Source organism: Aquabacter sp. (genome assembly GCF_965279295.1).
In the GTDB taxonomy this organism is placed as follows: Bacteria; Pseudomonadota; Alphaproteobacteria; order Rhizobiales; family Xanthobacteraceae; genus Aquabacter.
The window spans coordinates 170,962-226,362 of the sequence record NZ_CBDIHQ010000011.1 but is presented as its reverse complement, the minus strand read 5'-3'; the positions used below and the strand labels follow the sequence as shown (position 1 = coordinate 226,362).

Below are 55,401 nucleotides of genomic sequence, written 5' to 3'. Positions count from 1 at the left end.
ACTTCGATGACGTAGCCCGCGGCCACGAGCGCGGCCTGTGGTTCGATGAGGATGCGGCGCTACACGTGCTTCGCTACTTCGAGGAGAAGCTCAAACTAAGCGAAGGCCAGTTTGATGGCCGACCCTTCAAACTCCACCCCTCGCAGGCGTTCAAGCTTGGATCCATCTTCGGATGGAAGCGTCAGGACGGATCGCGCCGCTTCAGGACGGCTTATATTGAGGAAGGGAAGGGGAATGGCAAAAGCCCCTGGGCTGGCGGGGTAGGGCTTTACGGCCTGATGGCCGACAAAGAGGCCGGCGCTCAGATCTATGCCGCTGCTGCCAAGAAGGAGCAAGCGCAGATCCTGTTTCAGGACGCCTGCAAGATGGCGCGACAGGCGCCCGGATTTGTCCCAAAGCGGTTGAAATTTAGTGGTGGCCTTGGGCGCGAGTTCAACATCGCACATCACAGGTCGCAGTCGTTCTTCCGCCCCATCTCGAAAGAGGCCGGCAAGTCCGGCTCTGGCCCGCGCCCACATTTTGCGCTCTGCGACGAGGTCCACGAACATCCCGATCGCGGCATCATGGAGATGTTGCAGCGCGGCTTTAAATTCCGCCGGCAGCCCTTGCTGCTGATGATCACGAACAGCGGCAGCGACCGAAACTCGGTGTGCTGGGAAGAGCGCACGCGCGCTGTGAAGGTGGTGCTTGGCACACAGGCGCCGGACGACGACCTAACCTATGTCGGCGACACATGGGACGGCAGCGACGCCGTGTTTGCGTTCATCTGCTGCCTGGATAAGGACGACGATCCTCTCAAGGATTCATCGTGCTGGGCGAAGGCGAACCCGCTCCTCGGAACCATCCTGACACACGACTATCTGGCAGGAGTGGTGGCGGAAGCCAACCAGGTTCCCGGCAAGATGAACAACATTTTGCGCCTGCATTTCTGCGTCTGGACGGACGCGGACAAGGCGTGGATGTCGCGCGCCAAGGTCGAGGCGGTCATGGCCGACTTCGACCCGGAGAAAGTGCATCGCACCCACAAGGTGTTCTGCGGCGTGGACTTGTCGTCCAGCAAGGACATCACGGCGCTGGCGTGCGCGGTCCCGACCGGCTTCATAGACGTGAAGCGGCCCGACGAGAGCATTGTTCGACTGCCTACGTTCGACGCGTGGGTGGAGGGTTGGACACCGAAAGACACGTTGGAAGCACGATCCAAGGCAGACAAGGCGCCATACGACGTATGGGTGCGTGACGGCTGGCTCAATGCGCCGCCCGGTGAACGCATCCGCTACGACTTCGTCGCGGCGCGACTGCAAGAAATCGACCAGACGTACGACATCCAGTGCGTGGCTTACGACAGGTACGCCTATGACAAGTTCAGGGCGGAAGTCGAGGCCATTGGCGTCAATGTTGAGCACGTAGCCCACCCGCAGGGTGGCAAAAACCGCGCGAAGCCAGAGCCCGCGAAAGTCGAGGCGGCGAAGCGCGCTCGTGTAGAGCCGCCGCAGGGTCTTTGGATGCCTGGTTCGGTCGCCGAACTGGAAAACATGATCATCGACGGACGTATCCGGCTTCGGAGCAGCCCTGTTCTGATGACGGCCATGATGGGCTCGACATTCGACTCGGATCCGCAGGGGAACCGTTGGTTCGTCAAAGCCAAGGCGTCGGTTCGCATCGACGTCGCCGTTGCGCTCGCAATGGCAATCGGAGCCGCCACTGATGGCGCTCCCGTCAAACGTGAAAGCGTCTATAAGACGAGAGGGTTCATCGAAATATGAGGGCTCTTGTCTTCGCGCGCGACGCAGCCGGACTCCTGGCCGTCGCGTCTATTTCCTATGGCGCTTGGCGCATCTATGAGCCCGCCGGCTTCATCGTTGGCGGGTTGCTTGTCCTTGCCGGCGTACTCGCACTCTCGAGAGGTCAGACCTGATGGCCGGCCTGTTCGGAGCCATCCTTGGCTCGTCAGACGTCGAACGCGGGATCGAGAACAGCAAGGATCTGCTAAAAGCCCTTGAGGGCAGTGTAGAGACCGGCACTGGGATGTATATCTCCCCTGAAGCGTCCTTGCGCTACACCACTGTGCTGGCCTGCGTCAGGGTGCTGTCGGAGAGCTTGGCTAGCTTGCCTTGCATCCTGTACCGACGCCGCAAGGATGGCGGCAAGGACAGGGCGACGGACCATCCATTGTATCGGGTGCTGCACGATCAAGCGAGCGCCTGGAACACATCGTACGAGTATTTCGAAGGCCAGATGATCAATCTGGCGACGCGCGGCAATGGCTACGCGTATGTGCAGCGGGATAACCTGGGCCGATGTGAGGGGCTGGTCCCGCTCAATCCGGATCCGGTGACGATCGAGCAGGCGCGAGATTACTCGCCCATTTACACCGTCACGCTACCGAACAACATGCGAAAGCGGCTTAAGCCGTCTGAAATTCACCATCTGCGCGGCCCCATGCCGAAGGGCTATGTCGGCCAGTCGTTGATTTCCCTGGCGCGCGAGGCCATCGGCCTCGGAATGGCGGCCGAGAAGTTCGGGGCGCACCTCTATCGCAACGGCGTGAAGCCGAGCGGCGTGCTCAAGACAACACAGACAGTTGGCGGCGAGGCTATCGAGTCGCTGCGCACTCAGTTCGAGACGAAGTACGGCGGCCTCTCCAACTCAAGCCGGCCTCTCATCCTCGAAGAGGGAATGGAGTGGGTTGCGCTGTCCATCAACCCGGATGACGCTCAGTTCCTTGAGACCCGCGCGTTCCAGCGTACCGAGATCACCGGAATTTTCCGCGTTCCGGCGCATATGATCGGCGACCTTTCGCGCAGTACGAACAACAACATTGAACACCAGTCGCTAGAGTTCGTGAACCAGGTGCTGCGGCCCTGGGCAAAACGCATCGAGGCGCGCATCAACCAAGACCTTTTGGCGCCCGATGAGCGCGACGAATACTTCGCCGAGTTCCTGTTCGAAGACATCCTCCGCGGCGACTTCAAGACCCGCATGGAGGGGTATTCCATACTGGTTCAGAACAAAATCATGAGCGCCAACGAGGTCCGTGGCCGCGAGAACATGAACCCTTACGAGGGTGGCGACGTCTACGAGAACCCGGCGATTCAGGTCAACGATAACGCGCCAGAGCCCGCCAAGCCGGCTCCTGCTGCGGCCGCCTAGGAACATCCATGGATAAAATTGACATCGGCTCGCCCCTCTCGGGAGATCGCCGAGAGCGTTTCTTTGCGCGCGCCCTAAACACGCAGTTCGTGGCGGCCGCCAGCGATGCCGCTACCACGATCGATCTCTACGACGAGATTGGATATTGGGGCGTGAACGCCAAGCGCTTCCGCTCTCAGCTCCGCGACACATCTGGCGACATCGTCCTGCGCATCAACAGTCCGGGCGGCGACGTCTTCGATGGCATCGCCATCTATAACGACCTCCTCGCTCACGACGGCAAGGTCCGCGTAGAGGTGGTCGGCATGGCTGCCTCCATCGCCTCCATCATCGCGATGGCCGGCGACGAAGTCGTGATGGCTGAAAACAGCTTCATGATGATCCACAACGCGTGGACCGTGGCTGTCGGCAACCGGCACGACTTCGGCGAAGTATCGGCCGTTCTCGCCAAGATCGACGACGCGCTGGCACGCACATACGCGGCGCAAACCAAGGCTGGCATTCGCGACATCAAGCGGATGATGGATGACGAAACTTGGATGACCGCCAAAGAGGCGGTTGAGAAGGGCTTCGCAACCTCAGTCGCGCCCCACAACGAGGCCGGCGCGAAGGCGAAATTCGATCTGTCGGTCTACGCGAGGGCGCCAACGGCGCTGGCGTGGAACGCTGAAGAAGACCTCGATTACTCCACCGAGGAAGACATCGAGAAGGTGCTCATGCGTGACGCTGGGCGCACTCGGACGCAGGCGCGATCCCTGATCAGGGACATCCGCGCCGGCAACACCACCACCATGAACAAGTCCGAAGTCATGCCTGGCGCTGACGTGGACCTGACCGCACTCGCCGCCGCGCTTCAGAGCGCCCGTGCGGCTTTCCCACATCAGAACTAGGAGGGGCTAATGCCCACCACTGAAGACATCGTCAAGGACATCAGCCAGATCGGCGGCGACGTGAAGACTCTCACTGAGAGCACCCAGCGCGATCTGAAGGCGCTCCGTGACGAAATCGACTCGAGCGGCAAGAAGGTCGATCCGCTTGTCACCGAGAAGATCAAGGTGCTCGCCGAGTCCGTCGAGACGAAGCACGCCGTACTTGAGAAGGGCCTCAAGACCATCACCGCCGAGGTTGAGCGTCTCGACACCGCCCTGAAGCTTCCCGGCGTTGCCGCCGGATGGGGTGGCGATGATGTCGCCGCCGAGGCCAAGGCTGCATTCGACTTTGCGAAGGCGAAGCTCGTGACCGAAGGCAAGCTCGGTGTGAACACCGAAGTTCAGGCCGACGCCGAGGCATACGCTGCTTATGCGAAGGCGTTTAAGTCCTTCATGCGTGCTCGCGCCGAGGCGGCGATGCGCCCCGAGTATCAGGCGGCGATGCAGACCGGCTCCGATCCGGACGGCGGCTATCTGGTGCCGGTGACGGTTTCCAGCCGCATCATCAAGAAGGTCTATGAGACCTCCAACCTTCGCGCCCTCGCTACGGTCGAGAGCATCGGCGGCAAGGAACTCGAGATCCCGCGCGATGAGGGCGAATTCGGGAACGGAGGCTGGGTCGGTGAGACCACGGCGCCCAGCGAAACCAGCACTTCGCAGCTTGGCTCTACCAAGATCTTCGCCCACGAGATGTTCGCGGAGCCTCGCGTTACCCAGAACATGATCGAAGACGCCGGTCTCGATATCGAAGCCTGGGTGGCCAATAAGGTCGGCGAGAAGATGGGGCGCATCGAAGCGACCGCGTTCTTCACCGGCTCCGGTACCAACCAGCCCCGCGGTCTTCTGACCTATGGCAGCGGTACCACGAATGGCACCATCGAGCAGATTGTCTCCGGTGGCGCCAACGCGCTGACTGCAGATGCGTTCTACAACCTCGTGTTCGCGCTGAAGGACTTCTACACCACGAACGCCAACTTCCTGATGAAGCGCACCACCGTGCGCGACGTCATGAAGCTGAAGGACGGCCAGGGCAACTACCTCTGGCAGATGGGTGACATTCGTGGCGGCCAGCCGGCGACGGTGCTCAGCTTCCCGGTGGTCCGCTGCGAGGACATGCCCACGGTCGCGGCCTCTAGCCTCTCGGTGGCGTTCGGCGACTTCCGCGCCGCGTACACCATCGTGGATCGCCTCGGCATCACGCTGCTGCGCGACAACCTGACGGCCAAGCCGTTCGTCAAGTTTTACAACCGTCGGCGCGTTGGCGGCGATGTCGTGAACTTCGAAGCGGTCAAGCTCATGGTCACTTCGGCGTAAGCCAATCAGCAGGGCGCCTTCGGGCGCCCTTTCTCTTTCTACAATTCAAGGAGTTAGGCTGATATGGCCAAGCGAGACCTTTATTCCAACATTGCGCTGGTGACGTCTGTTGTCCCGGCGGCTCAGACTGCCCTCGTCAATGGTACCGGTATCGACCTTCGCGGGTTCAATTCCGCTGCAATCGGCGTAACCACGGGCGCCATCGTGTCGGCCGGCCTGTTCGGCGTGAAGCTGCAGGAGTCGGACGACAACTCGACGTATACCGACGTTGCTGCGGGTGATTATCTCGGCACCGCGCCGACTGCGCTTGCCGCAAGCTCCACCTACTGGTTCGGCTACAAGGGCACCAAGCGTTACGTCCGCGCCGTCGTGACCTACACCTCCGGCACGTCCATCGTGGTCGGCGTCGTGGTCATCAAGGGCCATCCCGACTACCGCCCGACGGCTTGAGCATGGGCGTCGTAATCGCGCCGTTCCGCTACGCAGCGGACGGCTTCACCGTGGAGCAACTTGTTCCCGGTGATGAGCGTGACTTCGGCAGCGTCGAGGCCGGTCTTGTTGAGGCCGGCTTCGTGGCCGGCCCTGACGGCGAGGCTGCCCCTGCCGACCCAGCGGCCGACGCACCAGTGAGGACTCGCGCCAAGCGAGCGTAACCCCATGATCCGCATCATTGAGCCCCCGCTGCCGATTGTTTCGCTGGCGGAAGCCAAGCGATTCATGCGGATCATCGACGGTGGCGACGACATGCTGGTGAGCATGCTTGTCGCTGCCGCCCAGGCCGAAATCGAGCCACCCACCAGTTGGGTTGGACGCGCTTTCGGCGAGCAAACCATCGAACTGGTCGTGCACGGGTGCGTACTGAAGTCCGGCATTGCCCTTCCGTTCCCGCCGCTGCGTTCCATCGTCTCCGTGACCTATCTGGACACGGCCGGCGTACTGCAAACCCTCCCTGAGGACGCGTACACCACATGCGGCGCTCCCATCGCGACGCTCGTGCCGGCACATGGCCAGACATGGCCCGAGGTGCTCCCTGCGCCTAACGCCGTGACCGTCCGCTTCGTGGCCGGCTATGAGGACAACGACCCGCAGCTTATGCCGGCGCGCATGGCCGTCATCCTGATCGCGCAGCGTCTCCGGGCCATGGCTCGCGAGGACGTCTTTGTGAAACGCGAGACAGTCGACGGCGTTGGCTCCACCGAGTGGGCACTCACCACGCAGGCAGCCGACATGGCCAAGCAGGCGTCGGACAGCATGCTCGCCCGCTTCCGTATCTGGGGGCCCTGATGACGCCAGAAACAGCCGTTGCCGCCCTTGACCGCCATCTAGCCCGCAATGGTGCCCCGGCCACGCTTCGGCGCTACACGGGCCTCGGAGCCGCTCGGGTGGCGTCGGACGTCACCGTCCAGGCGCACGTACGCGGATACGCTCCAGAGGAACTCGTCGGCGGCATTGTCCAGGGCGGCAGCAAGGCCATCCTCTCCCCCACACAGATCGCCGCCGCAGCATGGCCTGGGCCGCAAGGCTGGCCGGAGGTTGGCGACAAGCTGGTGGTCGATGGCCGCGAGCGCAACGTCACAGGCGCTGTGCCGATGCGCATGGCCGGCCGCGTGGTGCGGATCGAGTTGCAGGTCGATGGCTAATCGCTAATGGCGATCTCCACCCGGATCAGCATCATCAACCGCAATGCCGAGGTTTGGTTTGCCGAGGAAATGTCGCCACAAGCCCGCAGCGCAGCCCTGGCGGCGTTTGCGAGGTCCAACCTTGCCGAGGCACAGGAAACCAACCGCAAGGCCCTAGGGGCCATCCCACCGCATCTAACCATCGTCGATGGCTCGCCGGGGAAGTCCGAGGATGCCGTCAACCCAGACGGCGTAATCGTTCACGACTTCGAGGTCATGGACGATATGTTCGGCTTCATCGACCTGCTGCTCATCAAGCACTCGCCGGTTCGCTCTGGCAAGTATCGCAAGTCGCATGTGTTGTTCGCGGACGGCGTCGAAATAGACCCGCAATCGCCGACCATTCCACTGGCGAAAGAGTACGTCTATCTGTCGACGGTACCTTACGCCCGCAAGATCGAGCGCGGCCTGTCCAAGCAAGCGCCTGATGGCGTATACGAAGTGACTGCGGCGCTTGCCGCCAAACGCTTCGGCAACGTGGCGCGCATCAGGTTTGGCTATCAATCGCCCATCCGCGCCTACGTCGCCCTGGGCGGCAAGCGAGGCGGCAAGAAGGCATCGGCCGCCAAGCGGTTTGCTCATAACCGCGAGACCGAAACACGCGTCCCCGCAATAATCATCACAAGGTAGCCCATGGCGAGCGCAGCAGTAATGGCCGCCGTCCGGGCCCGGCTTGATGCCAATTGGACGCGTTGCCCAGTCGCATATCCCAACGAAAAGCAGACCACGCCGGCTGAAGGCTCGCCCTTCCTGGCGGTGCAGTATCCCGTCGCCACCGAGGAGCGCATGAGCATCGGCGCGCCGGGCTCCAACCTCTACCGGGAGGAGGGCGCCATCCGCTTCGTCCTCGAAATCCCCCGCGGCGCCGGCATCGACGAATGGACAGTGTGGCTCGATGAGGTCCGCGCCCTGTTCCGCGGGAAACGCTTCGACAACGTCGTGACGTTCGCCGCATCGCCGGCCGTCCTCGATGACCGCGCCGACGCAGGCAACTACTGGGCGCTGAGCAGCGCCATTCCGTACCAATTCGACATTCTCGGCTGACCTAGAGCCCTCGCGCTCGGCTGACGCCGCCCTCCCACATTTTCGGAGTCCTGTATGGCTTTCGCATCTTCCAGCGAGGCGCGCATCGCCTATGTCGCTGAGTCCTCGTTCAGTGTCACGCCGGCCACGCCCACCTTCAAAATTCTTCGTACCACTGGCGGCGGCCTGAAGTCCGCGAAGTCCACCAAGACCAGCGCAGAGCTTCGCGCCGATGGCAACGTGTCGGACGAGATGCTGGTGGGTATCGATGTCACCGGGGAATACCCCGGCGAGATGTCTTACGGCACCTTCGACGACCTACTCGAAGCCGCGCTTATGGGCGCGTGGACCACGAACGTGCTCAAGAACGCCATGACGGCGAAGTCTTTCACGTTCGAGGAGACGCTGGAACTCGGCGCCACGGACAGCTTTTCCCGTTTCGGTGGCTGTTGCATCAACACCTGGCAGATGAGCATCAACAGCCGGGCTGAAGTGACCACCAGCTTTGCCATCATGGGCAAGCAGGAGACCCTGGCGAACGCCATCGTTTCCGGCGCGACCTACACGGCTGCGAATACCGAGCCTGTCATGACGGCCGGCGTGAGTGTCGCCAGCCTCGCTGTTGCGAGCATCAGCCCCACGCCCACTGTTCGCTCTCTGACACTTTCTGTGGGGCGCAATCTGCGTACCCGGCCGGCCGTCGATACGATCTACACGGCGGAGTTCGGCAAGGGCCGCTGCGACGTCACCGGCACCCTTGAAGCGTACTTCGAGAGCAACGCACTCTATCAGGCAGTGCTTGACCACGGCGGTGGTGCACTGAGCTTCACCATCGGCAACGCGACCACCAAGAAATACACGGTTCTGATCCCCAAGGCACGCTTCCTTGATGGCGCGCGCAAACTCGCGGGCAATGATGACGACGTCATCGTGTCGATCCCGTTCCGCGGGCTCTATGACGCGACCGAGGCCGCATCGATCAAGATCACGCGGGCCGTCGCCTGATGAAAACCGTTGAAATCATAGAGTCCTTCGAGGGGTACCCCGAGGGACGCAAAGTCGTGTTCGCGATCGGTGAAACGCCGTCACTGCCGGACGAATTTGCCGACCTGATCATCGAAAAGAGACACGCCCGCGCGCCAGCCGCTGAGCCGGCGGCCAAGCCTCGGAAGGGAACCGACAAGTGAAGCTAGCATCCGTCAAGAAGTCGGTTCGCAACGTCGTCGAAGGCGCCTGGGTTGGGGATCTCCCCATCCAGGGGCTTGAAGGCGTGAACCTCAAGGTGCGGGGCACCCACAATCCATCCGCAAACATTGTTCGCGACGAGGAAATCGCCAAGCTCTCTGAGGAGAGGCGGGCCGCATTTTCGGATGAAGATCGCGACGCTGTGGCACTCGAGGTGATGGCGCGGGCAATCCTCATCGACTGGGATCTGGTGGATGACGACGATGCGTCTATTCCGTGCACCGAGGATGCGCGCCGGGAACTGATGACCGATCCTGACATCGGCGAGACCATCCGCCGTGCCGTCGCCTATGCCTCTGCGGTTGTGTCTCAGAGAGGCCGCGCCGCCCTTGAGGCCGACGTAAAAAACTGACCGAGGCCCTGCTCTGGCAATTGGAGTGGGGCGACAAACTCGAATTTCTTGAGGGCATCGAGGCCGAGACAGGTGTGGCGCCCAAGGCGCTCAAAGCGCGGCCGCAACTCGCCTCGCATCTCGGCTTCATCTGGGAAGCCTTCTGGTCGTTGTCGACCGACCGCCCCACCGGCTTTTCAGTTGGGCGCATCCCCTTCCGCTCCATCGACGCTTATGCCGCCCGTTACCGGGTGGATGACCTCGATAGCTTCGATCGCTTGCGTCACCTCGTGATGGCGATGGATCGCGCTTTCGTGGGCCACGTCAACAAACCCCGGAAATAATCTATGGCGCAGAAGATGCAGGTCGTGAAGGAGCTTGTCTCCCGCGGCCGCTCCGAGGGTATGGACAAGGTTGCCGCGGACCTCAACAAGGTCGCCGACGCGCAGGATAACGTCGCCAAGAGTGGCGAGACTGCCTCCAAAAGCACAGATACGACGGCCAAGCGCCAGATTTCTGCGGCAGCGGCGTATGACCGACTGTTGAAATCGATTGATGAGACCTACCGCGGCCAACAGCAGTTCGCACGCGGGCAAGGTGTTCTGGATCGCGCCCTTGAACAGGGAAAGATTGACGCCACCGAGTATGCCCGCGCTCTGGATTTGCTCAAGAGCAAATACCTCGACACGCCGTCGACTGTTCCGTCGATTATGCCAAGGGGCTCGAACGACAACATCAAGATGGCGTCGCACGAGGTATCCAACCTAAACGCCCAGATTCAAGACATCGGCGTTTCGCTTGCCGGCGGCCAGAACCCGTTCACGGTCATGATCCAGCAGGGCAGCCAGATCAGCAACCTGATGGGGAATCGGGGGCTAACCTCGATCTTCACCGGCCTTGGCACCGCCCTTGCGTCGATGGTCAACCCCACGATGCTCGTGCTGGCGGGTTTCACTGCTCTCTATATCGGCGCCACCTACGCCTATTCGGCGATCCAGGGCGACAGCAAGTCGGTAGAGGACGGCCTAAAAGAGCAGGAGCGTCTGCTCAAGATTGTCGAGGGCTCTTACGACAACGTGGCCGGCGCGGCCAATCGTTGGCAGAACGCATCACGCGCCGCGACGGTGGTGGAAACCACCAAAGCACTCGCGGACATGAAGAAGCAGATGGACGATCTGTCCAAACGCTTCCTTGAGGGCGGTGCGTTCAGCGGCGGCGCGGGCCAGTATTTTCTGCAGTCCGACCCAAACCTCGGGGACAAATACAACTTCAAGGCCCGTAAGGAATACGCAGCCTTCGCATCGCCGCTCGAGGCGTTCGAGTCCAGCGGCAAGACCACCGACGACATCAACAAGTTGGTCGACGCAATCGGCCGCATTGGGCAGGCAAACCCGGCTCTACAGGACGCTGCGGCCAAGCTGCTGGATATGGCGCGCGGCTCCGGCGATGCCAACAAGTCTATGACCGAAGCCGCCGATGGCGTGCGGAAGTTGGAGGCGCAGCTACGCGTTCTGGCGGGAACGGCAACCGATGCCGACCTCACCATTCTCAAGCTGGCCGATAGCGCCAAAGACATCGCCTCTGCAGCGAAGCTTATCGAGGATCTGAAACGCGACGGTGCGCGGATTGGAGACGACCAGGCACAGGCCATCGGGCGCACTCTGGACCGTCTTGGCTCCGGCGCCACGATGGACCAGCGGCGCGAAGCCTACAGGCTGGCCCAGGAGAACTTCGAGAAGGAAAAAGCCGCCAGGGACGCTGAGAAGCGGTCTCAGGAAGGCGAGCGCGATGCCAAGAAGGCCGAGCGAGATCTGAAACGCGAGGCGCAGCGGGTGTGGGATGACACCCGCAACTCTGCTGAAGCTTACGCCGACCAGATCAAGAAGCTGAACGACCTCCTCGAACAGGGAGCCATCTCTCAGGACACCTACGCTCGTGCGGCCGCAAAGGCCAAGGAGGAGATGTCCGAGAAGCAGGTCTCCGACCGTCTCAAGACGCTCAGCAAATCAAGCAATCCCTACGACGGTATTGAGCTTGGCATTGCCGAATACACCAAGAGCGTCGGCACCCTGGCAGAGCAGACGGCTCAGATAACCCAGGGCCTGTTTAAGGGCATGGAAGACGCCTTCGTGGAATTCGTCACCACGGGCAAACTCAACTTCCAAGACCTTGCCAACTCGATGATCGCCGACATGGCGAGGGTCGCAGCGAAGCAGGCCATTGCAGGCATCTTCGGCCTAGGCGGGCAGGGAGGTGCGGGCGGCGTTGGCGGCCTGCTGAGTGGGCTTATGGGCTCGTTCGGCGGTGGCGCAGGTGGCGGCCTATCAAGCTTCGGCGGGGTTAGCGCCGCGCTTGGCGGCATCTATCACAGCGGCGGTGTCGGCACCGAGCCGAATTACAACCGCCTTGTGCCTAGTTCCGTGTTCGTCGGAGCGCCAAAGCTTCACTCCGGACATGACCCGCTCGACCTGCTCTCGGCAGGCGAGAAGCCCGCCATCATCAAAGAAGACGAAGGCGTCTTCACCGCCGGCCAGATGAAAGCCATGGGCGCGCGAATGAACGCGCCCGCCAACATCAACGTCAACGTCCACGCACTGCCGGGCAGCACCGCCGAGGTGCAGCAGAAGCAGAATCCGGACGGCAGCATCAGCTTGGATATCATCATGAAGCAAGTTGTCAGCGCGCTGAAGAGGGATGTCGAGAGCAACGGCTCCCTCGCCAAGACGCTTCAGGGCGGCTACGGGCTCAAGAGGGCCATGCGGTAGTGGCGATTGCCTCGTGGCCGCTAGCTGTCAGCTACCGGCCTGCGACGGATCCTTGGTCTGGCTCCCCGTTTCGCGCGCCGCTGTCCACCGACATGGACGGCGGCTCTCCTCGCAATCGCACCCGCCCGGGTGACGCAGTTGCCACCTTCGCTTGGGCTCAGGATCTGAGCCCGACCGAGATGGCCGTCCTTGATCCGTTCTTCCGCATCACGCTCAACCGCGGTGCTGCGCGGTTCTACATGCCGGTCTGCCTTTACGGATCCGTCTACGAGGTCCGCCTCGTACAGATCGCAGGCGGCGCACCGAAGTATGCCGGCGCTGGTGGTGGCTACGTCACCGTCAGCATGACGCTGGACGTGTTCCCCGCGTCGCTGGTGCCGGCCATGCCGGTTATCACGGCCGTGGAGCCTTATATCATTGGTACGTCGACGGCCTCGGCGCTTGTCGAGGTGGACTTCGGCTTAATCATCCGCAGCACCACGGCCACCGGCAGCGGTACCTGGGCAGTTCCCGCGCCCTATCTGGAGGACGGCACTTACCCGGTGCGCGCTCGCCAAACAGTGAGCGGCATCGCGGGCCCTTGGTGCACACCCGTCGATCTGGTGATGCCCAACAACATGATGCGCTCGTTGCGTGCCAAGATGGGCGTGACCGAGCCGGCCGGCGGCGTGTTCGATCTCATCAACGATGCGATGATGGTCAAGGCGCCAGCGGCGCCGTCCGCCCAGTATCTCGGGCCTGTGTCCACCGGCTCGACGTTCACTCGAGGTTCGTCTGCGACGCGCATCAATGCGTCGGGGGTGATGGAGACCGTCGGCGCCAACGTCCTGCGGTATGACTACGACCCGATTACATTGGCGCCGCTTGGATACCTCAGCGAGAGCGCAAGCACCAATTTAACTCGTAATAGTGTCGGCGTTGGCGGAACCGGAGGGACGCCTGGTGTTTTGCCAACAAATTGGCAGGCTTCGACGTCTGGCTCAGGGCTCAACAGGCAAGTAAGTTACGGTACCTATCGCGGAATGGAGGGAACCTATATCCGCGTTTATGGTACATTGGCCGCTGCCGATTTTTATTATGTTTCATTTGATACGACGGTAGCGGCTACTATTGGGCAGACATTCACTGCATCGAGCTATCTGGCACATGTAGCCGGAACGAAGACCAACGTTACAGCCATCCTTCAAGTTATCTCTGAGGTAAACAGCGGAGGGACGTGGCTTGTCCAGAGCAGTCCGGACAGGCTCTCGGCTGTAAGCAGTACGGTGCAAAGATTTGATGTAACGAGAACGGTCAATCAACCCACTGCCGCCGGAATCACGATGGGATACTATCTCATCTACATGAATGCCGGTCCAATCGACTGGACGTTCTTCTTCGCTATGCCGCAAGTCGAGCAGAAGGGACGCCCCACCTCAGTTATCCGCACAACAGGGACTATTGCTAGCCGCTCGCTTGACCAGCTTCTCTACTACCTGCCTGCTTCGTTCATTACCGGCAAAGGCACTGTAATGGTGAAGGCTGCGCAGAGGTACGCTCCTATTCCGTCGTTTGAAGAGTACCCAGGCGCTGTCTCGATGCTTGGAACAGGAGACAACATTATCGGAATTTACCGATATCACCTGACAGGTTGCGTGTATTCCGGCGGCCGCGTCGATTCGACTGGCGTGACGTTTGGTTTCACATCAACCAGCCCGGCAGCCAGCGAGATCTGGCGAGCCGCCCTTAGGTGGACGGCAGCAACGCAGACGATGGCTTACAATGGCAGCTTAATGGCTTCCACATCTAATGCGCTGCGCGACTACGTCAGATTAACGATAGGGCAGATGGACAGCTATTTCGACGGACATATCCGCGAAGTTGTTTTCCTCCCTCGTGATGTTTCGGACGCGCAACTGCAGGGGCTCGGCGCATGATCGACATCCGACTGCGCTTTGCCGATGAGGCCGCCTACGAGGCGGCCTTTTTGATTCTGGGCTGGCCTACACGCGGCAGGGAGGGCGATCTTCTCGCCTTCCCAAGGGGCGACGGCTGGGATGGCGCCGCTGGCATCCCTGTCGTCGCCACGCCCGGAACCTTCGACCCTATAGCCGGCATAAGCACCCCGCCCGTGCTCGCCCCCGGCTACCACGTTGACGTTCGCCTGCTCTCAGGCGGCGCTCCCGAGCCCCTGTGGCCATTCATGGTCGCACCCAGCACCCCGGCTCACACCTTCTTCTGAGGCACCCCTTATATGGCAGATCCTTGGACCTCCGCTTGGGCGGAGGCTGAGGCCGCTTGCCCGATCGACGTCATGACGTTCTTGACGGTCGAACTGCAGCATCCGGCCTTTCTAGAGGCAGGCTCGCCTATCGCCCTCCGGTTTGTGCTCGACGCTGTCGACCGCTCCCTCGGTATTGAGGCCGGCGCCACCTTCAATCCCAGCACCATGCAGACCTTCTCTGCAATGACCTTCGAGAGCACCCGACCCGACTTCGAACAGGGGAAAGTGCCCGAGTGCAAGGTCACGTTCGACGGCGTTGGCCGGCAGTTGATGCCGTATCTAAACGACGCGATTACGGTGCGCGCCGACCTCACGCTGCTCTACCGTGAGTATCGCAGCGACGATGTCTCGGCGCCTTGTTATGGTCCGGTCGAGTTCATCGTGCGCAACACGCGCATTACAGGCTCGCGGGTCGAAGGAACTGCGAAACTCGCAGACTTGGCGAACACCAAGTTTCCGCGCAGGGTCTACACCCGCGCAGAGTTCCCGGCGCTCGTCGCGTGACCGAACGCGAAGCCTACCTGTATTCGCGCCTCGGCAAGCCCTGGTACGCGCAGGGCGAAGGCCCCGACGCGTATTCGTGCTGGGGCTTGTTCGTCGAGGCGCAAGCCCGACTCTGGGGTCGGCATCTGTCTCATGTCGACGTGCCTCCCGAGCCGTCTTGGCGCTGGATGCTAGACGCATTCCGCGCCCACCCCGACCGCGATCATTGGGCGGAAGTCCAGTGTCCGCACGGCATCGTCACCGCTCAAGACGGCGCTGGCGTCCTCATGGCTCGCTCCTCAAGTCCTGCGCACATCGGCATCTGGCTCGCCCCTGAGGGGCTGGTCATGCACGTCGATCAGGTGTCCGGCGTCGTCTTCGACACGACCTCATTCCTGCGCGTCCGAGGCTGGCGAGCCCTCCACTTTTACGAGCACGTTCAGGGGGGCTGATGCCTCACGTCGTTCATGTCGCGCTCCCCGGCCACCAGGTCGCGGAGGCGAACAGCTATGCCCGCGAAACCGTCGCGAGCTTCATCCGCCGAAACGGCTGGAACACCACCAATCTCCCGACGATCTGCGAGTTCAACGGCCGTCCCCTCATGCGCGCCGACTGGCGCAAGACCCGGATCAAGAAGGGCGATGAGGTCCGCTTCATCAGCAAGCCGCGAGGCGGCGGTGGAGGTGGGCAGGGCGGCGGAAGCAGCACCAAAAGCATCATCGGCCTCGTGGGTATCATCGCCCTTTCGCTGCTCGCTCCCGGCATCGGCACTGCCATCGGCGGCTTCCTTGGCACCGTGGTCAGCACGGCTGTTCTTGCCGGCGGCGCCTTCCTTCTCAATACCGTTCTGGGCGCTGGTGCGGCCTCCTCGGCTGTCGATACGAAGCAGCCGACGCTTTACCAGTTCGGCGCGCAGAGCAACTCTGCCCGGCCGCTGGACGTCATCCCGGTTCGCTACGGGCGCACAAAGTCCTACTTGGACTATGCGGCAGTGCCGTGGTCCGAGTTTATCGGCGACGACCAGTATCTCAACCTGCTTCTCGTCCACGGCCTCGGCAAGTACCAGCGCGAGCAGATCCTCATCGAGGACACTGTTCTCTGGGACAGCACCACCGGCCTTTCCAGCAGCTTCTCGGACGTCGAGTTCCAGTTCGCGCAGCCGGGCGACAACATCACGTTGTTCCCGCTCAACGTCGCCACGTCCGTCGAGGTGTCCGGTCAGGAACTGCCCGACACCACGGCCTATGTCGGCGGCTACATCGCCAACGCCAGTGGCACGACGGCCAACGCGATCGCCATCGACGTGGTGCTCGGCCAGGGCCTCGGCCTGCGGGGATCCTCGGGTATCACCGTCTGGCTTTGCGCCATCACTGCTCAGTACAGGCCGGTCAACTCAGTAGGCGTGCCCACCGGAGCGTGGACGCAGCTTTTCCAGAAAGACATCCACGGCAGCAGCACCAAGCCGATCCGCGTCTCGGTCAAGACCGCCGTCGCGCCGGGCCGCTACGAGGTTCGCCTCAAGCGCGATCTAGGCCCGCATGCCGACGCCATCGATCAGGTCAACTGGGCCGGCCTTCGGTCTTATCTGACCGGCACGCAGGCGTTCCCCGGCCTCACCGTCACCGCCATCCGAATGAAGTCGACGGCGCAGCTGACGCAGGCGTCGTCCGGCAAGTTTGGGGCCATCGACACGCGGATTATCCCGACGTGGAACGGCTCGGCCTGGGTGGACGCGGCAACCCGCAATCCCGCGTGGGCGATGTTGGATATCGCCACGAACACCGATTACGGCTGCCGGCGTCCGCTGGCGAAAATCGATACGCAGGCGCTGTCGGCGCTGGCCACCAAGGCCAACACCCGCGGCGACAAGTTCGACTACGAGTTCCGCTCCGTGGTGCCCGCCACGGACGCGATCGACACCGCCCTCGCAACGGTGCGCAGCAAGCACCGATGGCAGGGCGACATCCTGTCTGTGGTGCGCGACGAGTGGCAGACGCTGCCGCAGTTCTTCATCACCGATCAGGAGATCGTGCGCGGCAGCTTCACGGTCGACTACCAGCTTCAGTCGGCCGATTCGTCCGACGCTGTCATCGTCGAATACCTCGACGAGGAAACGTGGTCCCCGCAAGAGGTCCAAGTCCCTGAAGGCGTCTCGCCGCAGTTCGCGACCCGGGTACAGATTCCCGGCCTCGTGCAGCGCGCCCAGGCATATCGGGAAGCCAAGTTCCTTTGGCTGCAGAACGCCTATCGGCGCATCCGGCCCACCATCACCACCGAGCACGACGGCCGGCTGTTGTCGGTCGGGTCGGTCATCACCCTCCAGTCGGAGATTCCCCAGGAATGGGGCGCCTCCGGTGAGGTGGTGGCCCGCTCCGGCACCAGCCTGACGCTCGAGCCCGCTCCGACATGGGAGGCCGGCCAGTCGTACGTTGTGCTGCGCACGCCGACTGGAAAGCCGTTTGGCCCGGTCAAGGTTTCGCGCGGCGCCGATGCCTCCATCGCCGTGCTCAACGGCACCGACCTGACGCTCATTGAAGGTCAGCAGGGCATCGTCCTCGCCGACGTGCTCACGCGCCACGACGGAGGCTTGCCACCATCCTTCGCGTTCGGGCTGGGCACGACGTGGCAGCAGCGGTGCATCGTGCTGTCCGGCTCGCCTGACGGCGACCAGGTGACGCTTGAACTGGTGGTCGACCGCCAGGAAGTCCACGACGACAGCGGCTCCGCGCCTGCTGCGCCTGCACCTCCCACGCTCACCATCGCCAAGACGCCGTTAGTCGGTGGGTTGGTGGCAACCCTCGAGCAAAACGTGCTCGAGCCGGTGCTGTCCGCCTCGTGGCAGCCGGCCTCTGGTGCGCTCCATTACATCGCGCAGGTGTCCTACGACGGCGCGGCGACGTGGCTGGCTCTAGGCCAGATGTACTCGCCGTCGCTCTCGGTGGTGGTCGAGCCCCGCGCCATGAAGCTGCGGGTGTCCGCGGTGGGCTCCGGGCAAGGCGCCTGGAGCGTCATCGACATTGATGCGCCGACGATCAGCTACGCCAAGGTCGTCGTCACCGAAGACAACTTCGACGTCGATCTCGCCGGGCTTTGGGACGACCAGCTTGCGACCGTCGCGGCGCTAGAGGCGCTGTCCGACGACTCGTCGGCGGTTGTGAACTTCGGGTCCGTCACCGCACCTCCCGGCGTCACGGCCATATGGAAGATGCAGGTTCGGTCGGGGTCCAAGGACACCGGCCTCAATCTCGTGTCGACGCCGAGCGGCGGCTATATCTCCGCTTCGTCCGACAAGTTCGTCTTTAGGTCGCCGACCGGCGCCGAGTTCGCCGTTTTCGACAACGTCAGCGGCACGCTCTACCTGAAGGGCGGCCTGATTGCGACGGGCACCATCACCACAGCCAAACTGGCCGCTGGTGCAGTCACGACCAACGAGATTGCCTCCGGTGCAATCACGACGGCGAAGATGGCGGCAGGCGCCATCACCGCCAACGAGATCTCTTCCGGCGCCATTACGACGGCCAAGTTGGCCGCTGGGGCGGTTACTGCCAACGAGATCTCTGCGAACGCGATCACGACCAACAAGATCGCTATCGGCGGTGTAACATTCGACAGTTTGGCGCTGGCGGCCGCGACGAATTACATCGTCTCCTACACATCATCGCCGATCAACTCCAACCCGATCCGTACAAACACAATCGATCGCGTTGCCGGAGCCGGCGGAACCAGTACCGCGCTCGATCTAATGGCAGGCTTTACCTTGAGCGCGTTTGAGTATCCTGCCACCTACTCGGGTTCATACCTTCTGTCTGGCACGCTGCAAGTTGTCGTCGATAGGATAAACCCAGGAGGAAGCGTCACCAACGTATTGACCAGGGACGTCGACATCCAATTCGACACCCCTATCGGTTCGGCTGGAACAATATGGCTGAAAGGCAGGGTGGGAAATCTGGCCCTTCCATTCTCCGACACATCATCGCTAGCTGCCGGAACGTATGACTATGTCCTGAAAGTCAATAACGCGACGATCTACTATGGAGGCTCGACTTTCGTAACCAACCCGTTTGCAACGCCGGGGATTGGCCTGAAGTCGTCCGCCTACTTCTCCTACTTGAAAACAAGCGAGTTTCGAAGATGAGCAGCTTTGCCGTTTACGAGGTCGAAACAGGCGTCATCGTTTCGACTGGGTTCGCATCAACGCCTGAACAGGCCATGCGACAAGCGCGCGACGGGCAGGCGGTGCTCCTCGCAGACGGCCTGGACGACACCGTTCATTACATCCACGTCGATGGCGACCTTCGGGAGGTGCGCGAGCGGCCTCGGTTGAACGTCCTCGATGTGACGTTGGGTGTGGGGAGCGAGCCTGTACCGGTGACGCCGCCGCTGCCCGCCGGCACTAAGGTTCATGTCTACGGCGGGCCTCCATGGGTGGTAGCGGGACGGCTGCTGCACGGGCCGTTGGAGGCAGGCGTCACAGTCTATCACCTCAAGCCTCCCGCGCCATACGTCCCGGCGCGCTTAACAGTGACCGTGACTGCCTAACCAGCCGCGCTCACCACCACACCTCATAGGCCGCCTCCGGGCGGCTTTTCTTTGCCTGGAGCCCCTCCTATGGCCACCCTTTCGCTCGCCCATAACACCAGCGCGCCGGCCATCGGCTGGCGCTTCCCCGACGAAGACCTGCGAGGTGCGTTTCTCGAACTGGAGGTGGCGTGGCGTGGCGGCACTCTGGCCGCGGACAATGTCGAGGTCGGCGGTCTATCCATCGCGTACGACGACGGCGCGTCGATCGTCACCTGGGCCTATGACCGGGGCGACGCGGATGCACTGCCGCTCGGCACCCTGTCCTCCTACGACATATATGCCACCGACGAGGCCGGCCGCCGCAAGATCTCCGCCGGCAACATCCATGTGGACGGACTCGGCGAGCTTTCCATGCCGAGCACTGGCGTGGTGCAGATCCCCGGCATCCAAGGCCCGCCCATTGGTCTCTGGGCAGGGGAGTGGGCTGCCGGAGCCTACCAGTCGCGTGCTATCGTCAGCCACGACAACTCCCTGTGGTGGACGCCGGACGCCACGGACACCGAGCCCGGCACCGAGGGCAGCGTCTGGGTGTTGTGGGTGGACGGCTCCGACGCCGCCTCCGACCGTGCCGCTGCTGAAGCTGCCGCGTTAAGCGCCGCCCAGGACGCCGCTGCAACGGCGGCTGACAGGGTGGCGGTTGCCAGTGACCGAACGGCGGTCGCAACCGCCAAGGCCGCCGTGGACACCGCCAAAGGGCAAGTAGACACCGCCACCACGACCGCCACGACCGCTGCCGGGACAGCCACCACGAAGGCCGGCGAGGCCAGCGGTTACGCCTCGTCAGCGTCTACGTCGGCGGGCAATGCGGCCAACGACAGGGCGACAGTTCAGAACATTTATAACGCCGTCATAGCACCGCCCGTCGACGTAACGACCACCACCTACACCCTTCAGGCCAGCGACGCCGGCAAGACGCTACGCTTCACCCACGCAAGCGGCTGCGTGGTGACGCTGCCGGCAAGTTTCTCCGCAGGGTTCTACTGCTCCGGGCGCCGCATTGGCGGTCCTGTCACTTGGGTTGCCGCATCTGGCGCTACCAAGCGCGAATTCCCGACTGGCACAGCCATCGCCGCGCAGGGTGCTTCCGTCCTTTTTGAGACGGACAGCAACGTCGGCGGTGCGGCTGCGGCGTGGTGCATCGGTGGCGCCATCGCATGACGATGCTCATGGGCCGAGCGCCGCGCGGCAGGTTCCCCGCTTACCCCTTCGCGCTCGACGGGATCTCCGGCGTTATCTCCGCGCTGGGTTTTCAAACCCTCATTCCCGGTTACAGCGGCCCGCTCATCACCCTCCGCCGCACATCCGACAACGCCACGCAGGACTTCTACGCTGTGCCCTCGACGGGCCGCTTAAACGTCGAAGCGGTGCTGGCATGGGTCGGCGGCGGCGGGGCGTTCGGCACGAGGTGGTGGGACCAGACCGGCATCTCAACCAACTATTGGGCGGGGCAGGCAACGGTCGCCGACCAGCCTCGGCTCGTTAATGCCGGCGTCATGGATATGTATGGCGGCCTGCCGGCTTGGTTCTCGCCGGACCAGGTCCACGGGTTTGGCTCGGTGTGGCCGACCACGACGGTGACGCCGCTCTCGTTCGTGTCGGACATCCTCTGCGCCGACTACACGCTGGCGAATCCGCAAGAGATCATCCGAGGGCAGGCAGGCTCGCCCGGCATTACGCTGCTGCGCATCGAGACCAACGGACGCGCGAGCATCTATTCCGGCACGCTTCTTCAGTCCGGCGCGGCCCTTGTAGATGGCTCGGCCTACGTCATCGGCGGAGTGCTCAACGGCGCAGCCTCCGCCATTGGCGTCAGCGGCACATGGACGACAGGCACCGCCGGCACAACGCAAACCATCATGGGCGCCCCCGTCATTATGCGCGGTTCGCCCATCGCCAACGGTGTGCAGGGCTACATGGGCAGCCTCGTCACCCTGTCTCGCGTGGCCACCACGGCCGAACTGGACGGTATCGGCCGCAAGATCGCGGCAGCCCGTGGGATCGCACATCTATGAAATACCTGATCCTCGCGAGCGCCACCGCGGCGCAGGCCCGCTCTCGCGTGGCCGCTGACGTTCTTCCTGGCATCCCCGGTCCAGGCGGCACCACCCTCTGGGGTTGGCTCGATTTGGTGGATGGCCGGTGCGCGCTCTGCATCCCGGACACGCCCGGCGGGTGCGGAATCAGCCTCAGTCAAGGCGAGTACGACGGACTGCTGACTTCGGCGGAAAGGGCGGCCCTGGTGTCAGCCATTCCGCCGGACCTTATCCCGCCGGCCTTTCCGTAGACGGGCTGGGCGGCTGTCAGGGCAACGCCCAGCCCGAGCCCAGCGACTGCGGTTGCTGTCGGTCAGCCGCCAAGCCGTCCCACACCTATCACACATCGAACGGAGGCCGCATGGCAGCCCCAACCTACGCCAAACGGCGTGCCGAATACGCACGCCTATGGGACAGCGCCGAGATCCAGCGTTCCGCCGATGCGGACGTGGTCGCGCGGCGCATCATCAAGAACCGAGCCCGCTACGAGGCGGTAGAGACCGCCACTGGTGTGCCTTGGGAGTTCATCGCGGTCCTGCACAACCGGGAGTCCGGCGGCGACTTTGCCGGAGTGCTCCACAACGGCGAGAAGATCCTCGGCACCGGACGCAAGACGCGCCTGGAGCCAAAAGACCGCGGCCCATTCAAAACGTGGCTTGAGGCGGCGATCGACGCCGTAGTCCTCAAGAAGTTCGACAAGGTTCGCGACTGGTGCGTGGAGCGGTGCCTCTACTCCGGCGAGATGTTCAACGGCTGGGGCTACTTCTTCAAGAAGGTTCCGAGCGCGTACCTTTGGGCAGGGACGAACGTCTACAAGGGCGGCAAATACGTGTCGGATCACAACTGGGATCCGAACGCGCAAGACAAGCAGCTTGGCATGGTGCCGGTGATGGTCCGCTTGATGGCGCTCGATCACAGCATCACGTTCAGCCGTGAAGCCACTGCCGCTGTTGCTGCGGCCCAAGCAGCGCCGTCCATCCCGCAGTACGGCCCCGGCACACGGGACAACGCCGGCCTCAAGGCGGTGCAGGAGCGCCTCCGGGTGCTCGGCTATGCCTCTGTCGGCATGCCCGACGGCGATTGGGGCACCAAGACCGAAACCGCTCTGGGCGAGTTCCAGCGCGACAACGGCCTGCCTGTCACGTCTGACTACGACGTGCCGACAGCGGCGGCGTTGCCGACTGCGGTGGCAAAGGTGCCCACCGGACCTCGTGCCACCGTCACCGCTGCAGACCTTCGCGCCGCCGGCTCCACCGAGGCAAAGGCCAGCCAGCGGAACGGCCTTATCGGCATGGCCGTGGGAGTGCCCACCCTGGTCGGCGGTGCGGTGCAGGGCACCGCCACATACTTCGGGGAGGCGGTGCGTTACGTCCAGCACGCCAAGGATATCCTTGACGGCGTGCCTTGGTACGTGTGGTTCGCCGCGACCTTGGCCATCAGCTTCGCGATCTGGTGGAACGCCAAGAAGGCAACCGAAGCCAAAGTCGCCGCGGTGCGCTCCGGGCAGGATGCCGGCCCCATCGGGCTTGCGCAGGCCATCATGGCGCGCGCTGCCAACGATAACACCTCGGCCGCCAAGGAAGCCGCATGACTTGGCTCATCGGCACCGTGCTCGACAGCACGCCTTGGTGGGTATGGGCACTGGCGGCCTTCGCAGCCCTCGCTGCCACCTACCAGCTATGGGCGCCCCTCTGGGTGCTCATCCCCCAGCCTCTGCGCCTCGCCCTTGCGGCGGTGGCAGCGGCGCTACTTGCCTATCTGGCAGGCCGGAATAAGGGCGCCTCGGGCGCGCTTGAGCGGGCAAGACAAAAGGACACCGCCAATGCGGCTCGGATTGTGGACAAAGCGGACAGGGTTCGCGCTGATGCTGATGTGCTCAATGCTGGTGGCGGGCTGCGAGACGACGACGGGTGGCGGCGGAAAGACTAACGCCGCCATCTGCACCGTGCTGCGGCCGGTCGACTGGTCACCGCAGGACACCGACGAAACCATCCGCCAGAACAAGGCCAACAACGCAGTCGGGTACGAAGTCTGCGGTTGGCGTCCGAAGAAGAGGCCGGCCTGATGTACGTCTCACTCAGCGAGGTATGGCCCATCTTCACCATCCTAGGACTCGGCATCGGCGCCGTGTCCTGGCTCCACCTTCGCCTACAGGTCAGCCGGGATGAGCTATCCGAGCATAAGCTGTATTGCGAGAAGACCTTCCTCTCAAAGGAGTTCCTGCGGGAGTTCAAAGACGAGATGATGGGCGCTATGCGCGCGACGAAGTCCTCAGTCGATGACCTCAATCTGCGCATCGACAGCATCGTGCTGGGCATTCGGGCCCGTTCGCCGGAGGCGCGGACGCGGCAGAGCGATGCTGCATAAGTCGGTGAGGCCGAATCCCAGATCGTGACTTTGCAGCCTAATGTGGCCCAAATGGACTCACAGGTTGTAGGCGGAATCAAAATCAGTAGGTGAACAGCGCCAAAACTCGCAATTGGCAGATGACGACGCCATAAGCGACTCGTTAGAACAAAAGCAACGGAACCGAACGCGAGAGTCACCACCTCTCGGCAGTCCGATTTGCGATCCCGATTACTCACGCTCTGGCGTGCATGCACCTCCCCGCTGGCCGTTTGGCTGGCGGGGCCCTTTTTTTTGCCTTCATGGAGAGTTCGGGTCGAGCACGTGCTCAACCACGGCGAACGCATGCATTATTATTCGCAGACAACCACGGTAGGCCGTCGGCCGCCGACGGTACCGCCAGCTATTTAGTGGGCCCTCGAAGTTCCGCTGACGTGCGTGAAGGAGCCGATCTTGCTGAGATATCGTCGTCTATCTTAGCCTCAATCCGCTCAAGCCGCGTCCGGAGGGCGTCATTCTCGGCCTTTAGAGTCCGGACCGCCTCAATGAGCGGGGCAACTAAAACCGCATAGTCAACCGCTTTGGCATCGTTAAGGTCGCCGGCCTGCATGGTCGAAACGGCTTGAGGAAAGGCGCCCTCCACATCCTGGGCGATAACTCCCAAATGTTCTGGGCCAGACCTGTCTGCATCCCGCCAGTGGAAAGTGACCCCCCGCAGACTCAAGATTTTCTCTAGCGCACCGTCGATCGGTGTCACGCGCTCCTTTAACCGGATATCGGACGTGCAGTTAGTAGCCCCAGTTCCAGTGCCAAGAACGCAAGTGGCGACTGAGCCATTCACGGTCACATTGCCAGCGACAGTCAGCCTCGTCGTTGGATTGGGGGTGCCTATTCCGACGTTGCTATCCTTCGTCAGGCGCATCACGTCGCCGTGGGTATTAACGAAACGCAAGTCATTTTCCGTTCGAGTTCCGATCCACGGCTGGTTCGCGTCGACACCAGCGTAGATGATGCCCATTCCGGGAGGCCCTTGCAGGCGAAATAGCTCATCTGATCCTATCGTAATCATCGGTCCACTGAAGATGGGAGATGCGAGCGGAGCCAAAGTATTGGCGCAATTTAGCAAATTGTTAAAATTTTGATTAACTTCATTTGCGTTTGCAGAGGTTCCGTTGGTGAATGTGTTCGGGTTTCCTGGACAAACTGCAAATGCAGGCGCCGTGACCGCCATCGCGAACATCGCAACCGTGAAAAGTAGCTTCATTGACTTATCCAAATTCGTTATAGCGAAGCCAGGGGCCGCGATTTGATTGAAATTATGACGAAAAGAAAACGAAGAAGACGATCCGGAATCTGGCTTCGATTTGCCCGGCAAGATCTGCCGAGATACTATCTTTTCTTCAATCTACTAATTTCCTGTCGAAGCGATGTAATCTGTCCCTGCTGCTCTTGCATTGCCTTAATCAAAACTGGCACGAGAGAATCGTATGCGAGACTGGAAATTCCACTCGAGGGATGTTCTCTGCTAACGGCCTCGGGAATAATCGGCTCTACGTCTTGAGCGATTAGTCCAATCTGCCGTTGCTTCTCCCAGTCCTGCGATTGATCATTCCAATTGAAACTGATGGGACGAAGTTTCATAACCGCATCTAGGCCATAAGAAATCGGCATAACGTCCTTCTTCGTCCGCGCAGTAGATGTGTCCAAATAAGGGCCATTACCGGCGACTCTGCCATTTGCAACGTGAAGGGCGTAGGCCGGATTCGAAGTACCGATGCCGACGCGACCGGCGCTCGTCATCCACATAAGTCCGCCATAACCGTCGAGATGAAAGAAAATCTCGGAGCCAGCAAATCCAAGTGACTGAAGAGTTCCGCCTCCAGTATTATCGACCGCCTCGATAGAAGTGCGGTCTGCCGAAAAAACAAAGCGGACGCCTTTTGTCGAACCGTTGAATAGGACGCCCCATGGGGAATCTTCCTGATTTACCCTCAATTTAAAATAGCTTGGGGATGAACCAATAGCGACATTTCCAGAAAAGCTCGGACTAGCCAGGGGCGCAAGTGAGTTATTCGCACAGTTCAATAAGGAGTTGAAGTTGCCCATAACCTGGTTCGCGTCTGCGTTTGAGCCATTCGTTAGCGTGCTAAGTGGAGGACAAGGAGCAGCAAGTGCCGCGGGAACTGAAAAAAATATTAATAAAAAGATAGACGAGGCAGTCTTGGTCATCACGGGCTCCAAATATGAAATGAAAGTTTATTTCTATGGTCGCGCGAGTTGCTTCTTCAGATCGTCAATCTGCCCCTGCTGTTCCTGTATCGCTTTGACCAATATGGGAACAAGCTCGGTATACGCCACCCCTAGCGTGCCATCCGCATCGCCAGATTTGCTTACAATGTCAGGAACTACCGTCAAAACGTCCTGCGCGACAAAGCCTATCTGCGTCGACTTCGGCATTCCTTGCGACTGGTCGCGCCAGCTAAATTCGACCGGCTTTAACTTCATAACGGTGTCGACCCCATAGTGAACCGGAACTATATTTCTCTTTAGTCGTCCATCCGATAGGGTCACATAGTTAAGCGCTGCAATTGAGCCGGTAGGAACATGAAGCGCGTACGCGGGATTAAATGTTCCAATACCCACGTTTCCCGTTGGCGAAATCGAGAAAACTGGGTTTGCGTCTTGCGCAATCACAAACATTCCCGACCCAAGGCCCCAATTCGAGATGGTCCACTTGGCATTCGAATTAATAAGGCTAAATCGGACGCCCTGACTTATTGTAGACCTCGCTGCAATATTTGCTTCCATATCCCACGCATCGCCAACGACGTCTATCTTGGCGGTCGGAGTGGTAGTGCCAACACCAACGTATCCCGTGAAATGTGGATCGGCATTTGGCGCCGCGCAGCCAGTGACGTTATTGAAATTCTCATTAACTAGGATGGCGTTTGCACTCGTGCCGTTCGTAAATGTATGTGGAACATTCGGGCAGCCCGCTAACGCGGAGCCGATCGTTAAGCCGAAAAGAGCCCCCTGAATAGCAATAGACTTCAACATAATTATTGCCTTTCGCTGGCTAATACTCGCGTCTGACCAATCCAGATGGAGTTTCATGTGCGATGTGTCTTCTAGACACACGCTTTCGCTTCGCTCGGTATCACTTGCCGATTTTCTCAATCTTGGACTCAAGCGCGAGAATCCGCGCTTGTTGCTGTTGCATCGCTTTCACGAGGACCGGAATCAGCTCAGCGTAGGCTAAGCTGTATGTTCCTGCGTCGTCGTCTGCTCGGCTGACAACTTCTGGAACGACAGACTGCACTTCTTGCGCGATAAATCCAATTTGGCGGGGCTTCTGCCACTCATGCTTCTGATCGCGCCAATTAAAGCCGACAGGATTAAGCTTCATGATCGTATCTAAGCCATACTCGATCGGAGTAATTTTCTCCTTCAAACGGCCATCGGAAGGCGTGTGAACCGATGTGGCCGACACTATACCGCTGACGTCTAATTTATAAGCAGGCGTATATGTCCCAATTCCGACGTTACCGGCAGGATTAATCGCGAGCCAGACATTGTATCCCTCTGCAATGGCCAGAACGCCAGCCTCGCTCCCGGAACTACTGCCCCAGTTAGAAAAAGTCCACTCTCGTAATGTATTCTTAAGTCCAAACCTCGCGCCATTCGTATTTGTAGATCGTGCATATATATTAGCTTCGTAATCCGCAGATCCCACAACTTCAAGTTTAGTGAATGGATAGGGAGTCCCGATGCCTACGCTCCCTGTAAAGGTAGCCGTGCTCCCAGTAAATACAGGATTGTCAATGGATGCATTACAGTTAGAAACGTTCATAAAATTAGCATTTACTTCATTTGCATTGGCACTCGTCCCATTCGTGAATGTAAACGGGGGTGGGCACGCTGCCTGTGCAGCGCCTATCATGCCGGTCATTACGATGGCGGTGGCGCAAAGTCGGAGGAGCATGTTGATGCCTCGCTTGATTGTTTGATCCATGTCGGAACTTGCAGGGATTGTTGGCACTAAACGAGCGTTGGCCGCCGAGCGCGCAACGTCCAGTCGCGATGCGCAGCTGCGCGTCGGCGCAGCCCGCGTTGCATCTAAACGATTATGGAGCGTCAGCATTTTGCACCTCGGGACGCCGATGATAGAATTCATAGACCCGATAACATTTAATAATAATGACGTACTAAGGAGACGTACCACTCAACTCGAATATCCGCCGAGCTCATATGCAAGAGCTATGGGCCCATAATACGATGGCCGGCTAATATATACGATAATACAGAGCCGACGTTTCGCAATGTGCGTACCTTAAGTGCATTCAGTGTCCCAATTTATTTTTATAATGCGCTTTCCAATCCGAAATTGCCGTGTAAGGTAAGCACGCTGGGCGTGTATCCGCAAGGCGATAATGTGGCGTTAATTTGTGTAAATTGCGGCCTAGCCATAACCGTTGGAGTTCCGAGCGATGGTTGATATTTCCAAAGTCTGCTCACCCGTTGCCGCGCTGATGGGACCTTACGCCCCGAGGTCAGGATCTCGCAGTCGATTTAGGTGGTTAGTGCTGGCCGGCCTCGTCGCTGCCCTGGGATCGATAAATGCAGCGCCAGTGGATGCTGCCAACGGAGCAGTCGTCTACACGTATGACGCCCTGGGACGATTGACGTCGGCGAGTTACGACACAGGTGTCCTGATTTATTATTTGTACGATGCAAATGGAAATCGGACATCTCAAGTTGTTAATGTCAATACCGCTGCAGGTAAGTGGGGTGATAATTGGGGGCAATTCTTGTGGCAATAAGGTATTAAAATCATAAAACCGATAGTAATACATTATCTTATTATTTAATTGCATCTAAAGCCATAAATGAGATATCTAGCAGGGGCGACGCGCTATGAAAATCCCTCATGTAATCATATTTACCTCGGTTTTATTGATAGTATCAATTTTGCACACGATTTCGGCAACCGCTCAGCAGGCAGTAATCCGTCCGCCCCGACCAACCATCCCGCACGATGCGCCCGTAGCGAACTTGAAACACGAAGGTATAGCCTCGGCGAACCGTGTGGGCGCGAAGCTCACTATAGAGGCGAATAGTTGCCCTTCCACGTCCTCGCAACCTATTCCAATCGCTGTGCTGGCCCGCAACCTCAAGTGTGATATCGGGCTAATGTATGAGTATGTCTACAACAATATCGCGTATGAGCCCACCTATGGAAGTCAAAAGGGAGCTCTAGGTACCCTTCTTGATCGAAGCGGAAACGATGCTGATCAATCAATGTTGCTGGTAAATCTGTGGAAGGCGGCCGGTTACGCACAGGTGGGCTATGCAAACATTGTATTGCAGATGAGCGGAAGTGAGCTTGCTAATTCTCTCGATATGCCGAATAACGCCGACTCTATTGTTAATTTACTTATATATGCGGGCATACCATATGGTTCAGTCAACAGGAATGCTGATGGAACGCTAGATACCATTCTGATTGCTCGGTTCGTCGCGGCTATATATTCCGACGGAGTGTGGTATTACGCAGATCCAAGTCGTAAAGGCCTTGAGAAAACGAGCGGGCTGTCGTTAGGCGAAGTGCAGCTTGCAATGGGTTATACGATCTCGAATTTCCTTGATGTAGTTGGAGGTACAATAGATTCGACCTCATTTTCAAATGCAAATCGAGTAAAATTACGTGAAATGCTTGTGTTATATAGTAATAATTTAATTAACTACGTTAATAAGAACGGTTATAGCTGGAATATTTCCAATGTAATTGGTGGAGTGTCTATAAGACCGATGCCGGGTCTCCCATCATATTTGATAAATTCAGAAATTATACCATCAGAGAATTTTCCAACTAGCTGTTATCTAGTAGATGGTACTGAGTGTAGAAAATTTATTGTGCTGCGCATGCCAGGGGCTGCCATAAACCGGTCAATTAAGCTCTACACTGATGAGGTGTATGGCCATCGAATTACTGCATTTTCGTCAAAATCCGCCTCGGAGTATTTTCCAACTCTGCTCATTGACGGACAGATCCCTGCCTGCGTCGGCATCGGCACGTGCACAAATGTAGGACCCCCCACCGCTGCTGGGCAGGCTTGGTCCATTGGGGCCCGCGTCTCAGAACCGGGGCAGGGGGGTAATGCTGATTGCGGCTCAGATATCGCCTATACAGCGTGCACGAACCTCACAGTTGCCGCGGGGGGGTCTTATCTGATCTCGCTCGGTGCGGGGCGGGTTGGGCGGAGTATGGCAGAATATCATCGACAACTGCTGCAAGAGGCGCAAGCGGGTGGTGGATCGTCGAACTCAGATGCTGTGTTGGGCGAGAGTCTATCGGTCATCGGATATAACTGGCTCGCGCAGGTATCAGCTCAGCAGTTGCTTTCGGGTCGACTGAGCGGCGTTACCCCGCTCTACCGCGTCGGATTGGGAATTGTCGGGCAGGCGAACTTGCAAGGGGGCTCCCTTCAAGGTCCTTACGTGGATCTTCCTATCAATCTGGTGAGCCTCCCGCCCGTGGTAGTGGGCGGACCGACAATCCCCGTCGGAGCGCACAATTACTCCACTGCGTTTATATCATCACTTCTTTCGATTAGTCAGGGATTAAGCTCTTTTGAATCATCTGTATTGGTGGAATCACAATCCAGCATCCCGGGAATGGTTGCTGCGTCGACTGTCAATTTAATTGATAATAACATGAATCAGTCGTATCCAGGGGCTTCTCTGAAAACATTCTTTGCCGATGGAACAACTGAAGGGGGAAGATCGGCTTATACTACATCTATTCGACCTCAGATATTATCTCGCTATTCCGCAGCAGATTTACTAAATATAACGAACTACGTGGCAGGTGGGTCGCAGGTTCTCATTCCGCAAAACGGGCAGGTGGCAGTGGGCCTGTGGACCGGTGCCGGCTATACTGCAATAACTCCAGTATCTGAGCGAATTGATATCGCTCAGAAAATCACGGGCGGCCTATCGGGTGGATTTCCGGGTACAAACGTCCCGACGGAAGATTTGAATCGAAATAGCGCTACTTCGTTTCCCCCGTCCGCGAATTCTGGCTCTATATCCCCCCTTTTAAATACGATTTCCGCGCCAGCGAACCCGAAGATCGCCGAGCCGATCGACGGAATATCCGGCGGCTATATCTACAGCCATGACGATCTTGTCATCGGCAGTGGAGCGTTCCCCTACGCGCTTCCATTCTCCCGGACCTATCTGTCGTCGTCTGGCGGCTATCTTTCCAGCACTACTACGAACAAAGGCATCGGCAACGGGTGGATGCACAATTATGGCAGCAGTGTAAAGGAGGGAAGCGACCCTTACGTGGGGCTTGGCTCTGCGGTCACTCCGGCGGTGAGTGCGGCGACATCTATCGCAGCGCTCTTCGTCATGAGGGATCTCTTGTCGATCACTCCGACAGCGCAGACAATGACATTATCGTCCATGGTCGCGCGATGGCTGACTGACCAGTTCACCGCCAATGTCGCGACTGTAAGTCAGCCCGATACGACCGAGCAGTTTGTAGCATTGCCGCGGTCTGATGGCGCATCCACGGTCACGTATAACGCCCCGTTGGGTTCTTCGGTGAGGCTGACCCAGACAACGGCGGGACAGTACACGTATTTGCGAAAGGACGGGGTCATCCTCAAATTTGGCCCGACACCGAATGGGGCCTTGCAGAGCTGGACATCACCGAGCGGCGCTAGCGTGAACTTGAGCTACTCCGGCGGGACTCTGACGAATGTGACGAACAATCTGGGGCGCTCTCTGGCGCTCTCATACAGCGGCGGCAACGTCACGTCGGTTGCTGACGGCACGGGCAGGACAGTTCAATTCACTTATGATGGCCACCAAAACCTAGTCGGCTACACCAGCCCATCTGGTGCAGTCACCAACTACCTTTACGATACGTCAGGGGTCTACGACACCGCCGGGCGCCTGACTCAGGTATTCTACCCATCAAGGCCTAGCTCCCCCTATCTAACAAATTGGTACGACTCATTGGGGCGTGTGGCCCACCAGGCCGACGCCAACAATAATGTTTGGAATTTCTATTTTGCAGGCTCCCGAAGCGAAACGGTCGACCCACTCGGCGGCCACCACGTCACCTACCAGACCGAGCGCGGCAAGGTACTGTCTGACTACTGGGTTCTGAATAATGGTGCGGCGGGTACTATATTCTACCGTACGCCGCAGCAGAATAACGTCGTGAATCTTACAACGAACCAGTATGATGCGCTTGACCGCCTAACATCAACGCGTCTTCCCGAGGGAGACAGGACCGCGTACGATTATGAAGCAGCCCTTAATCCATGGGCTAACAATATTAAGACGATCACTCGCTACATGAAAAATGGTGCTGCGTCTCCCAAACTCACCACCAAATTCGAATACGATCCAACTTACAATAATCCCACGCTCATCACCGATCCTCGCGGCCTCGTAACCCAACTAAATTATGATGCGGCGACCGGAAACCTGCTCACGGTGATCGCTGACGCAGCGAACCTGAGGGCGACGACGCGCTTCACTTATAACTCACGCGGCCAGGTACTCACTGCGACCGATCCGATGGGAGTGGTGACGCAGAACAGCTACGATGGCTTTGGAAATCTAACCACTACCGTGCGGGACTGCTGTGGCGCCGGCCACATCAATCAAACAGCCACGCTCACTTACGATGCGCGTGGCGACATCGTCGGATTGACCGATCCGAGAGGAAACCTCACGCGAAGCGCCTATGATGTCGATCGTCGCTTAGTGGCGCTGACGCAACCGGCGGCACCGACGTCGCTGATCACCAGCTTCTTTTATGACGCGGACGGACGCCTCCTTAACACGCAGCAATCCAGCAATGGCAGCTTCCTGAGGCAGGTCTCGTCCACCTACACTCCCACCGGGAAAACTGCCACAACCACCGATGCCAATGGCAATGTCACGCAGTATGCCTACGACGCCAATGATCGACTGCAGAAGGTGACCGATCCCTTGTATCGCGTCACCACTTACGGATACGACGCCACCGACCGACCGATCGCTGTGTTCAATCCGGCAATCCAGGCAGGGGCGCTGTTGCAATACGCCTATACGCCGAACGGACGTTTAGCGCGACTTACCGAGGCGCAGGGAAACCAGACAAACTACGTCTATGATGGGTTCGATAGGCTCTCCACCACGCGCTATCCTAATCTATCCACCGAGACTCTTACGTATGACGAAAGCAGCAACATAACGAAGCGCAAGACTCGGGCAGGGCCGGAAATCAACTACGGCTACGACACCCTCAATCGAATTATTACCAAAACGCCGCCGTCCTCGCCTGTTGTCACTTATGCGTACGACCTTAATGGCCACTTGCTCTCCGCCAGTGACAACAGTGCGGCGATAACAAAGGCTAGCACGGGGGGGACCCTTTCCGCTTCCACCTTCCAGTTCGATGCTATGAACCGGCTTGTCGGTACAAGCTTCAGCCCGGTGCAAGCGCAGGCTCCACCAACGGCGTCGAGCGCCAGCTTCACATATGGCTACGACGCGACCAACCGTCGGAGGAGCCAGGGGGCCAGCGATACGAGCTGGTGGGACGTCCCCGCATCCCCATCGAGCACGGCCTATAGCGCGAATAATCTAAATCAATACAGTGTGGTTGCGGGTGTTACGCAGACCTATGACGGCAACGGAAGCCTCACAGGCGACGGTACCTTCACATACGGCTACGATGCCGAGAACCGGCTTATAACGGCCAGTGGCCCAGGAGTTGCTGCAAGCTATGCCTACGACGCTCAGGGGCGGCGTAAGTCGAAAACGGTAAACAGCGCGACCACGATCTTCGTTCAGGATCCCGACAACCGTGCGCTAATTGATTATGACGGAGCCACGGGAGCGGTTCAGAGCTGGTACGCATTTGGGTCTGGCCCGAATGATGTGCTTGCCAGGTCGAATGCCGGTGCGACTGCGCGCACGAGCTTCATTCCCGACGTCATTGGTTCAGTGACAGGGACACTCGATGCGGGCACTGGCGTGCTGACGAAAGCAGGCTTCCAGCCCTATGGCCAGAGTGCCGTAGCGAATGGATCCTTCCGCTACACCGGGGCCCGTTTGGACGCCGAGACAGGGCTCTATGACTTCCGAGCCAGAATGTATTCTCCCAAGCTTGGGAGGTTCATGCAGACGGATCCGATTGGTATCGCTGGCGGCACCAATTTGTACGTCTATGTGAACAATGATCCGCTGAATCTTACCGACCCCACAGGATTGGATCCACTGGTCGGGACGGTGGTAGGAGCGGTCGCGGGAGCTTTTTATGGAGCCGCGGGCGCTGCTGCGGCCCCAGGTTCAAGCTGGAAGTCGGTTTCCGCTGGAGCGATCGTCGGTGCCATCGCCGGAGGTGGGTTGGGATTTGTTGATCCAAGCCTCGGAGTTGCTACGTTTGCGTTCCTAGGTGCGGTAACTGGTGGCGCAGGCGATCTTGTCGGGCAAGTTGCAACAAATTTCCTGGAGGGCAATCCTGCGCTTAATATAAACCCCGGCTCCACAGCTGGTGCAATAGTCGGCGGAGCCGTGAGTGGCGCGGGTGGCGGTATTTTAGGGAGAATATTATCGAGAGTTCCTGCTTCAGAATGGATTAAGTCAGCAGTGGCAGCGTCGATCTCAAGCGGTCCTGCGGTGATTCTGCCTCTTGTTGGAGGAGCTTTCTTCGACTCTGCCGTTGCTCCAAATCCTCGAAAATGAAGATATATAAAGTGATCAACATTAATTACGGATATTTATCGATAACGACTATATCGGTCATTGCATTTATAATAATAATTTGGGCTATCTCCCAGCTTGGAGAGAATGAGAAATTACATGTAAAATACAGAAGGGCCGTTGGATTTTCATTTGTTGTATTACTTGTTGCGTTGATGTTGTGTCAGGTAATCCTGATCGGACGGACTGTCGGCGTCGGAGTAATTTCAGGTAATATTATAGTTCTAGTACTTCTAGTGGAGGCGGCCGTAGGGTTGATAATCCTAATTCGCGCGGCGCTTATTATTAGGAATAAGTATAATATGGATGATATAAAGAAAAATAATTCGATCGAAAAGGATTTACGCTTGGCAAATCAAGTGTCTGTGATGTTTATTGTTGTTAGTATAATATTTATATCATTGATATTTTGCATGTGGGTTCTGTGGCGTTATTAGAAGGCAGCGGTGCAGCCGACGAAAATGACCGGCGATCCGCGGCACGCCATAGGGGGTGGGATGGGCCGGCATCACAGCAGAGCGCCGTACTTTGCGTCGGCTCGGGACGCAGTGCCACGCGCCACGACCTGCAAGGTGCCGTCCGGCAGCGGCCTCTGTAGTGCCGCTGCCTCGCCCCACGGCGCCCTCATCCATACATCTCGCTCTTCGTCCGTCGTCAGGATCACCGGCATTGCCTTGGGGTGGACCTCTCCCACCTCGGCATTGGGGGCGGTCGTCAGGAAGGCGTAGAGGTCGGTTGTGACCCAGCCCTCTTTGGCCTTGCGGACGCCGGACCAGTCCCTCATCTCAATCCCAGCGAAAAAGACGAGCGGCTGATCCTCTGCGGCAGCGAACCACACATTCTGAAACTTGCCCGCGGCGTCCTTCCCGGGCTCCGCGAAAGCGGTCAAAGGCACGAGACACCGGTTCGCTGGACTCAGCCATGGGCGCCAATGCGAACTGTTGGTGTTGCGGACGTTCGTGGTTCCGCCGTCTGGCTCCACCCGCAGAAGTTCGGCGAAATCCAACTCCTTGCCTTTGGCCCGCAATTTCTCAGCGCGCTTAGTGGCGGCCTCCAGGATCGCCTTCTTTGATGACGGCATGCCCCACCTTGCCAGGGCCAGTTCCTCCTCATCATTGGCACCCTTGCGAATGATCGGTCCGGCATAGTCCGGGTACACCTGCGGCGGCCAGGGCGCGCCGTTGGTTATGTCGTGGATATAGCGGCGCAGCGCCCGCATCGCCTCGCGCGTTGTCAGCGAACTGTAGAGATTGCACATCGGCTCGCCCTCCGCCTTTTCGATAACCACCATACCATATCTAGCGGCTTGTTCTCTTTGTGTTCCTATGGAATCCATATAGGCATCACGGGAGCGGAGAGTGCCATGCCGAGCGAGGCGACGCGCGCGGAAGAGAGTTATTTTGCCATCAGCGACGCTGAGGTTGAGGAGAACATCGCACTCTGCAAAGGAAATCTGCGAGAGACCATTCGTCAACTGCTCGTTGGACAAGCGGGGCTTGAACACGAGATTTCCCAGCTCAAGTGGTCGTCCTCACGGGGCTTCGCGAGGAAGCCTGCTGGTGCGCCGGAATTGAAATGATAGCGATGCTCGGGGAGGCGATGGACGCGAAATGGCGCGTCACAGTTCGCTGTGAATCCCCACCTCGTGAAGGCTTGAAGCGCCGCCGGCCGTGCATTTGGCGGGCAGAACTGGACATGCAGACGCTCGTTTCCACTCGAGGAAGAGGTTTCCCGATTGCCAGGTTGGCGCAGCGGCTACGGTGTCCAACATGCGGATGTCGCGAGGTTTGGGTCAGCTTTGTGCCACCTGATGCACCGGCCGCGGTACTTTTAGGGCCGCCCCTCAACTCGAAGTGAAAAAAGGGGGGCGGCGAAATCCTGTGCGCACGCGATGATGGCGGATGAGTGATTGGCGTGCGTCGTGAACTCAAGCGTTTGCTCGTTGAACGTGTCAGGCGCTGATTGCCGGGCTTTAGCATTAGCGCCCGTCGGACGAACCTACCGATGGGCGATCGTGCCCAGGTCAGGGAGACCAATCATGTCAGAAGAGGAAAAGGCCGCCGTCGCATATGTTGCGGCGTTGATCGAGGAGTTGCGCGGGATCTGCTCGTCAACCCGCCTCGCAACGCTTGCTTATATCCTCGCGATGGCCGCGGAGGAGGCCCGCTGTCAGGCCAGCCGTTGAGGCTGGGCCGCTCTTGCCTAAGGCGGGGGCGGCTGCTCCGGCATCCGATAGTTCAGCGCCATAGAAAGCTGCTTGCAAGCACAGCGGCCATCAAGGCGAGGATGGCAAAGAGGATGACCTTTCTCTTCAATCGCATCCCATCCTTTTGCACGCGCCAGTGCACCAGGGACTCGGCAGCGGCGCGTATCGCGTCCTGCGGGGTGTCGTAGACGAGGATCTGCTCTGCCGTAATCATCAGATTTTCGGGCTTGCCGAAATTCTCGATCAGGTGGCCGTTGAGGTCCGTCATTCCGCGAGGGCCAAAGGTGCCGCGGATGCGCTCCACCATCTCTCGCGTGTCAGTGGACCAGAGGAAGACCGGCTTTCCCTGCGCTTCTGCATAGCCCACTTCCCACGCCGTTCCGGGGTCCATGTGTGCGCCGCGAAACGGGGAGATGTTTGCCACCACAGCGTCGGCGGCATTGATGCTGGCGAGGCAGCGCATGCGGATGGTCACTGGATTCAGCTTCTCATCAGGCGTCGCCCCATCCAGTGGGAATATCCCATGTAGCCCGTGTTGAGCGCAGAGTGCCTTCAGGCGCTGCCCTCTGGAAGAAGCGTCGGGAAAGAAGACCTCTGGGCCAGCGAGATAAACTACGGGCTGTAGGGCTCTCGTCACGGCGCTCCGACTGCATCCTTGGTGCACTTCGTGACGAAGCTGGTTTTCGCTGCGCCATAGATTTTCTTGTCGACGGCCTGGGTCTCGCACGTAGCCTGCGCGTCCTTCGTGCATTTGGCCATGAAGCTGGTCTTGGCTGCGCCCGCGAGATTCTTCAATGCTGCCGTGACCGTGCAGGTATCAGCCATGGCCGTGCCGGCCAAGATTGTGAGCAGCATAGCGGCCAGGACTGTTTTCATGATGGCCTCCTAAAGTGGCCAAGCATCTTCCTCCTGTTCCCGCGCCGGCGGAAGATGGGGTCATGGTCGTTGAGCCCGCCTCCAATCCCACGGGGCATCGAACTGCATCGCCCACATGCCCGTCCCTGCCTTCCTCGCCGCCGCCTCGCTCACCTCATAGGCTCGACTGTAGGCGACATAGGCTAATGCCCAACCGGCCCCGACCATCTGCTCCCCCACGTCCTTTCCAGCTATCGAGCAGCGCGCCAGCACCCGACGATAGCGGTCGTGGCCGGATGGCCCGCAGCTCACAACATGGGCTTCGATCATGTCGGCCAGAAAGAAAGCCGCGCGCTGCCCACATCTGACCGCCGCGCCTGTCGCCTTGTCAGTGCAAGTCTGCCGGCCCTCGGGGGCGTCGATCCCTTCCAGTCTGATCCGCTGTCCGTGGACTTCGATGGTGTCGCCGTCGATGACGGACGCACGCCCGACAATGGGCTCGGCAAGGGCGGGAGAAGAGAGTAGTGACATTGCGACGATAAAGCTGGACATGAGCTTCGGAACCACCTGTACCCCGCACACTTGTTGAACCGGCAAGGCACGACCGGGGAGGCCGCACTGCGCAACATCGATTTCAGCTCATGGCAGAGCGTCCTCGCGACGCTGACTGGCCTAGCGCTTATTACCCTCATTGGCGTTGGAATTCGCCTTCTTGTCATGTCCACCGTCCAGCAGCGGCGCGAACGAGCGAACAGACAGATTAATGAGCGTCTCAAGACGCTGATCGCGGCATACAAGATCCTCGGTGGATCGTTCACCGGAACTCTGTCGGTTGACCCCACCCATATGAGAGACCTGCGCCGTAGGGGCGCCTCTCCGGCAACGGCTGATCCTGCAGCGGCCGTTATGAGCTCCATCGGTTCCGACAGATCCCGACGCATCCGTGATGCCGTCGAAGCGGCGCTGTCTGACGTGATCCTCCTAGGAACTGAGGAGCAGGTGAACTTGGCGGCCCACGCGGTGAGTGAACTTGTTGCCGGCCGTCCTGTGCATACTCACGACCTTGTCGTTTCCTTGCGAAATTTCATCCGCTCTGCATTGGACCTAGAGCCGATTCCGGCGAGCCTACAACTCCCGCAACAAGGGCCAGCTCGTCCCTCGGCGGTGAGCGGGAAAGGTAAGGGTGAGCAGGAGCGAGATGGCGCCCGTAAAGGCGACGGCGGTGCCATCGGAATGGGGGGCGGTACGGGGATGGGCCTGGGGGAAGCTGGAGGGCAAGAAGACCTCTTCCAGAGAGAAAAGTGAGCGCGTCAATTTCAAAGAATGATGTCTGGCCGTTGACACCTTTGCAGTCCGGTGGATGGCTCAGTTCATCGAAGCAGGAGCTGACATGACGATTGAGACTTGGCTTGCTTTTCTTGCCGCATCGGCCGCTCTGGTATTGATCCCAGGCCCTACCGTCCTTTTGGTCGTGTCCTACGCGCTTGGACAGGGATGGCGCGCAGCGCTGCCCATGGCAGTGGGCGTTGCCCTGGGCGATTTCACCGCCATGTCCCTATCAATCTTGGGAATTGGCACCCTTCTCATGGCGTCCGCCACGCTATTCACCATCGTGAAGTGGGCTGGCGCGGCATATCTGGTCTATCTCGGTATCAAGCTCTTTCGGGCCGGGGGGACTTTGAGCGCGGAGCCAAGAATGCGCTCCTCCACAGTCACTCGCATGGCGGCACACGCTTGGCTCGTGACCAGCCTGAACCCAAAAGGCATATTGTTTTTTGTCGCCTTCTTCCCGCAGTTCATCGATCCACACGCCGAATTCTGGCCTCAGGTTTTCATCCTGCAAGCCACCTTCCTGGTCATCGCGTTCGGAAATGCGCTTGCCTATGCGTGCTTCGCTAGCCGCGCCGGCCAGCTTGTTCGGAGCGAGCGAGTGATCGGCTTGGTGAACAAGACTGGGGGCACGATATTGGTTGGCGCCGGGGTGGCTTCGGTGGCGATCCGAACCGGAAACTGAGTCCCTGCAATCAGATAGGTGTGTGCAGGGAGGTATGTGCAGAGAGGCCTACGATTTAGGCTTCGGAGGCGGATCGCTCGCGTCTTTGTTGTAGACGCCGCCCAGATATGAGCGGCAATCCTTCTGCGAGGCGCTCGTCGAACTGTCCACGCATACGAATGTGGAGCCTCGGCAGTGGGAGATCCCTCCCTTCTTGCCGGAGCAGGGCGTGTTGGTCGCTCCGGCTGAGCCAGAAAGACAGGCCACCGCGAGTAGGGCGATACCCACGAGCCAGAGCGTCCACCTCATGTCGCTGGAGCTTTCTCGCCGGTGGGATCCACGGGCTGCTGTGCCGGCGACAGGATGAGGTTTGGAGACGCTCCAGCGGGCCTCTTGCCGACGGGATAAAGAACGACCTTCAGAGGGTTCGGAAAGTGCTCAAGAGTGGCCCCGGACGCGGCGTCCGCCGCCATACCAACGACCCCACCCAGGATCGCATTTCCGACCAATCCCGCGGCTGCACCGTCACCCGCCAGGCGGGTCTTTACGTCGATCTGCTCGGGTTCGAACCCCTGCTTGGAGATCGAGACGGTGAACTCGTCCTTACGGCTCACTGTCATCGTGCACGGGGTGACACACGTGAAGCCCGTTGATGTCCGAACCTCGGCCCCTGGCGGCTCAGATTGGATCTGCACTTGTGCCGATGTTCCACGGGTAATCGTGGCGCATCCGACAACGAGACCCGCGGCCGAAATTACGGCGATCAATCTTTTCATGAATTGCTTCCCCCACTCGCGATGGTTGCGCATCGAGTGAAGGATGTCCAGCGGGGAGGTTGGTAGGTAGGGCAAGAACTTTGAGGGTAGGGATAGACTCGTGGACCGCAGGTGGCGCAGTAGCGCCGCCTGACTTCCAAGGAGAAGACCCATCCAGGCGAACGTTTCGCATGGTCGCCAAAAGACTTAAATCGGTCCGAAGCACCTTTATCACGCTTGCCAGACCTGGTTTAGAATCTGCGCTGCGAGGGCGGCTTTGTCCTGTGGGAGAAAGCGGCCATAGTGCTTCGCAACCATCTCCGGAGTATCTTGGATGGCGTAACTAGCCTGTTCATACGATCCAGTTTGCTTCAAAATATGAGTGGCGAGTACATCACGCACGTTGTGTGGCCCATGTGGCAGGAGGCCCTTAATCGCTCCACGCCCCGTAAAGGGGTTATGGATCCCGTAACGCTGGATTGCGACACGCCAAGCATCATAAAATGAAGTTCGATCGTATTCTGCATCTTTGCTGTTTATTTTTACCGATTTAACAAACAAGGTGCCGGGGTCAGATGCATCCTTTAACAAGATACGCCGGTGTCTATCTATATAGGCTTCGAGGTGCTGATATAGCCCCCCAAGGTCGGGCAAAATCAACCGGAATGGCTTGCTGCTAAAGAATGAGGAGTCAGCATTCTTAAATGCGACTGAAGGAATCCATACCTCCCAGCCTCCATCTCGTTCGCTCCAGCGCAGTTCACCACGTTTAAGTTCCGTGAGACGCCGCTCTGTGGTTGGTGTGCGGCCGCGCGGACAAACGAGAAGTTGGCGCATATTTTTCTGGCGCAGCCCTAGATGTAATCCAAATCTAAGCATTAAGAAGGCGCGCACCGACTCTGCGGCTGAGCGCGGATAGCGTTTCTCGTCAGGCAAGAGACGCAAAATCTCATCCGTAATCTTGCGGTATTCGCCCACAGGACTATCGGCCTCTAGGATCGGCATAATGGGCTCAAACGGGTCGCGATGAATGCGGGCTATGCGTTGCACCTCGCGTGCACGCGCTAAGCCGTGTTTGTACATTTCGTCGCAAGCTCTATCCCAGTCGGCACGCACCCCGGCGATGTCGTGTTCAGTTACTAGATTCTCGACTGATCTGAGCCGCTCCGCGAGTTTTGGATTTTGGCGGAGCCATCCCGTTTCTGCGCGCGTCAAAGCTATTGAGACGCGGAGCATGTCGACCTCCCAGGCCGTATAGAAACCGCGCCGCCGTTCTCTCCACTGGATGTACCAGTCCCAGACAGCAGGAAATACCAGAAGGGCAAATGTCAGGCTTTCCATCGGCACGCCAAAGCCGCGGATAACGCCGCCGGGCGCTGCCGCCAACGCGCCAAACATAAGCCCGAGGTGCTCGACCTTTTGTGAGGCGGTTTCCTCGCCCCAAACCCCATTTCTTTGGTAGCCGAAAGCAGTCAAAATTGACGTCTTGAATTCTAGTAGGTTGGTCATTTCTTGGGAAAGTTGGCGAGGGGCATCTGCCGCATTAGCTGCAAGGTCGGGATCAGGAAATGCACCATCCTCACTCAGCTCAAATCTGTAACGCCCGCGTGGCTGGGTGCTGCTACCGAGAAGGCCAGGAAAGCGTATCGAGTAACGGTGCTTCATAGCGGCGGCTTGAAACTGACGGTATTCTGTAGCGCCGCTGATCACCACCCTCTGAACCCACTCCAGTATTTCCTCTCGCTCTTTGAGTGGTTTGAGATCAAAATCGTGTGGTAAGTGCCAAGCAAGGCGCCGACGCTCAGAATCTGTAATTCCGTCGAGCTTCTTTGCCGATGTACTTCTGTCGGAATGGGGAAGTTTGGAACGAAAATAGCCGGCTCTAAGACGGTAGCGCCGATCTAGAAAGTCTAACGCGATGAGACTTCCCGCAGAGCGCGGGATTTTCAAGCCGCGCGTCCACATGCGGATGGTGGTGGCTAAAACCGAGTGGCCATTGGCGGCGAAAACCTTTTCCAGATGCGGGGGCGTGTCATCATGTCTACTCATTTGCAAAGTCAGTGCCGATGGAAAATCATCCACGTCCGCCCAAGTATCTTTTACGGGCTTCGGAAACTCCTCGATATTCTTCGGCTTCGGGCCAGTCTTCCGTTTCTCTCTAATCTCGGTTGGGGACGTCAAGTTAGAAGTAGGAGTTAAATGGCTTGTCGGATGCTGCATTCGACAAGCGCCTTGAGCCTTTGAAATCGCCGTTTTCCGGGTCTTATTGGGCTTAATATTTCGACGAACGGCATCTATCACCGAACCCAATACAGGTGCCGCCATCATTAGTATTTCATGGGAAATGCCACAATTCGATGCGATTTCTCTCCAATCATGCACCTTTGATAATGAGAAAGCGGAGTTACTCGTAGCGCAGTCGAGTAAATAAGCTTGAAATGAAGCCAATTCTCGAGGTGGAAGGACGGTTGCTGCACGAGTGCGGCATAGCTGCGCCACCTTTCGGGCGAGCTGTGTTTTTGGTCTATCAATCATGGGAATGCGTTCGATTAATCAGCTGGAGTAGGGGGCCGGCTGTCTCCCCGATTCAGCGATTTTTTTGAACAGCCCGGAGGTGGCGTCAGCCGTGTCCCTCAGCTGGCGCGGGTAATTGTCGAGGAGATGCATTGCAGAAAGAGCCTTGCGGCTGTAGGGGCGCCACAAGGGAGCTGTGAGGGCCTCCTGTCCCAGACGCTCGCGCGCTCCGAGGAACCTGCCGACCTGGAATGGGTTTCCTTCCCATAAACGATAGGAGACCCTCATGGATCATAGCGCACACGTTCGCCTCGTCCCTACTGAACTCGTCCCATCCAATCTCGAAGGCGCGACCATTTACGGTCCCGACGACGAGAAGATCGGAAGCGTTTCGCACATCCACGGGGCCGGTCTTTCCAGCCAGATTGTCGTGGATGTTGGCGGGTTCCTTGGGATCGGCGCAAAGCCAGTGGCGGTGCCGGTCAGCCAACTTGAGTTCATGCGCGACGAGGATGGCGACGTTCACGCCGTCACGAGCTGGACCAAGGACCAGCTGAAGAAGATGCCGGAACACCACGACGCGTGAAGGTGGGTCCGGCTTAGACCGGGCCTCACATACTTCATACCCGGGGAACGATCCCCGATCCCATGAAGGCAGCGAAGAAGCTGCCATGACTCAGCGAGGAAGGAGGGGCGTCTTGCCCCTCCTGTAGCGACTCACGCGGTCGCTTTGGGCTTCCGTGGCGCCTTAACCGGAGGCGGCGGGGCCACGACCGCGTTCCGGCGCTGCTGGCCGAGACCCATCTGCTTCGCCAGCTCCGAGCGCGCCGCAGCGTAGTTCGGCGCGACCATGGGATAGTCAGAGGGCAGTCCCCACTTTGTCCGGTATGCTGCGGGGGACAAGTTGTAGTGGGTCTGGAGGTGGCGCTTCAGCGACTTGAACTTCTTGCCGTCTTCAAGGCAGATCAGAAAATCAGGTGTCACTGATTTGCGGATGGAGACAGCCGGTTCTTGTGGCTGCGGTACGGGAGCGGCAGGCTGCGCAAGACCGGTCAGTGCGGCGTGGACCGAGCTGATGAGCGTGGTCAGGTCCGAAGCCGCCACCGAATTGTTGCTTACATAGGCGGACACAATCTGCGCGGCCAAATATACGGCCTCGTTGGACTGCTCGCCGTCGTTGTCTTCAATCATCTAAACCACCTGAATGCAATGTTATACGCAACGCATGCTTTAGGTCATTGGAAACAAATAGCAATGGCGTTGGTGGAAAAAGGCGAGAAGCAGACCTGGGGGGTATTCCCAACACACGCATGCAGAGGGCGAAAAGGTGGAGTGCTGCCAAACGGGGCCTCTGACCGATGGAGGTCTGGTTGCGCGCTTCGTCACCGTTGAAGTGGGCGCAACGCTGATCGCGGAGAATGGGCCCGCCTCGCGGTGAAGGTGGTGTAGCGGCGCACCACTGGCGCCCTTCGCCCTGCAATGCGATCCTGGGGGGGGGGGGCAAAGCAAAAGGAGGCGGGGTATGCGGAAGCTTGAAGTGGCGCTGATAGATGCCAAGCTCATGCTTGGGGACAAGCCGCTGCAGGAAGATAGGTAAATTAGTAGGCCGACCGCAGAATCGGGGGAGATTGGTCTCGCTATGAATTATCAATATCTGATATTGGAATTCGTATTATTTATTGCTTATTTGTCAATAATATTCGGATTTTCTTATTTTTTCCTAAGGTATAATCCAGCGCAAAAGCGTAGAATATTTTTTGGGCGGATTATTTTATCAATATCTATTGTAATATTTTTGTTCCAGATATCTCTCGCAGGAGACGTGACTAATTTTTCCGGAGATCAATTTTACATTCTTCTATTATTGATCTTAATTCAATCTGCTTCTGGCATTTTTATTATGTTATATTTTTCATCTAAATTAAGGAATCGAAAAGAGTTTAAGGACCAAATTATTGCTTCGGAAAATCCGGGCTCGCCGCACTCAATTGCGACTATATTTATACTTGTCAATATAGCGCTCATTGTAACTATGGGGAGTTTCTGGTGGATGGCCGCACATAGGTGAATAGAGCCTCCAAGATGTCTAGAAAATCCAACGGGCACGCGTTCCGGATCGTTCTGGTGCCGACAAGGGGGTGAGGCGGCCCCCATGCCGAGCAGCGCTGGAGCTTTTACCCCAACAGCCTAGAATTGACCTTACCGTCAGGCTAGAGGCAGGATTATGGAAAACGGTGTCATTGTCATCGGCAGTTGGGACGATCTGGAATCCGATTCCATTCGTATCCAAGACTTTGTAGCCGATGGTGGATCGTTCATTCCTATTTTCTCGGACGAGGCCACTTTCAAGCAGCAAGCACGCGGCTCCGGCTTTGAGGACAATGGCATACTGATAGATCTGAACCTTCTAGCATCGATGCTTCAGGGTGATGAGATTTTGATATTGAATCCAGGCGGAGCAGATCCGGTGAGGCTGAAAAAAGCAGATCTGATCAGCAGTCGGCTGAATATCGGATAGAGACCGCTTGGCTTCGCACCGTCTTCATACCTCGAGAATCCTTAGGCACTTAAGATCGCAATGAGGCCAGTATGGATGGGTATGATGAATATTTTGAAGCAAAGAGCATTGCGAACCGTATCGAGTTGCAAGGGTTTGTAGCTGAAGCAAGTGCTATCCGTGACGCGATAGATATGGGCAGTTCTGGCACCGAGATTTTCATGAATTTATGTTTTGTTCTTACCCCCTTTCAAAGGGGCGAAAACATTGACGCCGTAACCCGCGCCCGTATCGCTGTACTTGTTGGCAGAATAAACAAGGCTCTAACTCGATAAGCCTACCTGTGGCGGCGACGGCTGAAGCGGTTGGTGCTGGAAACGTCGCCAGTTCGGCGACATTTACCCGAGTATCATAGGGAATTCCGACGATACTCGTGCAAAAGGCGAGCGCCCCCTTTTGGAGAATTTCTTGGTTTCGTCCAGATTTTGGACGAAACTCTGCTGGTGTTTCCGTCTATGGGTCCAAGCCTCTTCGCGCGCGCCACCGGCCAATACGCGGGCAGCTTCGGAGAAAGAGTGGAGAAGTTGTCCACTCTTTCCATGTCCGCCGCGCCCAACAGCACCATGCCGCGCCTCTGGATGCAGCGCCTTGTACGCCCTGCGTATGGCAACGGTCAGAGCACCGCGTGGCGCCTAGCGTTAACCCACATCAATGTGCACCTGTTGCCCCTTGTTAAGGCGCGCATGGACAATGCGGTGGCAGGTCGGACAAAGTAGCGCGAAGTCGTCTATCGTTGTTTCACGACCGCCCTCGGCTAGTGGGTGTAGATGATGAACGTCGAAGACTGTCCTTGGAGAAAGTCCCGCCGCCGAAGGGGTTAGCTGAGGTTGAGAGCGGCACTCATCACAATGCAGCGCGCCCGCCTTGGCCCTCATCTCAAAGAATCGATTGGCGATCTTTGAGTCTCGAACGGCCACCTCGATTGACTTAGAGACTCTTTGGCCCTCATGGCCTATTTTCTGATCTTGCAGTAGGTCAGTGACGAATCTCTCATCGTCTACGATACCCTTCAGATATACGATACTAAAACCGAGATTAAATAGAAATTCTTCCGCTTCTCCACTTGAAAAGGTACGTGGAGGTACTGGCGAAGTGTGGGCCGCTGCTAAAATCGCTTTCATATCGTAAAGGCGATTTCCTTGGGTAATGTATTTGGTTCGTGCACCTCGACCATTGGCATATTTCGCTAAAAATAATGGAGACCGCCCGCTCTCAATGTCCCTCATAGCGTCGTATTCCGCCATTTTCTCAAGTATGGAGTGCACTGTCGGCCAAGATTCTTCGTCAGATTTAAGCATAGGCATGTCGCCTCCCACAGTTGGTGGGATGATGCTACGCGTAACTGATAGCTGTCTAGTCCACGCTTGCGACTATCCTCACAGTCGCTACTCTCCTCCAGCCAGCCTCACCCATCATTTTCTGCGCTTAGCTGCCCAGGCCTAAGCCCATCCCCTGCGCCAGCCTTCAGCGCGACGCCTGCACCGCCTGCCGTGTCGCCGTCGGCGAGGAACTGGATGCCTGCCGCCTCAAGGGCGGTGCGGATGGCGGCGAGGTTATTGGTGCCGGGAGTGCGGCGTCCCTTCTCGAAGTCGATAACCACGCCACGCGACACCGAGGCGGCAGCGGCGAGGGCGTTCTGCTCAAGACCGAGGATGGCGCGAGCGGCGCGGCACTGGGCGGGAGATATAGACATAAAGTCCAACGTTGGATTCTGAGTTGACGTCATATCGAATGTTGGACATCATGTCCTACATAAGACGTGACGACAAGGACTCAGCCCCCATGCATACCAACACCGTTACCGAATCCTCCACCACCACCCGCCTCGAACCCGGCTCCCGCCGCTGGTTCCGTGCCCTTTCCTATGCAAGCTGGCTGTTCCAAGAGCGCCGCGCGCTCTGCGCCGAACTCGGCATCTCGGAGCGCATCGCTTATGAGACTCCGGCCACGGCGTTCCACCTCTACTCGGATTACGAGCCACTGCTCGGGAACCCGCCCCAGTTTCGCGGCGACGCCGTCATGAACCTCGCGGGCGTCGACATGGAGGCGATTGCCTTCTGGGCGGTGGAGGCCGCTCAGAGGGCCGCACAGAGCGATGCACCGCCGCAGGATGCCATCTGGCCTGATAGGCCCACCGCAATGTGGTGCCAGGCGACCAAACTGGAGGAGCGGGTATGAGCGCCCTTCCTGCCGTTCGAGCCTCTCTCGGGAAAACCGTCCGATTCGTACAGATCCGCGACGACGCGATGGAGCCCTCGCTTCGACGCCACACCGACTATGTAGTGATGCTGCCGTGTGAGGAGTTTCGGCACGACGGCCTGTATGTCATCGATCAGGGCGGTCTCGCGGTGACCGTCCGGCGCATAGAAGGGTGCCGCGACCATGTGCGGATCGTCCCGGAGAACCGCCGCTACAGCGCCCAGAAGATCCACAAGGCGGACTTCGCTGACATCTGCCTGGGCTTGGTGGTCGGACGCCTCTTGATCGACGACGTTGCCAGCCTCGCCGAGGCGGGCATCTGCACGGCTGAATAGGGACTCACCGAATCCAGCGGGCCTCCAAACGGTCGATAACCATTGCCGGCGTGCCCGCTGGTAGCCCCGTCGCTTTCGGGTGACGGGGCTCCTTATTCCTGGCGATGCCTGGAATTTCCGGTTTCGGTGGCGACTCGGTGGCGACTCGGGCTTTTCTGCTGTTGGCTAAAAACCAGCTAAGTCTTTGAAATTGTTGGCGCACCCGAAGGGATTCGAACCCCTGACCTCTGCCTTCGGAGGGCAGCGCTCTATCCAGCTGAGCTACGGGTGCTGGCGCACGGCTCTCGTCTACCTCATCCCCCGCGTGCTGACAATCGCCTCCGGCGCGCTTGTCTCTCCGTATTGCGAAGGGCGCCAAAGCGAAACACGGGTGCGCGACCGAGGAAGGAGGCGCGCCTTTGAGGCGCGGCTGTTCGCAGCAAAACGCTCAATTCACGATTCTAAATGTTATTTATTATTTTAAATCCATAGATTTAGTAGAATGTTATTGACGCGCTGCCCTCGTCTGGGTTTCATGGTGAAAGAGGAGCGGTTGGCGCTGGGCGCCGCCCTCCAGTGGAATGAGAGAGACTTTCAGATGTCGTCCCATCTGCGGCACATCCTCTGTATGCGGAGCGGCGGTTTCCGGCGCTGAGCCGCCGGCCGTTGCTCGTCCTCTCCGCAGCTCAAAATCCCAACTTCCATTAAGGCGCCGGCTTCGCTGGCGAATGTCGAGCCATGTCAAAATTGAACCTTTCGACCCGCATCGCCGGAGCCCTGTCATGAGCGTGCTTCGCATTGTCGGCTTTTCCGGAAGCACCCGTCGCCCGTCGCGCACCCGCGCCCTGATTGAGGTGGTTGGCAGCGAGCTGGCTGCGCGTCGGGCCATCGATTTCTCGGTTCACGACCTGGTCGATGCCGGGCCGGGCGTCGGCGCTTTCAGCTTGGCGGCTTTGCCGCGCGAGGCGCGCGCCATCATCGCCGCGATTGAGGAGGCCGACGGCCTGATCGTGGGATCGCCGGTCTACAAGGGGTCGTATGCCGGCCTCTTCAAGCATCTGATCGATTTCGTCGATCCCCTGGCGCTCGCCGGCAAGCCTGTCGTGATCACCGCGACCGGCGGCGGACACCGACATGCCCTCGTGGTCGAGCATCAGCTGCGGCCGCTGTTCGGTTTCTTCGCGGCGCAGACCGCGCCCACCGCCATCTACGCAAGCGACCACGATTTCCGCGACGGGGTTCTCATCGATTCCGCCGTCCGCGCCCGCGTCGCCCAGGCGGCCGCCGAATTTGACAGAGCCGTCGCACATGTCGTGCCGCGGCCGTCCATCGCCAACGTCGCCTGACCCCGGATTTTTGGAGACATCCCATGCTCACCAAACGCCAATTTCTCGCCGGCGGTCTCGGTGCCGCCGCCTTCGCACTGTCCCAGCGCAACGCCGTGGCCCAGGAGGCGCCGAAGGAATTCCGTGTCGGCTTCCAGAAAAGCAGCGGCATCCTGGTCGCCGCCCGCCAGCAGCAGGTCCTGGAGCGCCGGCTGAAGGCGCTCGGCGTTGAGAACGTGCGCTGGGTGGAGTTCCAGTTCGGTCCGCCGCTGCTGGAGGCGCTTGGCTCGGGCTCGGTCGATATCGGCACGGTGGGTGATGCGCCGCCGATTTTCGCCCAGGCGGCGGGGGCGAACCTGGTCTATGTCGCGAGCGCACCCGCGACGCAGAATGCCTTGCTCGTGCCGAAGGAGTCCCCCGCCCGCAGCGTGGCCGATCTGAAGGGCAAGAAGGTCGCCTTCGCCAAGGGCTCCAGCTCCCACAATTTCGTCGTCCAGGCGCTGAAGCGGGCCGGGCTGTCCTACAAGGACATCGAGCCGATCTACCTCGCGCCGGCCGATGCGGCGGCGGCCTTCGCCTCCGGCCGCGTCGATGCCTGGGCGGTGTGGGACCCCTATTATGCCCTCGCCCAGAAGCGCCACGACGCCCGCGCGCTCGTCACCACCAATGACGGCCTCGCGAGCCACAGCTTCTACCTCGCCAACAAGACCTTCGCGACGAAATCCCCCGCCGTGCTCCAGGCGGCCCTGGACGGGCTGCGGGACGTGACCGCTTGGGCGGCCCAGAACCGCGACAAGCTGGCGGCGCTCACCGCCGAGGTCACGGGGGTCGAGTTCGAGGCGCAAAAGATCGCCACCGACCGCTATCCGATCGCGTTCAACCCGATCACCGAAACGGCCGTGAAGCAGCAGCAGGAGATCGCCGACACCTTCCTGGAGCTGGGCCTGATCCCGAAGAAAATCACCGTCAGCGACATCGTCTTGTCCGCCCAGCGCTCCTGAATCACAACCCATCGAAAGACACGATCATGATCCGCCTCTCCCATCTTGCCGGCGCCCTAGCGCTGGCCGTCGCCGCCTTCGGCTTTTCTCCCGCGAAGGCGCAGGAACCGGCCTTGAAGGAATTCAAGATCGGCTTCCAGAAGGCCGGCCTGCCGGTCATTACCCGGCAGCAGAAGCTGATCGAGACGCAGCTTGAGCCGCAGGGCATCACCGTCAAATGGGTGGAATTCTCCGCCGGCCCGGCGCTGCTTGAAGCCCTGAACGCCGGGGCCGTGGATGTGGGCTGGACCGGTGATGCACCGCCGATTTTCGCCCAGGCCGCCGGCGCCAATCTGGTCTATGTCGCGGCTTTGCCGTCGAACGGGGCAGGGGAGGGCATCCTGGTGAAGGCCGTTTCGCCCATCACGTCTGTGGCGGACCTCAGGGGTAAGAAGGTCGGCGTCACCAAGGGCTCCAGCGCGCACAATCTGCTGGTGGCGGCGCTTGAGCGGGCCGGCGTGCCGTTCGCGGATATCACCCCGGTTTATCTCAGCCCGGCGGATGCCGCCGCCGCATTCGCCAGCGATAAGATCGACGCATGGTCGATCTGGGACCCGTTCTTCGCCATCGCCGAGGAGCGCCACCAGCCGCGCGTGCTGACCACGACCAAGGCGGAACTGAACGTCAACACCTACTTCCTCGCCAACAAGACCTTTGCCACGGCCCACCCGAGCGTTGTGCTCAAGGCCGTGGACGCGCTGAAGCAGAGCGCAGCCTGGGCGGATGCCAACCGGCCTGAAGTCGCCAAGGTGCTGTCCGAGGTCACCGGCGTCGACATCGTCGCTCAGACTCGCGCGGCCAACCGCCAGGTGTTCGGCGTGTTCCCGCTTTCGGATGCGGTCATCGCCGGTCAGCAGCAGACCGCTGACCGCTTCTTCAAGCTCGGCCTCATTCCGCGCGCCATCGTCGTCAAGGACGCGGTGTGGGTGCGTCCCCAGAGCTGAGCGAACCCGAGCGAACAGGAGGCCCCGATGGCCCGCGATCCCCTCAATTTCTTCTGGTTCATCCCCACCCACGGCGATGGCTCCTATCTGGGTTCTGAGACCCAGCAGCGCCCGCCGGAGTTCGGCTATTTCAAGCAGGTGGCGCAGGCGGTGGACCGGTTGGGCTTCCAGGGCGTCCTGCTGCCCACCGGGCAGAGCTGCGAGGATAGCTGGATCACCGCCACCGGGCTTGCCACGGTCACGGAGCGGCTGAAATTCCTGGTGGCGCTGCGGCCGGGGGTGATCACCCCCGCGCTCGCCGCGCGCCAGACCGCGACCCTCGACCGGTTGAGCAACGGACGCCTGCTGCTGAACGTGGTGGTTGGCGGCAATCCCACCGAGCTTGCCGGCGACGGCATCTTCGTGCCGCATGACGAGCGGTATGCGCAGGCGAGCGAATTCCTCACCATCTGGCGCCGGCTGCTGTCCGGCGAGACCGTGGATTTCGACGGAAAATATTATCAGATAAAGGGCGGCCGGCTGGATTTCGCGCCGGTGCAGGCACCCTATCCGCCGCTCTATTTCGGCGGCTCATCGGCGGCGGGGCAGGATCTCGCGGTGGACCAGACCGACCTTTACCTCACCTGGGGCGAGCCCCTGGCCGGGGTGAGGGAAAAGATCGCCGCCGTGCGTGCCAAAGCCGCCACGCGGGGCCGGACGCTGCGCTTTGGCATCCGCCTGCACTTCATCGTCCGCGAGACCGAGGACGAGGCGTGGGCCGCGGCCGACAAGCTCATCAGCCGCGTCTCCGACGAGCAGATCGAGCGCGCGCAGAACCGCTTCAACCATCAGATGGATTCGGTCGGCCAGAGCCGCATGGCGGCGCTACACGGGGGGCGTCGCGACCGGCTGGTTGTTGCCCCGAACCTGTGGGCTGGCGTCGGCCTGGTGCGCTCGGGCGCGGGCACCGCGCTGGTCGGTACGCCGGAGCAGGTGGCCGAACGCCTGCGCGAATATCAGGCCGCTGGCATCGATACGGTGATCGGTTCCGGCTACCCGCACCTCGAAGAAGCCTATCGCGTCGCGGAGCTGCTGTTCCCCGCTCTCGGCCTCGGGCGCGAGGCCGGCTTCAGCCGCACCATCGCAAATGAGTTCTCGGTGGGCAGCCACGGCGTGGCGCAGTTGAAAGCGGCATCATGATCGCACAGCTCAAACGCTTCGCTGGGAACGGGGTCGGCTGGATCTTGCCGGTGTTCCTCATCGGGGTCTGGGAGATTGCCTCCAGGCTCGGCGACATCCCCGCGAACATATTGCCGGCCCCATCGAACGTGGTCGCGGCCTTGTGGAAGCTCACGCTCTCCGGCGAGATCTTCCGGCACATCTATGTCTCGTCCTGGCGGGCGCTGACCGGCTTCGCCATCGGCGGCTCGGTCGGCTTCCTGCTGGGTCTGGCGAATGGCCTGTCCACCACCAGCCGGGAAGTATCGGACACGACGCTCCAGATGGTGCGCAACATCCCCCATCTCGCGCTGATCCCGCTGGTGATCCTGTGGTTCGGCATCGACGAGGAAGCCAAGCTGTTCCTGGTGGCGCTCGGGGTGTTCTTCCCGATCTACATCAACACCCTGCACGGCATCCGCACGGTCGACCCCCAGCTCACCGAGATGGGACGCATCTATGGCATGTCCCACGCCGAGCTTTTCGTGCGGGTGATCCTGCCGGGCGCGCTGCCCTCCATCTTCGTCGGCTTGCGCTACGCGCTCGGCATCATGTGGCTCACCTTGATCGTCGCTGAGACCATCTCCGCGTCCTCGGGCCTCGGCTACATGGCGATGCAGGCGCGCGAATTCCTGCTGATCGACGTAGTCGTTCTATCGATCCTGATCTACGCGCTGCTCGGCAAACTGGCCGACAGCGCGGCGCGCGCCCTGGAGCGCGTGTTCCTTCAATGGCATCCCGCCTTCCAGGCGCACTGAGGAGAGTGACGTGAACATCGCTTTGCGCCGCATATCTGCCTTTGAGGAAGACGGTTCTTCCGTGCCGGCTCCGTTCAACGCGTCGAAGGACGTCTCGGCTGCGGCCCGCCCGCCCTCCGCCGATGAAGGCCTGTCGTTCACCTTCCGCAAAGTGTCGAAAGCCTTCGGCCCGAAAACGGTTCTGCACGACATCGACCTGCATGTTCCCGCCGGTCAGTTCGTCGCGATCATCGGCAAGAGCGGCTGCGGCAAGAGCACCTTGCTGCGTCTGCTGACGGGCCTGGACCAGCCGAGCGGCGGGCGTCTCGCTTTGGGCGAAGGCGATGCGCAGTCGAAGGTCACACGGATCATGTTCCAGGAGCCGCGCCTGTTGCCCTGGGCGCGCGTGGTCGCCAATGTCGAGGTCGGCCTCTCCCACATCTCGGACAAGCGGCAGCGGCGCGAACAGGCGCAGGCGCTGCTTGCTGAGGTCGGTCTTTCCGACCGGGCAGGGGAATGGCCGGCCGTGCTGTCCGGCGGGCAGCGCCAGCGGGTCGCACTGGCGCGGGCGCTGGCGAGCCGGCCCCGCATCCTCGCCCTGGACGAGCCGCTCGGCGCGCTCGACGCGCTCACCCGCATCGAGATGCAGCAATTGCTGGAGCGCATCTGGCGCCAGCAGGGCTTCACCGCCGTTCTGGTGACGCATGATGTCTCGGAAGCGGTCGCGTTGGCGGACCGGGTGGTCCTGATCGAGGAGGGACGGATCGCGCTTGACGTGCTGGTTCCCGTCGAGCGCCCGCGCCGGAGGGGCTCCGTTGAACTGGCGCAGCTTGAAGGCCAGATTCTCGACGTCCTGCTGGGCCCGCCCGCCGCCTGAGTGCAGCCCGCATTGCCAATCCCCCCACGACCTGCGAGAGCGTGAACGTGGCGGGGCATCGCGGGTTGGGAGGATTGGGCGTGAACGGGGACCAGGCGGTGGAGACCATCCAGATTCGTCTGGAGCATGTCGCTCAGATCTTCAACATGCTGGACCCGTTCCCGTTCCGGCAGCGCGATCTCAGCTCCGACGCTGCGGACTATATCGTCGAATGGGCGCGGGAATTACCGAAGGCGGCGGCGCTCAGCATCGTCGTGTTCTTGCCCGATGCCGAGGCGCGCACGCCGCAGGCCGTCGGTCTGCCGGAAGCGATGCGCCATTTCTTCGCGCATCGTGCCGAGGTGGCGGAGCAGGAACTGAAGGAGCTGTTTCGCACCGGCCGCATCGTCCTGGCGATCGGGCTCGCGGTGCTCGCCGCGTGCCTCATCCTGGCTCAGGGCATCACCGGGCGGATCGGCGAGCGCACCCTGACGGATTTCCTGCACGAGGGGCTGATCATCGTCGGCTGGGTCGCGCTGTGGCGGCCGCTGGAAATCTTCCTGTACGACTGGTGGCCCCTGCGGCGGCAGCGCAATCTGTATCGCCGGATCGCCGCAGCGCAGGTCGAGGTCAAAGCGTCTCCCGTGCCATCGCCCGCCTGAGACAGCTCCCGGCGGGCGACGGCGGTTTGGCTTTCGCTCGCAATCAGGCTCGTGCGGTTTTCGCGGCTTTGGCAGCCTGCTTCTGCCGCTGCAACTGGCCATTGACCATGCGGGACAGGCCGACGATCACCACCACGGTCGCGACATAGGCGAGGACTTCCATGCCTGTCGGCTGGGCGCGATAGCCCACCAAGGTCCGCAACACGCGGCCGATGGGGCCGTCGTCGGCGAGGATGAAGCTGGTATCCCACAGCGGATCGGAGAGCTGCTGGATGAAGCCGGCATCCTGGAGAATGCCGACGGACTGCGCCGCAAGCCCCGCCGCGAGCAAGGTG

General features: G+C 59.8%; 58 protein-coding genes and 1 tRNA gene (2 of these 59 cut by a window edge). 42 read left to right on the top strand and 17 right to left on the bottom strand.

The window, feature by feature from the left end; all coding sequences use genetic code 11:
• The 5 genes from ADADO0_RS05470 to ADADO0_RS05450 all read left to right on the top strand — a co-directional run.
• A protein-coding gene (locus ADADO0_RS05470) for a terminase large subunit (RefSeq protein WP_511304091.1) crosses the window boundary here: on the top strand, positions 1-1,763 show its 3' portion. Its footprint begins 136 nt before the window's first position; the window shows 1,763 of its 1,899 coding nt (coding positions 137-1,899); its start codon lies off the left edge, out of view; the stop codon is at positions 1,761-1,763.
• 151 nt (positions 1,764-1,914) lie between these two features.
• Complete coding sequence (locus ADADO0_RS05465) at positions 1,915-3,150, top strand: phage portal protein (RefSeq protein WP_511304090.1); 1,236 nt, start codon at positions 1,915-1,917, stop codon at positions 3,148-3,150.
• Between the two features lie 8 nt (positions 3,151-3,158).
• The gene (locus ADADO0_RS05460; RefSeq protein WP_511304089.1) at positions 3,159-4,040 is read left to right on the top strand and encodes a head maturation protease, ClpP-related; all 882 of its coding nucleotides are present in this window, start codon (positions 3,159-3,161) and stop codon (positions 4,038-4,040) included.
• Positions 4,041-4,049: 9 nt separating this feature from the next.
• Positions 4,050-5,393, top strand: coding sequence for a phage major capsid protein (locus ADADO0_RS05455; RefSeq protein WP_511304088.1), 1,344 nt, complete (start codon positions 4,050-4,052; stop codon positions 5,391-5,393).
• 63 nt (positions 5,394-5,456) lie between these two features.
• Positions 5,457-5,843, top strand: a complete 387-nt coding sequence (locus ADADO0_RS05450) for a hypothetical protein (protein WP_511304087.1) — start codon at positions 5,457-5,459, stop codon at positions 5,841-5,843.
• Here the strand turns inward: ADADO0_RS05450 and ADADO0_RS05445 are convergent.
• Entirely contained in the window at positions 5,825-6,052 is a 228-nt protein-coding gene (locus ADADO0_RS05445; protein ID WP_511304086.1) for a hypothetical protein, read from the bottom strand. The two genes, ADADO0_RS05450 and ADADO0_RS05445, sit on opposite strands and share 19 nt — an antisense overlap.
• Here ADADO0_RS05445 and ADADO0_RS05440 point away from each other — a divergent pair.
• The 21 genes from ADADO0_RS05440 to ADADO0_RS05340 all read left to right on the top strand — a co-directional run bounded on the left by ADADO0_RS05440 (position 6,051) and on the right by ADADO0_RS05340 (position 24,163).
• Positions 6,051-6,677 (top strand): head-tail connector protein, encoded by a 627-nt coding sequence (locus tag ADADO0_RS05440; protein WP_511304085.1) that lies wholly within the window; start codon positions 6,051-6,053, stop codon positions 6,675-6,677. The two genes, ADADO0_RS05445 and ADADO0_RS05440, sit on opposite strands and share 2 nt — an antisense overlap.
• Entirely contained in the window at positions 6,677-7,033 is a 357-nt protein-coding gene (locus ADADO0_RS05435) for a hypothetical protein (protein WP_511304084.1), read from the top strand. Before ADADO0_RS05440 ends, ADADO0_RS05435 begins: the two co-directional genes overlap by 1 nt.
• A gap of 6 nt (positions 7,034-7,039) precedes the next feature.
• Positions 7,040-7,702 (top strand): hypothetical protein, encoded by a 663-nt coding sequence (locus ADADO0_RS05430; RefSeq protein ID WP_511304083.1) that lies wholly within the window; start codon positions 7,040-7,042, stop codon positions 7,700-7,702.
• A 3-nt stretch (positions 7,703-7,705) separates the two neighbouring features.
• Positions 7,706-8,116, top strand: coding sequence for a phage tail terminator-like protein (locus ADADO0_RS05425; protein WP_511304082.1), 411 nt, complete (start codon positions 7,706-7,708; stop codon positions 8,114-8,116).
• A 54-nt stretch (positions 8,117-8,170) separates the two neighbouring features.
• Positions 8,171-9,100, top strand: coding sequence for a phage tail tube protein (locus tag ADADO0_RS05420; protein ID WP_511304081.1), 930 nt, complete (start codon positions 8,171-8,173; stop codon positions 9,098-9,100).
• The gene (locus tag ADADO0_RS05415; protein ID WP_511304080.1) at positions 9,100-9,282 is read left to right on the top strand and encodes a hypothetical protein; all 183 of its coding nucleotides are present in this window, start codon (positions 9,100-9,102) and stop codon (positions 9,280-9,282) included. Before ADADO0_RS05420 ends, ADADO0_RS05415 begins: the two co-directional genes overlap by 1 nt.
• Positions 9,279-9,692: a phage-derived protein YdaY family protein gene (locus ADADO0_RS05410; RefSeq protein WP_511304079.1), complete on the top strand. Its 414-nt coding sequence runs from the start codon at positions 9,279-9,281 to the stop codon at positions 9,690-9,692. The genes ADADO0_RS05415 and ADADO0_RS05410 overlap by 4 nt, the downstream gene beginning before the upstream one ends.
• Positions 9,693-9,712: 20 nt before the next feature.
• Complete coding sequence (locus ADADO0_RS05405) at positions 9,713-10,015, top strand: phage tail assembly chaperone (protein WP_511304078.1); 303 nt, start codon at positions 9,713-9,715, stop codon at positions 10,013-10,015.
• Between the two features lie 3 nt (positions 10,016-10,018).
• Positions 10,019-12,436: a phage tail tape measure C-terminal domain-containing protein gene (locus tag ADADO0_RS05400; protein ID WP_511304077.1), complete on the top strand. Its 2,418-nt coding sequence runs from the start codon at positions 10,019-10,021 to the stop codon at positions 12,434-12,436.
• 179 nt (positions 12,437-12,615) lie between these two features.
• Positions 12,616-14,352 (top strand): phage head spike fiber domain-containing protein, encoded by a 1,737-nt coding sequence (locus ADADO0_RS05395; protein WP_511304076.1) that lies wholly within the window; start codon positions 12,616-12,618, stop codon positions 14,350-14,352.
• Entirely contained in the window at positions 14,349-14,657 is a 309-nt protein-coding gene (locus ADADO0_RS05390; protein WP_511304075.1) for a hypothetical protein, read from the top strand. The genes ADADO0_RS05395 and ADADO0_RS05390 overlap by 4 nt, the downstream gene beginning before the upstream one ends.
• A 12-nt stretch (positions 14,658-14,669) precedes the next feature.
• Positions 14,670-15,203: a DUF1833 family protein gene (locus tag ADADO0_RS05385; protein WP_511304074.1), complete on the top strand. Its 534-nt coding sequence runs from the start codon at positions 14,670-14,672 to the stop codon at positions 15,201-15,203.
• On the top strand, positions 15,200-15,634 hold the full coding sequence (locus tag ADADO0_RS05380) for a hypothetical protein (protein ID WP_511304073.1): 435 nt from the start codon (positions 15,200-15,202) through the stop codon (positions 15,632-15,634). The genes ADADO0_RS05385 and ADADO0_RS05380 overlap by 4 nt, the downstream gene beginning before the upstream one ends.
• Positions 15,634-19,317, top strand: a complete 3,684-nt coding sequence (locus ADADO0_RS05375) for a host specificity factor TipJ family phage tail protein (protein WP_511304072.1) — start codon at positions 15,634-15,636, stop codon at positions 19,315-19,317. The genes ADADO0_RS05380 and ADADO0_RS05375 overlap by 1 nt, the downstream gene beginning before the upstream one ends.
• A 74-nt stretch (positions 19,318-19,391) precedes the next feature.
• On the top strand, positions 19,392-19,721 hold the full coding sequence (locus tag ADADO0_RS05370) for a hypothetical protein (RefSeq protein ID WP_511304071.1): 330 nt from the start codon (positions 19,392-19,394) through the stop codon (positions 19,719-19,721).
• 69 nt (positions 19,722-19,790) lie between these two features.
• Entirely contained in the window at positions 19,791-20,921 is a 1,131-nt protein-coding gene (locus ADADO0_RS05365) for a hypothetical protein (protein WP_511304070.1), read from the top strand.
• Entirely contained in the window at positions 20,918-21,775 is an 858-nt protein-coding gene (locus tag ADADO0_RS05360; RefSeq protein ID WP_511304069.1) for a hypothetical protein, read from the top strand. The genes ADADO0_RS05365 and ADADO0_RS05360 overlap by 4 nt, the downstream gene beginning before the upstream one ends.
• Entirely contained in the window at positions 21,772-22,047 is a 276-nt protein-coding gene (locus ADADO0_RS05355) for a hypothetical protein (protein ID WP_511304068.1), read from the top strand. Before ADADO0_RS05360 ends, ADADO0_RS05355 begins: the two co-directional genes overlap by 4 nt.
• A 110-nt stretch (positions 22,048-22,157) precedes the next feature.
• The gene (locus ADADO0_RS05350) at positions 22,158-23,387 is read left to right on the top strand and encodes a peptidoglycan-binding protein (RefSeq protein WP_511304067.1); all 1,230 of its coding nucleotides are present in this window, start codon (positions 22,158-22,160) and stop codon (positions 23,385-23,387) included.
• Positions 23,384-23,725, top strand: coding sequence for a hypothetical protein (locus ADADO0_RS05345; RefSeq protein ID WP_511304066.1), 342 nt, complete (start codon positions 23,384-23,386; stop codon positions 23,723-23,725). Before ADADO0_RS05350 ends, ADADO0_RS05345 begins: the two co-directional genes overlap by 4 nt.
• 108 nt (positions 23,726-23,833) lie before the next feature.
• On the top strand, positions 23,834-24,163 hold the full coding sequence (locus ADADO0_RS05340) for a hypothetical protein (RefSeq protein WP_511304065.1): 330 nt from the start codon (positions 23,834-23,836) through the stop codon (positions 24,161-24,163).
• 382 nt (positions 24,164-24,545) lie between these two features.
• Here ADADO0_RS05340 and ADADO0_RS05335 read toward each other — a convergent pair whose 3' ends face one another.
• From ADADO0_RS05335 to ADADO0_RS05320, 4 genes are all read right to left on the bottom strand, one after another.
• Positions 24,546-25,406 carry a tail fiber domain-containing protein gene (locus ADADO0_RS05335; protein WP_511304064.1) on the bottom strand — a complete coding sequence of 287 codons (861 nt, stop codon included), beginning with the start codon at positions 25,404-25,406 and terminating at the stop codon, positions 24,546-24,548.
• Positions 25,407-25,531: 125 nt separating this feature from the next.
• Positions 25,532-26,371: a tail fiber domain-containing protein gene (locus tag ADADO0_RS05330; protein ID WP_511304063.1), complete on the bottom strand. Its 840-nt coding sequence runs from the start codon at positions 26,369-26,371 to the stop codon at positions 25,532-25,534.
• A gap of 33 nt (positions 26,372-26,404) precedes the next feature.
• Positions 26,405-27,256, bottom strand: coding sequence for a tail fiber domain-containing protein (locus tag ADADO0_RS05325; RefSeq protein ID WP_511304062.1), 852 nt, complete (start codon positions 27,254-27,256; stop codon positions 26,405-26,407).
• A 43-nt stretch (positions 27,257-27,299) separates the two neighbouring features.
• On the bottom strand, positions 27,300-28,283 hold the full coding sequence (locus ADADO0_RS05320) for a tail fiber domain-containing protein (RefSeq protein ID WP_511304061.1): 984 nt from the start codon (positions 28,281-28,283) through the stop codon (positions 27,300-27,302).
• A gap of 1,049 nt (positions 28,284-29,332) precedes the next feature.
• Between ADADO0_RS05320 and ADADO0_RS05315 the strand changes: the two genes are divergently transcribed.
• Positions 29,333-34,894: an RHS repeat domain-containing protein gene (locus ADADO0_RS05315; RefSeq protein ID WP_511304060.1), complete on the top strand. Its 5,562-nt coding sequence runs from the start codon at positions 29,333-29,335 to the stop codon at positions 34,892-34,894.
• Positions 34,895-35,420: 526 nt separating this feature from the next.
• On the opposite strand, the gene ADADO0_RS05310 is transcribed toward ADADO0_RS05315, so the two are convergent.
• Positions 35,421-36,416: an SOS response-associated peptidase gene (locus ADADO0_RS05310; RefSeq protein ID WP_511304059.1), complete on the bottom strand. Its 996-nt coding sequence runs from the start codon at positions 36,414-36,416 to the stop codon at positions 35,421-35,423.
• Between the two features lie 534 nt (positions 36,417-36,950).
• Between ADADO0_RS05310 and ADADO0_RS05305 the strand changes: the two genes are divergently transcribed.
• Positions 36,951-37,097 (top strand): hypothetical protein, encoded by a 147-nt coding sequence (locus tag ADADO0_RS05305; RefSeq protein WP_511304058.1) that lies wholly within the window; start codon positions 36,951-36,953, stop codon positions 37,095-37,097.
• Positions 37,098-37,149: 52 nt separating this feature from the next.
• Here the strand turns inward: ADADO0_RS05305 and ADADO0_RS05300 are convergent, their stop codons facing one another.
• Genes ADADO0_RS05300 through ADADO0_RS05290 form a run of 3 tightly spaced genes read right to left on the bottom strand, consistent with a single transcriptional unit; the run spans position 37,150 to position 38,525 of the window.
• Complete coding sequence (locus tag ADADO0_RS05300; RefSeq protein WP_511304057.1) at positions 37,150-37,869, bottom strand: nucleoside 2-deoxyribosyltransferase; 720 nt, start codon at positions 37,867-37,869, stop codon at positions 37,150-37,152.
• Positions 37,752-37,994, bottom strand: a complete 243-nt coding sequence (locus tag ADADO0_RS05295) for a hypothetical protein (protein ID WP_511304056.1) — start codon at positions 37,992-37,994, stop codon at positions 37,752-37,754. The genes ADADO0_RS05300 and ADADO0_RS05295 overlap by 118 nt, the downstream gene beginning before the upstream one ends.
• Before the next feature lie 60 nt (positions 37,995-38,054).
• A complete protein-coding gene (locus ADADO0_RS05290) occupies positions 38,055-38,525 on the bottom strand; it encodes a thermonuclease family protein (protein ID WP_511304055.1) in 471 nt (156 codons plus the stop codon).
• 33 nt (positions 38,526-38,558) lie between these two features.
• On the opposite strand from ADADO0_RS05290, the gene ADADO0_RS05285 reads away from it, so the two are divergent.
• Together ADADO0_RS05285 and ADADO0_RS05280 are read left to right on the top strand one after the other, a co-directional pair.
• Positions 38,559-39,278 carry a hypothetical protein gene (locus ADADO0_RS05285; RefSeq protein WP_511304054.1) on the top strand — a complete coding sequence of 240 codons (720 nt, stop codon included), beginning with the start codon at positions 38,559-38,561 and terminating at the stop codon, positions 39,276-39,278.
• 85 nt (positions 39,279-39,363) lie between these two features.
• A complete protein-coding gene (locus ADADO0_RS05280) occupies positions 39,364-39,987 on the top strand; it encodes a LysE family translocator (protein ID WP_511304105.1) in 624 nt (207 codons plus the stop codon).
• A 48-nt stretch (positions 39,988-40,035) separates the two neighbouring features.
• Here ADADO0_RS05280 and ADADO0_RS05275 read toward each other — a convergent pair whose 3' ends face one another.
• The 3 genes from ADADO0_RS05275 to ADADO0_RS05265 all read right to left on the bottom strand — a co-directional run bounded on the left by ADADO0_RS05275 (position 40,036) and on the right by ADADO0_RS05265 (position 43,049).
• Positions 40,036-40,275, bottom strand: a complete 240-nt coding sequence (locus ADADO0_RS05275) for a YdcA family protein (RefSeq protein ID WP_511304053.1) — start codon at positions 40,273-40,275, stop codon at positions 40,036-40,038.
• The gene (locus ADADO0_RS05270) at positions 40,272-40,742 is read right to left on the bottom strand and encodes a PEGA domain-containing protein (RefSeq protein WP_511304052.1); all 471 of its coding nucleotides are present in this window, start codon (positions 40,740-40,742) and stop codon (positions 40,272-40,274) included. Before ADADO0_RS05270 ends, ADADO0_RS05275 begins: the two co-directional genes overlap by 4 nt.
• Before the next feature lie 210 nt (positions 40,743-40,952).
• Positions 40,953-43,049 (bottom strand): hypothetical protein, encoded by a 2,097-nt coding sequence (locus ADADO0_RS05265; protein WP_511304051.1) that lies wholly within the window; start codon positions 43,047-43,049, stop codon positions 40,953-40,955.
• A gap of 472 nt (positions 43,050-43,521) precedes the next feature.
• Here ADADO0_RS05265 and ADADO0_RS05260 point away from each other — a divergent pair, with 472 nt between their 5' ends.
• Positions 43,522-43,821 carry a PRC-barrel domain-containing protein gene (locus ADADO0_RS05260; RefSeq protein ID WP_511304050.1) on the top strand — a complete coding sequence of 100 codons (300 nt, stop codon included), beginning with the start codon at positions 43,522-43,524 and terminating at the stop codon, positions 43,819-43,821.
• 131 nt (positions 43,822-43,952) lie between these two features.
• Here the strand turns inward: ADADO0_RS05260 and ADADO0_RS05255 are convergent, their stop codons facing one another.
• On the bottom strand, positions 43,953-44,426 hold the full coding sequence (locus tag ADADO0_RS05255) for a Ros/MucR family transcriptional regulator (RefSeq protein WP_511304049.1): 474 nt from the start codon (positions 44,424-44,426) through the stop codon (positions 43,953-43,955).
• 1,033 nt (positions 44,427-45,459) lie between these two features.
• On the opposite strand from ADADO0_RS05255, the gene ADADO0_RS05250 reads away from it, so the two are divergent.
• Both ADADO0_RS05250 and ADADO0_RS05245 read left to right on the top strand, forming a co-directional pair.
• Positions 45,460-45,753 (top strand): SseB family protein, encoded by a 294-nt coding sequence (locus tag ADADO0_RS05250; RefSeq protein ID WP_511304047.1) that lies wholly within the window; start codon positions 45,460-45,462, stop codon positions 45,751-45,753.
• A gap of 71 nt (positions 45,754-45,824) precedes the next feature.
• Entirely contained in the window at positions 45,825-46,067 is a 243-nt protein-coding gene (locus ADADO0_RS05245; RefSeq protein WP_511304046.1) for a hypothetical protein, read from the top strand.
• Between the two features lie 363 nt (positions 46,068-46,430).
• On the opposite strand, the gene ADADO0_RS05240 is transcribed toward ADADO0_RS05245, so the two are convergent.
• Together ADADO0_RS05240 and ADADO0_RS05235 are read right to left on the bottom strand one after the other, a co-directional pair.
• The gene (locus ADADO0_RS05240) at positions 46,431-47,090 is read right to left on the bottom strand and encodes an HNH endonuclease (protein ID WP_511304045.1); all 660 of its coding nucleotides are present in this window, start codon (positions 47,088-47,090) and stop codon (positions 46,431-46,433) included.
• A gap of 107 nt (positions 47,091-47,197) precedes the next feature.
• Entirely contained in the window at positions 47,198-47,485 is a 288-nt protein-coding gene (locus ADADO0_RS05235; RefSeq protein WP_511304044.1) for a helix-turn-helix transcriptional regulator, read from the bottom strand.
• Between the two features lie 50 nt (positions 47,486-47,535).
• Between ADADO0_RS05235 and ADADO0_RS05230 the strand changes: the two genes are divergently transcribed.
• Both ADADO0_RS05230 and ADADO0_RS05225 read left to right on the top strand, forming a co-directional pair.
• A complete protein-coding gene (locus tag ADADO0_RS05230) occupies positions 47,536-47,970 on the top strand; it encodes a hypothetical protein (protein ID WP_511304043.1) in 435 nt (144 codons plus the stop codon).
• Positions 47,967-48,326, top strand: a complete 360-nt coding sequence (locus tag ADADO0_RS05225; protein WP_511304042.1) for a S24 family peptidase — start codon at positions 47,967-47,969, stop codon at positions 48,324-48,326. The genes ADADO0_RS05230 and ADADO0_RS05225 overlap by 4 nt, the downstream gene beginning before the upstream one ends.
• 194 nt (positions 48,327-48,520) lie before the next feature.
• Here ADADO0_RS05225 and ADADO0_RS05220 read toward each other — a convergent pair.
• Positions 48,521-48,597: transfer RNA gene (locus tag ADADO0_RS05220), tRNA-Arg, on the bottom strand.
• A gap of 490 nt (positions 48,598-49,087) precedes the next feature.
• Here ADADO0_RS05220 and msuE point away from each other — a divergent pair.
• From msuE to ADADO0_RS05185, 7 genes are all read left to right on the top strand, one after another.
• Positions 49,088-49,651: an FMN reductase gene (gene msuE, locus ADADO0_RS05215; RefSeq protein ID WP_511304041.1), complete on the top strand. Its 564-nt coding sequence runs from the start codon at positions 49,088-49,090 to the stop codon at positions 49,649-49,651.
• 23 nt (positions 49,652-49,674) lie between these two features.
• The gene (locus ADADO0_RS05210; RefSeq protein WP_511304040.1) at positions 49,675-50,631 is read left to right on the top strand and encodes an aliphatic sulfonate ABC transporter substrate-binding protein; all 957 of its coding nucleotides are present in this window, start codon (positions 49,675-49,677) and stop codon (positions 50,629-50,631) included.
• 26 nt (positions 50,632-50,657) lie between these two features.
• Complete coding sequence (locus tag ADADO0_RS05205; protein ID WP_511304039.1) at positions 50,658-51,614, top strand: sulfonate ABC transporter substrate-binding protein; 957 nt, start codon at positions 50,658-50,660, stop codon at positions 51,612-51,614.
• 27 nt (positions 51,615-51,641) lie between these two features.
• Positions 51,642-52,793 carry an FMNH2-dependent alkanesulfonate monooxygenase gene (ssuD, locus tag ADADO0_RS05200; protein WP_511304038.1) on the top strand — a complete coding sequence of 384 codons (1,152 nt, stop codon included), beginning with the start codon at positions 51,642-51,644 and terminating at the stop codon, positions 52,791-52,793.
• The gene (gene ssuC / locus ADADO0_RS05195) at positions 52,790-53,569 is read left to right on the top strand and encodes an aliphatic sulfonate ABC transporter permease SsuC (protein WP_511304037.1); all 780 of its coding nucleotides are present in this window, start codon (positions 52,790-52,792) and stop codon (positions 53,567-53,569) included. The genes ssuD and ssuC overlap by 4 nt, the downstream gene beginning before the upstream one ends.
• Positions 53,570-53,630: 61 nt before the next feature.
• Positions 53,631-54,425, top strand: a complete 795-nt coding sequence (locus ADADO0_RS05190; protein ID WP_511304104.1) for an ATP-binding cassette domain-containing protein — start codon at positions 53,631-53,633, stop codon at positions 54,423-54,425.
• Between the two features lie 80 nt (positions 54,426-54,505).
• Complete coding sequence (locus ADADO0_RS05185; protein ID WP_511304036.1) at positions 54,506-55,066, top strand: hypothetical protein; 561 nt, start codon at positions 54,506-54,508, stop codon at positions 55,064-55,066.
• Positions 55,067-55,109: 43 nt separating this feature from the next.
• On the opposite strand, the gene ADADO0_RS05180 is transcribed toward ADADO0_RS05185, so the two are convergent.
• Positions 55,110-55,401, bottom strand: partial view of an FTR1 family iron permease gene (locus ADADO0_RS05180; protein WP_511304035.1) — the 3' end only. It continues 557 nt past the right edge of the window; only the last 292 of its 849 coding nucleotides appear in the window; its start codon lies beyond the right edge, outside the window — the gene reads right to left on this strand; the stop codon is at positions 55,110-55,112.

What these genes read in the sequence shown, in the direction of transcription:
- ADADO0_RS05465 (WP_511304090.1), top strand. Translation starts at nt 1,915, where the DNA reads ATGGCCGGCCTGTTCGGAGCCATCCTTGGCTCGTCAGACGTCGAACGC.
- ADADO0_RS05460 (WP_511304089.1), top strand. Translation starts at nt 3,159, where the DNA reads ATGGATAAAATTGACATCGGCTCGCCCCTCTCGGGAGATCGCCGAGAG.
- ADADO0_RS05455 (WP_511304088.1), top strand. Translation starts at nt 4,050, where the DNA reads ATGCCCACCACTGAAGACATCGTCAAGGACATCAGCCAGATCGGCGGC.
- ADADO0_RS05450 (WP_511304087.1), top strand. Translation starts at nt 5,457, where the DNA reads ATGGCCAAGCGAGACCTTTATTCCAACATTGCGCTGGTGACGTCTGTT.
- ADADO0_RS05440 (WP_511304085.1), top strand. Translation starts at nt 6,051, where the DNA reads ATGATCCGCATCATTGAGCCCCCGCTGCCGATTGTTTCGCTGGCGGAA.
- ADADO0_RS05445 (WP_511304086.1), bottom strand. Translation starts at nt 6,052, where the DNA reads ATGGGGTTACGCTCGCTTGGCGCGAGTCCTCACTGGTGCGTCGGCCGC.
- ADADO0_RS05435 (WP_511304084.1), top strand. Translation starts at nt 6,677, where the DNA reads ATGACGCCAGAAACAGCCGTTGCCGCCCTTGACCGCCATCTAGCCCGC.
- ADADO0_RS05430 (WP_511304083.1), top strand. Translation starts at nt 7,040, where the DNA reads ATGGCGATCTCCACCCGGATCAGCATCATCAACCGCAATGCCGAGGTT.
- ADADO0_RS05425 (WP_511304082.1), top strand. Translation starts at nt 7,706, where the DNA reads ATGGCGAGCGCAGCAGTAATGGCCGCCGTCCGGGCCCGGCTTGATGCC.
- ADADO0_RS05420 (WP_511304081.1), top strand. Translation starts at nt 8,171, where the DNA reads ATGGCTTTCGCATCTTCCAGCGAGGCGCGCATCGCCTATGTCGCTGAG.
- ADADO0_RS05415 (WP_511304080.1), top strand. Translation starts at nt 9,100, where the DNA reads ATGAAAACCGTTGAAATCATAGAGTCCTTCGAGGGGTACCCCGAGGGA.
- ADADO0_RS05400 (WP_511304077.1), top strand. Translation starts at nt 10,019, where the DNA reads ATGGCGCAGAAGATGCAGGTCGTGAAGGAGCTTGTCTCCCGCGGCCGC.
- ADADO0_RS05395 (WP_511304076.1), top strand. Translation starts at nt 12,616, where the DNA reads ATGGCCGTCCTTGATCCGTTCTTCCGCATCACGCTCAACCGCGGTGCT.
- ADADO0_RS05390 (WP_511304075.1), top strand. Translation starts at nt 14,349, where the DNA reads ATGATCGACATCCGACTGCGCTTTGCCGATGAGGCCGCCTACGAGGCG.
- ADADO0_RS05385 (WP_511304074.1), top strand. Translation starts at nt 14,670, where the DNA reads ATGGCAGATCCTTGGACCTCCGCTTGGGCGGAGGCTGAGGCCGCTTGC.
- ADADO0_RS05375 (WP_511304072.1), top strand. Translation starts at nt 15,634, where the DNA reads ATGCCTCACGTCGTTCATGTCGCGCTCCCCGGCCACCAGGTCGCGGAG.
- ADADO0_RS05370 (WP_511304071.1), top strand. Translation starts at nt 19,392, where the DNA reads ATGCGACAAGCGCGCGACGGGCAGGCGGTGCTCCTCGCAGACGGCCTG.
- ADADO0_RS05365 (WP_511304070.1), top strand. Translation starts at nt 19,791, where the DNA reads ATGGCCACCCTTTCGCTCGCCCATAACACCAGCGCGCCGGCCATCGGC.
- ADADO0_RS05360 (WP_511304069.1), top strand. Translation starts at nt 20,918, where the DNA reads ATGACGATGCTCATGGGCCGAGCGCCGCGCGGCAGGTTCCCCGCTTAC.
- ADADO0_RS05355 (WP_511304068.1), top strand. Translation starts at nt 21,772, where the DNA reads ATGAAATACCTGATCCTCGCGAGCGCCACCGCGGCGCAGGCCCGCTCT.
- ADADO0_RS05350 (WP_511304067.1), top strand. Translation starts at nt 22,158, where the DNA reads ATGGCAGCCCCAACCTACGCCAAACGGCGTGCCGAATACGCACGCCTA.
- ADADO0_RS05345 (WP_511304066.1), top strand. Translation starts at nt 23,384, where the DNA reads ATGACTTGGCTCATCGGCACCGTGCTCGACAGCACGCCTTGGTGGGTA.
- ADADO0_RS05335 (WP_511304064.1), bottom strand. Translation starts at nt 25,406, where the DNA reads ATGAAGCTACTTTTCACGGTTGCGATGTTCGCGATGGCGGTCACGGCG.
- ADADO0_RS05330 (WP_511304063.1), bottom strand. Translation starts at nt 26,371, where the DNA reads ATGACCAAGACTGCCTCGTCTATCTTTTTATTAATATTTTTTTCAGTT.
- ADADO0_RS05325 (WP_511304062.1), bottom strand. Translation starts at nt 27,256, where the DNA reads ATGAAACTCCATCTGGATTGGTCAGACGCGAGTATTAGCCAGCGAAAG.
- ADADO0_RS05320 (WP_511304061.1), bottom strand. Translation starts at nt 28,283, where the DNA reads ATGCTGACGCTCCATAATCGTTTAGATGCAACGCGGGCTGCGCCGACG.
- ADADO0_RS05315 (WP_511304060.1), top strand. Translation starts at nt 29,333, where the DNA reads ATGTATGAGTATGTCTACAACAATATCGCGTATGAGCCCACCTATGGA.
- ADADO0_RS05305 (WP_511304058.1), top strand. Translation starts at nt 36,951, where the DNA reads ATGTCAGAAGAGGAAAAGGCCGCCGTCGCATATGTTGCGGCGTTGATC.
- ADADO0_RS05300 (WP_511304057.1), bottom strand. Translation starts at nt 37,869, where the DNA reads ATGCACGAAGGACGCGCAGGCTACGTGCGAGACCCAGGCCGTCGACAA.
- ADADO0_RS05295 (WP_511304056.1), bottom strand. Translation starts at nt 37,994, where the DNA reads ATGAAAACAGTCCTGGCCGCTATGCTGCTCACAATCTTGGCCGGCACG.
- ADADO0_RS05290 (WP_511304055.1), bottom strand. Translation starts at nt 38,525, where the DNA reads ATGTCCAGCTTTATCGTCGCAATGTCACTACTCTCTTCTCCCGCCCTT.
- ADADO0_RS05280 (WP_511304105.1), top strand. Translation starts at nt 39,364, where the DNA reads ATGACGATTGAGACTTGGCTTGCTTTTCTTGCCGCATCGGCCGCTCTG.
- ADADO0_RS05275 (WP_511304053.1), bottom strand. Translation starts at nt 40,275, where the DNA reads ATGAGGTGGACGCTCTGGCTCGTGGGTATCGCCCTACTCGCGGTGGCC.
- ADADO0_RS05270 (WP_511304052.1), bottom strand. Translation starts at nt 40,742, where the DNA reads ATGAAAAGATTGATCGCCGTAATTTCGGCCGCGGGTCTCGTTGTCGGA.
- ADADO0_RS05265 (WP_511304051.1), bottom strand. Translation starts at nt 43,049, where the DNA reads ATGATGGCGGCACCTGTATTGGGTTCGGTGATAGATGCCGTTCGTCGA.
- ADADO0_RS05260 (WP_511304050.1), top strand. Translation starts at nt 43,522, where the DNA reads ATGGATCATAGCGCACACGTTCGCCTCGTCCCTACTGAACTCGTCCCA.
- ADADO0_RS05255 (WP_511304049.1), bottom strand. Translation starts at nt 44,426, where the DNA reads ATGATTGAAGACAACGACGGCGAGCAGTCCAACGAGGCCGTATATTTG.
- ADADO0_RS05250 (WP_511304047.1), top strand. Translation starts at nt 45,460, where the DNA reads ATGGAAAACGGTGTCATTGTCATCGGCAGTTGGGACGATCTGGAATCC.
- ADADO0_RS05245 (WP_511304046.1), top strand. Translation starts at nt 45,825, where the DNA reads ATGGATGGGTATGATGAATATTTTGAAGCAAAGAGCATTGCGAACCGT.
- ADADO0_RS05240 (WP_511304045.1), bottom strand. Translation starts at nt 47,090, where the DNA reads ATGCTTAAATCTGACGAAGAATCTTGGCCGACAGTGCACTCCATACTT.
- ADADO0_RS05235 (WP_511304044.1), bottom strand. Translation starts at nt 47,485, where the DNA reads ATGTCTATATCTCCCGCCCAGTGCCGCGCCGCTCGCGCCATCCTCGGT.
- ADADO0_RS05230 (WP_511304043.1), top strand. Translation starts at nt 47,536, where the DNA reads ATGTCCTACATAAGACGTGACGACAAGGACTCAGCCCCCATGCATACC.
- ADADO0_RS05225 (WP_511304042.1), top strand. Translation starts at nt 47,967, where the DNA reads ATGAGCGCCCTTCCTGCCGTTCGAGCCTCTCTCGGGAAAACCGTCCGA.
- msuE (WP_511304041.1), top strand. Translation starts at nt 49,088, where the DNA reads ATGAGCGTGCTTCGCATTGTCGGCTTTTCCGGAAGCACCCGTCGCCCG.
- ADADO0_RS05210 (WP_511304040.1), top strand. Translation starts at nt 49,675, where the DNA reads ATGCTCACCAAACGCCAATTTCTCGCCGGCGGTCTCGGTGCCGCCGCC.
- ADADO0_RS05205 (WP_511304039.1), top strand. Translation starts at nt 50,658, where the DNA reads ATGATCCGCCTCTCCCATCTTGCCGGCGCCCTAGCGCTGGCCGTCGCC.
- ssuD (WP_511304038.1), top strand. Translation starts at nt 51,642, where the DNA reads ATGGCCCGCGATCCCCTCAATTTCTTCTGGTTCATCCCCACCCACGGC.
- ssuC (WP_511304037.1), top strand. Translation starts at nt 52,790, where the DNA reads ATGATCGCACAGCTCAAACGCTTCGCTGGGAACGGGGTCGGCTGGATC.